49 protein-coding genes and 1 riboswitch (2 of these 50 running past the window's edge) are annotated in these 57,671 nt (G+C 62.5%); of the genes, 12 read left to right on the forward strand and 37 right to left on the reverse strand.

The window, feature by feature from the left end:
- Positions 1-152, forward strand: the 3' portion of a protein-coding gene (locus ACWBU6_RS16950) for a TonB-dependent receptor (RefSeq protein WP_452644586.1). Its footprint begins 2,938 nt before the window's first position; 152 of the gene's 3,090 nt are visible here — the last part of the coding sequence; its start codon lies beyond the left edge, outside the window; it ends in the stop codon at positions 150-152.
- A gap of 60 nt (positions 153-212) precedes the next feature.
- Here ACWBU6_RS16950 and ACWBU6_RS16955 read toward each other — a convergent pair whose 3' ends face one another.
- The 15 genes from ACWBU6_RS16955 to ACWBU6_RS17025 all read right to left on the reverse strand — a co-directional run bounded on the left by ACWBU6_RS16955 (position 213) and on the right by ACWBU6_RS17025 (position 16,517).
- Positions 213-2,369: an exo-alpha-sialidase gene (locus ACWBU6_RS16955; RefSeq protein WP_452644587.1), complete on the reverse strand. Its 2,157-nt coding sequence runs from the start codon at positions 2,367-2,369 to the stop codon at positions 213-215.
- A 164-nt stretch (positions 2,370-2,533) separates the two neighbouring features.
- The gene (locus ACWBU6_RS16960) at positions 2,534-3,463 is read right to left on the reverse strand and encodes a GntR family transcriptional regulator (protein ID WP_452644588.1); all 930 of its coding nucleotides are present in this window, start codon (positions 3,461-3,463) and stop codon (positions 2,534-2,536) included.
- 12 nt (positions 3,464-3,475) lie between these two features.
- Complete coding sequence (locus ACWBU6_RS16965; protein WP_452644589.1) at positions 3,476-4,162, reverse strand: FadR/GntR family transcriptional regulator; 687 nt, start codon at positions 4,160-4,162, stop codon at positions 3,476-3,478.
- A 1-nt stretch (position 4,163) separates the two neighbouring features.
- Entirely contained in the window at positions 4,164-4,997 is an 834-nt protein-coding gene (locus ACWBU6_RS16970; RefSeq protein WP_452644590.1) for an amidohydrolase family protein, read from the reverse strand.
- A complete protein-coding gene (locus ACWBU6_RS16975; protein ID WP_452644591.1) occupies positions 4,994-6,115 on the reverse strand; it encodes a mannitol dehydrogenase family protein in 1,122 nt (373 codons plus the stop codon). The genes ACWBU6_RS16970 and ACWBU6_RS16975 overlap by 4 nt, the downstream gene beginning before the upstream one ends.
- On the reverse strand, positions 6,116-7,126 hold the full coding sequence (locus tag ACWBU6_RS16980; protein ID WP_452644592.1) for a zinc-binding alcohol dehydrogenase family protein: 1,011 nt from the start codon (positions 7,124-7,126) through the stop codon (positions 6,116-6,118).
- 1 nt (position 7,127) lies between these two features.
- Positions 7,128-9,059 carry a glycoside hydrolase family 97 catalytic domain-containing protein gene (locus ACWBU6_RS16985; protein WP_452644593.1) on the reverse strand — a complete coding sequence of 644 codons (1,932 nt, stop codon included), beginning with the start codon at positions 9,057-9,059 and terminating at the stop codon, positions 7,128-7,130.
- 8 nt (positions 9,060-9,067) lie between these two features.
- Complete coding sequence (locus tag ACWBU6_RS16990) at positions 9,068-9,832, reverse strand: SDR family NAD(P)-dependent oxidoreductase (protein WP_452644594.1); 765 nt, start codon at positions 9,830-9,832, stop codon at positions 9,068-9,070.
- Positions 9,825-11,117 (reverse strand): L-fucose:H+ symporter permease, encoded by a 1,293-nt coding sequence (gene fucP / locus ACWBU6_RS16995; protein ID WP_452644595.1) that lies wholly within the window; start codon positions 11,115-11,117, stop codon positions 9,825-9,827. The genes ACWBU6_RS16990 and fucP overlap by 8 nt, the downstream gene beginning before the upstream one ends.
- Before the next feature lie 76 nt (positions 11,118-11,193).
- Entirely contained in the window at positions 11,194-12,060 is an 867-nt protein-coding gene (locus tag ACWBU6_RS17000; RefSeq protein WP_452644596.1) for a fumarylacetoacetate hydrolase family protein, read from the reverse strand.
- Positions 12,061-12,099: 39 nt separating this feature from the next.
- Positions 12,100-13,119 carry an aldo/keto reductase gene (locus ACWBU6_RS17005; RefSeq protein WP_452644597.1) on the reverse strand — a complete coding sequence of 340 codons (1,020 nt, stop codon included), beginning with the start codon at positions 13,117-13,119 and terminating at the stop codon, positions 12,100-12,102.
- 1 nt (position 13,120) lies between these two features.
- On the reverse strand, positions 13,121-14,326 hold the full coding sequence (locus tag ACWBU6_RS17010) for a UxaA family hydrolase (protein WP_452644598.1): 1,206 nt from the start codon (positions 14,324-14,326) through the stop codon (positions 13,121-13,123).
- Positions 14,327-14,337: 11 nt separating this feature from the next.
- Positions 14,338-14,673 carry a UxaA family hydrolase gene (locus ACWBU6_RS17015; RefSeq protein WP_452644599.1) on the reverse strand — a complete coding sequence of 112 codons (336 nt, stop codon included), beginning with the start codon at positions 14,671-14,673 and terminating at the stop codon, positions 14,338-14,340.
- A 13-nt stretch (positions 14,674-14,686) separates the two neighbouring features.
- Positions 14,687-15,016, reverse strand: coding sequence for an L-rhamnose mutarotase (locus ACWBU6_RS17020; RefSeq protein WP_452644600.1), 330 nt, complete (start codon positions 15,014-15,016; stop codon positions 14,687-14,689).
- 130 nt (positions 15,017-15,146) lie between these two features.
- Entirely contained in the window at positions 15,147-16,517 is a 1,371-nt protein-coding gene (locus ACWBU6_RS17025) for an alpha-L-fucosidase (RefSeq protein WP_452644601.1), read from the reverse strand.
- Positions 16,518-16,655: 138 nt separating this feature from the next.
- Here ACWBU6_RS17025 and ACWBU6_RS17030 point away from each other — a divergent pair, with 138 nt between their 5' ends.
- Complete coding sequence (locus ACWBU6_RS17030) at positions 16,656-17,795, forward strand: SLC13 family permease (RefSeq protein WP_452644602.1); 1,140 nt, start codon at positions 16,656-16,658, stop codon at positions 17,793-17,795.
- Positions 17,796-17,808: 13 nt separating this feature from the next.
- Here ACWBU6_RS17030 and ACWBU6_RS17035 read toward each other — a convergent pair whose 3' ends face one another.
- Genes ACWBU6_RS17035 through ACWBU6_RS17055 form a run of 5 tightly spaced genes read right to left on the reverse strand, consistent with a single transcriptional unit; the run spans position 17,809 to position 26,823 of the window.
- Positions 17,809-19,170: a glycoside hydrolase family 27 protein gene (locus tag ACWBU6_RS17035; protein ID WP_452644603.1), complete on the reverse strand. Its 1,362-nt coding sequence runs from the start codon at positions 19,168-19,170 to the stop codon at positions 17,809-17,811.
- Between the two features lie 31 nt (positions 19,171-19,201).
- On the reverse strand, positions 19,202-22,162 hold the full coding sequence (locus ACWBU6_RS17040; RefSeq protein ID WP_452644604.1) for a TIM-barrel domain-containing protein: 2,961 nt from the start codon (positions 22,160-22,162) through the stop codon (positions 19,202-19,204).
- 12 nt (positions 22,163-22,174) lie between these two features.
- Entirely contained in the window at positions 22,175-24,079 is a 1,905-nt protein-coding gene (locus ACWBU6_RS17045) for a glycoside hydrolase family 97 N-terminal domain-containing protein (RefSeq protein WP_452644605.1), read from the reverse strand.
- A gap of 36 nt (positions 24,080-24,115) precedes the next feature.
- Positions 24,116-24,847 carry a polysaccharide deacetylase family protein gene (locus tag ACWBU6_RS17050; RefSeq protein WP_452644606.1) on the reverse strand — a complete coding sequence of 244 codons (732 nt, stop codon included), beginning with the start codon at positions 24,845-24,847 and terminating at the stop codon, positions 24,116-24,118.
- Positions 24,844-26,823 carry a sialate O-acetylesterase gene (locus ACWBU6_RS17055; RefSeq protein WP_452644607.1) on the reverse strand — a complete coding sequence of 660 codons (1,980 nt, stop codon included), beginning with the start codon at positions 26,821-26,823 and terminating at the stop codon, positions 24,844-24,846. Before ACWBU6_RS17055 ends, ACWBU6_RS17050 begins: the two co-directional genes overlap by 4 nt.
- A 195-nt stretch (positions 26,824-27,018) precedes the next feature.
- Between ACWBU6_RS17055 and ACWBU6_RS17060 the strand changes: the two genes are divergently transcribed.
- The 4 genes from ACWBU6_RS17060 (at position 27,019) to ACWBU6_RS17075 (ending at position 32,832) form a co-directional block, all read left to right on the forward strand.
- Positions 27,019-28,557, forward strand: coding sequence for an alpha-L-fucosidase (locus ACWBU6_RS17060; protein WP_452644608.1), 1,539 nt, complete (start codon positions 27,019-27,021; stop codon positions 28,555-28,557).
- Positions 28,558-28,710: 153 nt separating this feature from the next.
- On the forward strand, positions 28,711-31,068 hold the full coding sequence (locus tag ACWBU6_RS17065; RefSeq protein ID WP_452644609.1) for a WD40/YVTN/BNR-like repeat-containing protein: 2,358 nt from the start codon (positions 28,711-28,713) through the stop codon (positions 31,066-31,068).
- 29 nt (positions 31,069-31,097) lie between these two features.
- The gene (locus ACWBU6_RS17070; RefSeq protein ID WP_452644610.1) at positions 31,098-31,679 is read left to right on the forward strand and encodes a hypothetical protein; all 582 of its coding nucleotides are present in this window, start codon (positions 31,098-31,100) and stop codon (positions 31,677-31,679) included.
- A 106-nt stretch (positions 31,680-31,785) separates the two neighbouring features.
- Entirely contained in the window at positions 31,786-32,832 is a 1,047-nt protein-coding gene (locus tag ACWBU6_RS17075; protein WP_452644611.1) for a non-reducing end alpha-L-arabinofuranosidase family hydrolase, read from the forward strand.
- A gap of 31 nt (positions 32,833-32,863) precedes the next feature.
- Here ACWBU6_RS17075 and lpdA read toward each other — a convergent pair whose 3' ends face one another.
- From lpdA to ACWBU6_RS17095, 4 genes are read right to left on the reverse strand one after another with little or no spacing between them, the layout of a single operon-like run.
- The gene (gene lpdA / locus ACWBU6_RS17080; RefSeq protein WP_452644612.1) at positions 32,864-34,261 is read right to left on the reverse strand and encodes a dihydrolipoyl dehydrogenase; all 1,398 of its coding nucleotides are present in this window, start codon (positions 34,259-34,261) and stop codon (positions 32,864-32,866) included.
- Between the two features lie 3 nt (positions 34,262-34,264).
- Positions 34,265-35,596 carry a dihydrolipoamide acetyltransferase family protein gene (locus tag ACWBU6_RS17085; protein WP_452644613.1) on the reverse strand — a complete coding sequence of 444 codons (1,332 nt, stop codon included), beginning with the start codon at positions 35,594-35,596 and terminating at the stop codon, positions 34,265-34,267.
- 2 nt (positions 35,597-35,598) lie between these two features.
- Positions 35,599-36,630 (reverse strand): alpha-ketoacid dehydrogenase subunit beta, encoded by a 1,032-nt coding sequence (locus tag ACWBU6_RS17090; RefSeq protein WP_452644614.1) that lies wholly within the window; start codon positions 36,628-36,630, stop codon positions 35,599-35,601.
- Position 36,631: 1 nt separating this feature from the next.
- Complete coding sequence (locus ACWBU6_RS17095) at positions 36,632-37,864, reverse strand: thiamine pyrophosphate-dependent enzyme (protein ID WP_452644615.1); 1,233 nt, start codon at positions 37,862-37,864, stop codon at positions 36,632-36,634.
- A gap of 213 nt (positions 37,865-38,077) precedes the next feature.
- Between ACWBU6_RS17095 and ACWBU6_RS17100 the strand changes: the two genes are divergently transcribed.
- Positions 38,078-39,505 (forward strand): hypothetical protein, encoded by a 1,428-nt coding sequence (locus ACWBU6_RS17100; protein ID WP_452644616.1) that lies wholly within the window; start codon positions 38,078-38,080, stop codon positions 39,503-39,505.
- A 29-nt stretch (positions 39,506-39,534) separates the two neighbouring features.
- Here the strand turns inward: ACWBU6_RS17100 and ACWBU6_RS17105 are convergent, their stop codons facing one another.
- The 6 genes from ACWBU6_RS17105 to soxR all read right to left on the reverse strand — a co-directional run bounded on the left by ACWBU6_RS17105 (position 39,535) and on the right by soxR (position 43,806).
- On the reverse strand, positions 39,535-40,320 hold the full coding sequence (locus ACWBU6_RS17105; RefSeq protein ID WP_452644617.1) for a substrate-binding periplasmic protein: 786 nt from the start codon (positions 40,318-40,320) through the stop codon (positions 39,535-39,537).
- 173 nt (positions 40,321-40,493) lie between these two features.
- Entirely contained in the window at positions 40,494-40,808 is a 315-nt protein-coding gene (locus ACWBU6_RS17110; RefSeq protein WP_452644618.1) for a hypothetical protein, read from the reverse strand.
- Positions 40,809-40,820: 12 nt separating this feature from the next.
- On the reverse strand, positions 40,821-41,075 hold the full coding sequence (locus ACWBU6_RS17115) for a hypothetical protein (protein WP_452644619.1): 255 nt from the start codon (positions 41,073-41,075) through the stop codon (positions 40,821-40,823).
- Between the two features lie 19 nt (positions 41,076-41,094).
- Positions 41,095-42,879 (reverse strand): S8 family peptidase, encoded by a 1,785-nt coding sequence (locus tag ACWBU6_RS17120; protein WP_452644620.1) that lies wholly within the window; start codon positions 42,877-42,879, stop codon positions 41,095-41,097.
- Between the two features lie 37 nt (positions 42,880-42,916).
- Complete coding sequence (locus ACWBU6_RS17125) at positions 42,917-43,186, reverse strand: hypothetical protein (protein WP_452644621.1); 270 nt, start codon at positions 43,184-43,186, stop codon at positions 42,917-42,919.
- Between the two features lie 149 nt (positions 43,187-43,335).
- Positions 43,336-43,806, reverse strand: a complete 471-nt coding sequence (gene soxR, locus ACWBU6_RS17130; protein WP_452644622.1) for a redox-sensitive transcriptional activator SoxR — start codon at positions 43,804-43,806, stop codon at positions 43,336-43,338.
- 117 nt (positions 43,807-43,923) lie between these two features.
- Here soxR and ACWBU6_RS17135 point away from each other — a divergent pair, with 117 nt between their 5' ends.
- The 4 genes from ACWBU6_RS17135 to ACWBU6_RS17150 all read left to right on the forward strand — a co-directional run bounded on the left by ACWBU6_RS17135 (position 43,924) and on the right by ACWBU6_RS17150 (position 48,795).
- Positions 43,924-44,277 (forward strand): VOC family protein, encoded by a 354-nt coding sequence (locus ACWBU6_RS17135; RefSeq protein ID WP_452644623.1) that lies wholly within the window; start codon positions 43,924-43,926, stop codon positions 44,275-44,277.
- A gap of 163 nt (positions 44,278-44,440) precedes the next feature.
- Positions 44,441-44,658, forward strand: a riboswitch (cobalamin riboswitch).
- 268 nt (positions 44,659-44,926) lie between these two features.
- A complete protein-coding gene (locus ACWBU6_RS17140) occupies positions 44,927-46,927 on the forward strand; it encodes a TonB-dependent receptor (RefSeq protein WP_452644624.1) in 2,001 nt (666 codons plus the stop codon).
- Positions 46,915-48,432, forward strand: coding sequence for a PepSY domain-containing protein (locus ACWBU6_RS17145; protein ID WP_452644625.1), 1,518 nt, complete (start codon positions 46,915-46,917; stop codon positions 48,430-48,432). Before ACWBU6_RS17140 ends, ACWBU6_RS17145 begins: the two co-directional genes overlap by 13 nt.
- A gap of 15 nt (positions 48,433-48,447) precedes the next feature.
- Positions 48,448-48,795 (forward strand): hypothetical protein, encoded by a 348-nt coding sequence (locus ACWBU6_RS17150; RefSeq protein WP_452644626.1) that lies wholly within the window; start codon positions 48,448-48,450, stop codon positions 48,793-48,795.
- A gap of 2 nt (positions 48,796-48,797) precedes the next feature.
- Here ACWBU6_RS17150 and ACWBU6_RS17155 read toward each other — a convergent pair whose 3' ends face one another.
- From ACWBU6_RS17155 to ACWBU6_RS17180, 6 genes are read right to left on the reverse strand one after another with little or no spacing between them, the layout of a single operon-like run.
- Complete coding sequence (locus ACWBU6_RS17155) at positions 48,798-49,202, reverse strand: hypothetical protein (RefSeq protein WP_452644627.1); 405 nt, start codon at positions 49,200-49,202, stop codon at positions 48,798-48,800.
- Between the two features lies 1 nt (position 49,203).
- Positions 49,204-49,665: an SRPBCC family protein gene (locus ACWBU6_RS17160; RefSeq protein ID WP_452644628.1), complete on the reverse strand. Its 462-nt coding sequence runs from the start codon at positions 49,663-49,665 to the stop codon at positions 49,204-49,206.
- A 9-nt stretch (positions 49,666-49,674) separates the two neighbouring features.
- A complete protein-coding gene (locus ACWBU6_RS17165) occupies positions 49,675-50,790 on the reverse strand; it encodes a ferritin-like domain-containing protein (protein WP_452644629.1) in 1,116 nt (371 codons plus the stop codon).
- On the reverse strand, positions 50,787-52,361 hold the full coding sequence (locus ACWBU6_RS17170) for a GMC oxidoreductase (RefSeq protein WP_452644630.1): 1,575 nt from the start codon (positions 52,359-52,361) through the stop codon (positions 50,787-50,789). Before ACWBU6_RS17170 ends, ACWBU6_RS17165 begins: the two co-directional genes overlap by 4 nt.
- Positions 52,358-52,876 (reverse strand): hypothetical protein, encoded by a 519-nt coding sequence (locus ACWBU6_RS17175; protein ID WP_452644631.1) that lies wholly within the window; start codon positions 52,874-52,876, stop codon positions 52,358-52,360. The genes ACWBU6_RS17170 and ACWBU6_RS17175 overlap by 4 nt, the downstream gene beginning before the upstream one ends.
- A gap of 15 nt (positions 52,877-52,891) precedes the next feature.
- On the reverse strand, positions 52,892-54,586 hold the full coding sequence (locus tag ACWBU6_RS17180) for a phospholipase D-like domain-containing protein (protein WP_452644632.1): 1,695 nt from the start codon (positions 54,584-54,586) through the stop codon (positions 52,892-52,894).
- Between the two features lie 513 nt (positions 54,587-55,099).
- Between ACWBU6_RS17180 and ACWBU6_RS17185 the strand changes: the two genes are divergently transcribed.
- Entirely contained in the window at positions 55,100-56,659 is a 1,560-nt protein-coding gene (locus ACWBU6_RS17185) for a hypothetical protein (protein WP_452644633.1), read from the forward strand.
- Between the two features lie 43 nt (positions 56,660-56,702).
- On the opposite strand, the gene ACWBU6_RS17190 is transcribed toward ACWBU6_RS17185, so the two are convergent.
- A protein-coding gene (locus ACWBU6_RS17190; RefSeq protein WP_452644634.1) for a sensor histidine kinase crosses the window boundary here: on the reverse strand, positions 56,703-57,671 show its end. It continues 1,977 nt past the right edge of the window; 969 of the gene's 2,946 nt are visible here — the last part of the coding sequence; its start codon lies beyond the right edge, outside the window; its stop codon occupies positions 56,703-56,705.

The following is a 57,671-nucleotide window of genomic DNA, read 5'->3' on the forward strand; positions in this document are numbered from 1 at the left end:
AGATGACCGAGCGCCTGTCGGCCAGCTTTGCCGCCAACAACCTGACCGATACCGTGGTCCGGCAAACGCAGCAGCAGCACATCGGCAATATGGGCCGCGCCTGGTTCGAACCGGGCCGCAGCTACCGCCTCTCGCTGCGTTACATGTTCTAAGCCTCCCGCCTGCTCCCGCCGCGCTCCTTGCGGAGTGCGGCGGGATTCTTTTCCTCCTCCTTACGGCCTGCCGACCACGATGCCCCGGCCTGCGGTGCTCATATACACCACGCCGAAGGTATTCATGTCGCCAACCACGAACCTGCCGTTGCCAACCCCGCCGTACTGGTGGGCGTCATCGTTGATACGCGTCCAGTTGGCGCCGGCATCGGTCGAGCGGAACAGGCCGCGTACACCGCCCACCGTACCCCAGATGAACACTGTCGGATAGCTGGCGCCACTGGCGGCCTTGCCAAAGCCGACCGCCGCGCAGTAACTGACGTTGGCAAGGGTACTGAACTGCCAGCCTGAACTGGTGGTGCGCGCCAGGCCGCCGCCATGCAGGGGAACCCAGATATCGCCTTCACGGCCGGGGGCAGCGCGAATCACGTCCGAACCCCAGCTGGCAAGCGTGTTGAATTTCCAGAACGAGGCGCCGGCATCGGTACTGATCATGAAGCTGCCGTCGGCCGGGTTGTACGCATAGAATTTGCTGGCATTGGACGGGTCGGCGACGGGACGGGCATTGCTCACGCTAAGGCCTCCAACCGCCGACCAGTTGCCGCCCATATTGGTCGAACGGTAGGTGGTGGACGAATTCTCCGGGGTGTGCAGCAGCGCGGCCCCGCTGGCCGACAGGGCGACCTGCCCCTTGCTGCCGTTCATCGATACCTGGCTCCAATTGACGCCGCCGTTAGCCGAAGTATACATATTGGCGCCCACCCGCACCGCCATGCCGGTGTTGGCCTCCGCCACCGCCAGGCCTGTGGTGGTACCCATGCGCGGCTCGTACATTGGATTGGTATAGGTGGCGGTATTGTAGTGCCGGAAGCCATCCACGTCGCCCAGTGCCGACAGCAATGGACCGCCGGCGATGCTGACGGCGTTCAGCGGCACGGTCTCCTCCAGGCCCTTGGTGTTGAAGGTCCAGGTCGTGGTCGCCGCATCGATGTCGCTGGTCTTGAAGATGCCATTGCCCGAGGTGACCCACACGGCTTTCGCATTGAACGGATCAAAGCTCACCGTGCCGGCCCAATGGATGGAGCCGTTGCCGATCCAGCCGATGCCGCCGTTGTCACGGGCGAAACCGCGGGCGATCACGTCGGTCCAGCTGGCACCGCCATTAGTCGAGAGATAGATACGGTCGCCCCAGGCGCCGGCTTGCGCGGCATACTGGTTGACTGTCGAAGCGACCATGCGCTGCGGATTGGAGGGGTCCACGCTGATGCCGCTGAACGCGCGCGTTACGCCGGCCGGCGTGATATTGGTCCAGGCCCCGTTTGCGATCGTGTACTTCCAGACCTGGCCATTGTCCATCGGTTCGGACCCCGACTGGTTGCCGTGCGGTCCCGCTCCATTGCCATAGGTGACGATCAGGTTGCCGGCACCGTCAAAGGCGGCGCGTTGCGGCATCAACCCCGAAGGCGCCCCCGACACCGCGGAGAACGACGCGCCGGCATTGTCGCTGCGGTAGAAGTTCGCGCCTACGGAACCGTAGCGCGAGACGCCGACGAACAGGCGCTGGGCCAGGCCGCCCGAGACACTGGACGGATCCGCCATCACCAGGCTGATGCCGTTCTCGTTCGGTGTCGTCGTCACGTTCAGGGCGCTCACGCGCGACCAGGACGAACCGGAGTTGGTGCTCTTGAACAGGCCGTTCCAGCGCGTACCAACGTACAGCACGTTGCTGGAACCGGGATCGACCACCAGCCGCTCGCCGCCCTGGCGCCCCATGCCGTTGCCGTGCGCCTTGAACTGGCTGCTGACGTCGATGGTGGTAAAGGTGGCGCCATAATCGGTCGATCGCAAGATCGCGCTCTTGCCGTTGTTGAAATAGCTGATCCCGACCAGCATATAGACGTTGCGCGCGCTCTTGGGGTCGACAGCCAGCGATTCGACGCCAAGGTAGCCGGTCTGCTCGTCCGACACCCAGTCGAGCAGCGGCACCCAGCGGCCGTTTGCATTGTCCCAGCGGAAGGCGCCGCCAACGTCGGTGCGGGCATACACCACGCCAGCCTCGGTCTTGCTGGGAATGACGGCCGAGACGAAACCGCCGCCGCCCATGGCAATGGTTTCCCAGCTATAGGCTGCGGCTGGCTGCTGGGCCGCCAGGGCCACCGCCCCGCAAGCTGCGGCCCGCACCAGGGCGCTCCGGAAAACTGATTTGATCCACTTCATTTGACTTGTCTCCTGTTGGATTGAACTGCTAGTGGATAGAAGGAAAGCCCAGCGGCGTGTTGGCCTGCGGGCGCTGTTCCTGGCCGCGCAATGCGGCAGCAGGAATGGACAAACATATAGGAAAGCCTGGCGCCGTACGCCACCGGCACGGCATTTGAGTCAAATCATTGTTGCTGTTGGCCGATTTCGTAACTGGCCAGTTCGCGCGTAGCGATCGATTGCAACAGCGTGCTGCGCGCCGAAGCGAGGTGCAAGCGCATATGGGCCAGCGCCGCGGCGCCGTCGCGCCGCGCCAGGGCCTGCAAGATGGCTAGGTGCTCGTGCACCGCATGCTGGTTGCGCGCCATTTCCGTTCCCTTGTCCCATTGGTAGTGATAATGGAATACCAGCGAGACGATGTCGTAGAAGTCCTGGGCAAAGCGGTTCTCCAGGCAGCCGATCAGGAAGGTATGGAAGTCGCGGTCCAGGGCCGGAAAATCCTGGTGCCGGGCGGGCACGCAGTCGCGCAGCCGCTCGTGCCTTGCAATTAGATGGCCGAGCACGGAACGAGACGGGTGGTTCGCCGCCAAGGCTGCGAAGCGCTCGATGGCAGCCAGCTCGAACATCTGGCGCACCTCGGCCACTTCCATGGCGAACGCACGGTCGAACGCGCACAGGCGCCAGCCGCCTTGCGGCTTCTTCCGGATCAACCCAAAGCGCGAGAACCCGATCAGGAATTCGCGCACGCTGCTCGTGCTGATCCCCGCCGCGCGCGACAGTTCGGCCTCGGAAAACCCGGCGCCGGGCAGCCAGTCGCCCTGATAGACCAGTTCCATCAGCGCCAGGCGTACCCGTTCGGCGCCGCTGCGCAACTCGGAAATGTCAAAATAATCTTCCGGTACCGGCTTGCGCAGCAAGCGGCGCTCTTTCCTGCCGCTGATCAGTCCACGCGCAAAAAAATGGGCGATGGCGCTGCGCACGGCGCTGCGGCTGCCCTCTCCCAGCGCTGCCAGCCGATGTTCGGTGGGCAGCGCGCTGCCCACCACGACACTGGCTGCGATATGGTCCAACAGCAGGTTGGCGCTGCGCCGCGAGACAGTAGGCAATCGGGCCATGGAGCAAAGGCCTCAGCCGCCGGACAGGGTACGGTGCACCCGGGCCAGGTGGGCGCGCATGGCCTGCCGGGCAGCCGCTTCATCGCGCGCGGCGACGGCACTGAAGATGGCGCGATGATCGGCCAGGGTGGCCTCGCCCAACGCTTCTGTGCGGTAATGGTGCTTGAGCCGGTGCGCCATCGCGCCGCGCTGTTTCCAGAGGTACTCCACCACCGCCAGCAGCGCCGAATTGCCCGCCCCGCGCGCCAGCGCCAGATGGAAGCGGCGGTCCGCCATCTCATGGCTGGCAGGGTCGTCCACATAAGTTCTCTCCATGTCGAGCAGCGCGTCCAGCATCGCGTCCAACGCGGCATCGGTGGCATTGCGGGCCGCCCTGGCCGCCACTTCGGCTTCGACCATGCGCCGTGCCGCCAGCACTTCGAATGGCCCGGGACCACCGTCAGCACCGCTTGCCGGCTGGGCATGCGTGCCGGCGACATAGACCCCTGAGCTGCTGCGCACCTCGATCACGCCGCCGATCTCCAGTGCCACAAAGGCTTCACGCAGCGAAGCCCGGCTGACGCCCAGCGTCGCGGCCAGCTCGCGCTCAGGCGGCAGGCGGGTGCCCGTTTCCATCCCCTGCTCCCGGATCAGCTGTTCGATGCGTTCCGCCACCAGCCGGTACATCCGCGCCTCGGGCTTGAAGTCGTCGTTTCGCATCTCAAACCATCCCGTAGAAGCGGCGCGCATTCAATCCGAACACGGCCCGCTGCTGCGCCGGCTCCAGGTGTGCCAACAGCGCGGCACTGGCATCGATCCAGGAACCGTAGTCAGCCGCCAGCGTAAGCACCGGCCAATCGCTTCCCCACAACACGCGTTCCGGACCGAACGCGTGCAGGATATGCCGGGCATAGGGCCGCAACCGTTCGATGGTCCAGCCGGGACCGGCCTCGGTGACCATGCCTGAAAGTTTGCAATGCACCTGTGGTTCGGCCGCCAGGCGCGCCATGTCGCGCAGCCAGCACGCGTCGGGCTGGCTGCGCGACATGGAAGGCTTGGCCAGGTGGTCGATCACGACAGGCAGTTGCGGGTAGCGCCGCACAAAAGCCAGCAAGGCCGGCAAATGACGCGGCAACACCAGGGCGTCGAAGCGCAGCCCGTGCTGATGCATCGCCGCCACAGCCGGCGTCACGGCGGGATCGTCGATCCAGCCATCGTCATCCAGGTCTTGCAGCATGGGCCGCAGGCCGCGCAGTTTGGGCCGCGCGGCAAGTGCCGCGATCCGCCGCGGCGCATCCGGCGCCTTCAGGTCGGCCCAGCCCACGACCGCGCCGATGAAACTGTAGCGCTCCGACAGGTCCAGCATGAAATGGGTATCGGCTTCGTTCGGCAGCGACTGGACCAGGACGGTGGAGGCGACGCCATGCCGGTATAGCAGGCCTCCCAGGTCCTCCGGATAGAAGTCGCGGTAGATCGGCGCCAGTTGCGGCGGCGGCCACGCCCCCTTGCGCTCGGCCAGGCTCCAGAAATGCTGGTGGGCGTCGATGCGCATCATGGCGGTATGCATCCTGCCATTGCCGCGCGCAGGCGCGGTTGCGGAAGGTCCAGTTCCAGCTGGGCCGCCAGCTCCAGCGCCGGCAACAGGCGGCGGCACTTCTTCTCTTCATGATTCTGCGCGATATCGGCCAGCCGGTGGTCAAGGAAAGGGTTGCAGAAACGGTCCCTGACCTGCGCCAGGTAGGCGCCGCCCGCCTCGCCTTCGCCCAGGGCGGCAAACAGGGGCACAAGCTCTTCTTCCCAGACCGCTTCCAGCATTGTGCGCAACGCGGGATCGGCCATGGCTTGCCGTACAGTTTCCCCGGCGGGCCGCGCGCCGAGCAGCCAATGCTCGGCCAGGATGGTGTGGCCCAGGTTCAGCAACAGCAGCTTGCGCCGCTCGTAAGGAGCCAGGCATTCAGTCACCACGACCTGGGGATGGCGACATGGCAGCACCATTCCCGCCTGCGCCTCGATCGCCCACAATGCATACGGCTCGGCCACTGCGCCGGCCGGTTCGAGCGCCTGCGGTACGATGCGGTCCACCAGCGAATTCACCCAGATGCAGGAACGCTCCAGCCAGGCAAGGAAAGCGCCATCCATGCCCCAGCTGCGCGCGAGCGCGGCGACAGTGCCGCGCAGCACGCTGCCGTTTCTGGCGACCAGCTCACACGGCATCAAGGTGAGCGGCGCCGCCCCGCGCCGGTAGCGCGCATGCAGCAGCACCAGCAGCTTGGCCGGGAAGCTGTGCGGCGCCTGGCTGCCTTCGAGCAGGCCGGCGTGGTCCGCCGGATCCAGCACGTAACCCCGGTCGCCAGTGTTCGAGACGATCACCTGCGCCGCCAGTGCCGCCCGCACCACTTCCGGCCATTGCCGGCTGGCCTGCAGCGCGCTGGCCACCGACCGCACCTGCTGCTCGCGCTGTACGGGTGCACCGTCCTGCCTGCCGCGAATGACGACCGGATACGAGCCGCCTTGCCTGAAGGCGGCAACCCGGCGTGCGCTTTCGGCGCTGCTGGTGGTTTGCACCACCGTTACTGCGCCAAGCGCGTCGCCGCTTTCCAGCGCTTCACTGATGAACAGGTCGACGTGCGCCTGCAGGAAGCGGCTGGTGCCGAATTGGAGAATGGGCTGCATCTACACCTCGACGATGGCCTTGATCACGCCGCTGGCCGGGTCCATCCACTGCGGCAGGACGTCGACAAAGCCTTCCAGCGTACTGCGGTGGGTATTCATCAGCCCCGTCGGGACCAGGCCCGCCTTCACGGCAGCGAGCACCGCCCTGAAGTCATCGGCGGTGGCATTGCGGCTGCCCAGCAGGGTGGTTTCACGCTTGTGGAACTCGGGGTCGGAAAAGGAAATCCGGTCCAGCACGATCGATACCAGCACATAGCTGCCACCGTGCGCCACAAATTCCAGGCCGCGTTCCATCGCCTTGACGTTGCCGGTCGCATCGAACACCACGTCATAGAACTCGCCTTCGGTCAACGCCGCCATCAGCTGCTTGTCGCCCCCCCCGGCCAGCACCGTATACGGCGCCTTGAGCACTTCTCGGCTGAACGCCAGCCGGTCCTCGCGGCTATCGAGCACGGTGACCTGGGCTCCGTTCAGGCGCGCAAACAGCGTGACCGCCAGGCCGATCGGTCCCGCACCGACCACCAGCACGCGCTGCCCCTCCTTCACCGCACCACGGCGCACCGCATGGGCCCCGATTGCCAGGAATTCCAGCATTGCCGCTTCGTCAAGCGAAATACCGTCGGTCCTGAACACGAACTGCGCCGGCAAGGCCAGGTATTCCGCCATGCCGCCGTCGCGATGCACGCCAAGCACCTGGATATTTCCGCAGCAGTTGGTCTTACCCCGGCGGCAAGCAATGCAGCGCCCGCATGACAGGTAGGGCATGACATACACTTGGTCGCCGGTCTCCAGCCCGGAACCGGCCGGCGCGCTGGCGATCTCCCCGGACAACTCGTGCCCCATCACACGCGGATACTGCAGAAAGGGCTGGGTGCCGCGGAATATATGCATATCGGTGCCGCACAGTCCGATGCGGCGCACCCGCAGCAGTACTTCGCCCGGTGCCGGGACCGGAAGCGGAACCTCGTTGATGCGCAACTCGCCCGGCGCCTGGCATACCAATGTTTTCATTTCACTTCCCCTCTTTTGCAGTAAGCGGTTCCAGGATCACGGCGGCACCACCGGCTGCGGCGAGCCGCAGCGGCAGCACCTCGCCCGCGTTCACCACCCGTTCGGCACGCCGCAGTTCGTTGGGGGCTGGCCCGTCTTCCCACACCGTGGCGCGGTAACGTCCGGCAGGCAGGAAAGAGAGTGCCACCCGTTCGACGTTGCCTGCCTTGCCATCCTGCGCTGTCATCGCGCCGAGGTACCAGGTGGCGCCGTGGCGCCGCGCGAGCACGATGTCGCGGCCAGGTGTGCCGGACACGAAACGCGTCTCGTCCCAGGCCGTCGGTACGCGCCGGATGAAGTCGAACCCGTCCGCGCCGCGATAAGTCTCCGGCGCACCGGACACCATCTGCAGCGGGCTGTCGTACACCACGTACATGGCCAAGGCCTGGCCGCGCGTAGTCTGGGTTTGCGGATTCACTTCACGCACCGTGAAGGTATCCGGCTGTCCGTTGTCGAATCCGCCCGGCGTGTAATCGATAGGGCCGGCCAGCATGCGGGTGTACGGCAGCATCAGGTTGTGTTGTGGCGTGATCCGGGTGCCCATCTTGTTCCATTCCGCGCCCATCACGCCTTCCTGGGTGATGAAATTCGGGTAAGTGCGCTGCAGCCCGGCGGGCACGTAGGCGCCATGCAGGTCGAGCAGCAGGCGGCGCTTTGCCGTTGCCTGGGCGATCTGCTGGTAGAAGGCGACGATGTCCTGGTCGTCGCGGTTCATGAAGTCGACCTTGATGCCCTTGATGCCCCAGCGCGCATAGGTGTCAAGCACCTCGTCCATCCGCGGCGCGACGTGCTCCCAGTGCGCCCAGAGCAGCAGCCCGACGCCCTTGGCGGCCGCATAGCGCACCAGCTCAGGCATGTCGATGCCATCCGCGGCGCGGGTCACGTCGGTTGCGGGATCGGCATCGCAGCAGCCGGCCGGCCCGGACGCCCAGCCTGCGTCGATCAGGTAGTATGGAAAACCGGCGCCAGCGGCAAAATCGATGAAACGCTTGTAACTGCCCATGTCCGGCTTCATGCCGGCCAGGGGGCCCGACCACCAGTCCCATGCTGCCTTCCCCGGCCGCACCCAACTGAAGTCGCCCTCAGGCGGCGGGTTCAAGTTGCCGATCAAATGGGAGCCGATCAAGTCGCCGGGCCGATTGCCGATCATGACGACGCGCCAGGCCGTGGTCAGACCGGCATGCGACACATAGGCCGGTGCCGGACGTTTCGGTGGCGCCGACAGGCGCACGCGCAGCGCTCCGTTATCAGCCACCAGCGCGGCGCCGGTATAGCCGGCGAGGCCAGCCTGCGTAATCGCATATGTTGTACCTGCGTCCGGCAGGCTGCACACCACCGGCACATCGTACGCTTTACCCGGCAACAGCCTCGAGGCCTTCATGCTTTCAAAAGGCATTTCATGCGCCGCATCTGCAGCCGACACCAGGCATTCGGGGTCTCCGGCCGGAACAAACGCAGTGCGCTCGCCACGCAGGCGGACCGGCAGCTCCCCTTCAATGCGGTAGCGGAACGCCACCCCATCGTTATAAGCCCGTACGTCGATCAGCAGGCGCCGGCCCGCGCCCGCGCGCTCCTTGAAGACCAGGCTGGCGCCGCGGTAATGGTCGCGCGCCATGGAGGCCTTGGTAGCAACCAGGGCGATCTTGCGGTCGACCCTGACGTCGTTGCGCGACTCCAGTTCCAACGCCCCGAGAGCAGGCGCACCATCGAAGTCAAGACCCAGCGGAGGGGCCGCTATCAGGGGCCTTCCGCCGCGCGAGACGGAAAAGCGGCTCGCATCCTCGTCGACCAGGATCGCGATCTGCCCGTCCGGCGACGCAACCGCAGCCGGCGCAGCGATGGCGCCGGCTGCCGGTAACAACAGGAATGCGGCCGCAGCCGCAAGGGATGTCAAGAATATTCTCATGAGTTCAAGGTGATGAAGCCGCCGTCGATCGGATAGTCGCTGCCGGTGATGAATGCCGCGGCATCGCTGCACAGGTAAAGGGCCAGGGCCGCCACTTCCTCCGGCTGTGCCATGCGCCCGATTGGCTGTGTCTTCGACAGCTTTTCGAACATCTCGGCCTCCCTGCCCGGATACTGGCGGGAAAGGAAACCATCGACGAATGGCGTGTGCACGCGGCCGGGAGAGATTGAGTTGCAGCGGATACGGTCCTGCAGGTAGTCCTTCGCCACAGAGAGCGTCATGGCCATCACGGCCCCTTTCGCGGCGGAATAGGCAAAGCGTTCAGCCACCGCCACCCGTGCCGCCACCGAGGCCATATTGACGATCACACCGCCGCCGTTGTCGCGCAAGCGCGGAATGCCCGCATGCAGGCAGTTGTAGACGCCTTTCACGTTGACGTCCATCACCCTCCCAAAGTCGGCCTCGCTGGTGTTGTCGGCCTTGCCGATATGCGCGACACCGGCATTGTTGACCAGGATGTCGATCGGCCCGATGGCGCCGAATACCTGCTGCACTGCCGCCTGCTGCGCCACGTCGCAGGCATGCGCACGCGCCAAGCCGCCGGCCTCTTGTATCTCCGACGCTACATGGCGGCCGGCCTGCCCGCTGACGTCGACGATATGCACGAGCGCCCCTTGGCGCGCAAACAGCATGGCGATCGCGCGTCCGATGCCGCTTCCGCCACCGGTAATGACAGCCTTTTTCCCATTCAGTTCAAACATGCTGCAGCGCTCCTTCCGGTGCAATGGCCGCCTCCGATTCCTGCTCCCGTGCAGCGGTCCGTGCGAACCTGGCGATCACCAGGAAGCACAGCAAAGGCACGGCGTAGCCGTGCTGGAGATTGCCGGTCGTATCGCTGATATACCCGAACACCAGCGGCAGCACGGCGCCGCCTACGATGCTCATGATGATCAGGCTGCTCCCCATTTCGGTGTCGCTTCCGGCATCATGGATGCCCAGCGCAAAGATGGTCGGGAACATGATCGACATGAAGAATGCAATGCCGATCACCGCCGCTACGCTGATCAGGCCTGCGGCGAACATGGCGACGACCGATAGCAGCGCGCAGGCCAGCGCATAGGCGAACAACAACCGCGCCGAAGCAAGGTATTTCATCAGGCAGGTGCCGGCAAAGCGGCCGCTGACGAAGGCCAGTCCGCAACCCCAGCCGAGGTAATCGGCGGCGGCGACCTGCGACAGTCCCGCCGCTTGCGATGCATACAGGATGAAAAAGCTGAACACGCAAACCTGTGCGCCAACATAGAAGAACTGGGCCACGGCCGCGCGGCGGATGCGCGGCCTGGCAAGCGCCTGCATCAGGGCGCCGCCTGGCAGCACCGCCTGGGCGGACTGCAGCGCAGGCATCTTCAGGAAATAGAAGATCACGGCGATGACAAGGATGACCAGCGCGATCACCAGGTACGGGCCTTTCACGCTGGCCGCCTCCGCCGCCAGCGTGGCCTGGCGCACGGCTTCCGGCATCGCCTGCAACTGGGCGTCCGGCACCCCATCGACCAGGATCAAGCGTGCCCCGGCAATCGGCGCCAGGGTCGCCGCCAGCCCATTGAAGGACTGCGCCAGGTTCAGGCGCTGGACGGCACGCTCCGGCCGCCCCAGCATCGAGATATACGGGTTGGCTGCCGTTTCAAGCACCGTCAGGCCGCAGGCGATAATGAACAGTGCGGCCAGGAAAAACGCATAGCTGTGGGTGTCGGCTGCCGGCAGGAACAACAGCGCCCCGACCGCAAACAGCAGCAAACCGGCGATCATCGCCCACTTGTAGCCCACACGCCGGATCAGCATGCCCGCTGGCAGCGCCATCACGAAGTAGGCGATAAAGACCGCCGAATCGACCAGCGCCGACTGCAGCACGTTCAGGTTGAAGGAGCGCCGCAGGTGCGGGATCAGGATCGGATCGAGGTTATGGACGAATCCCCACATAAAAAACAGTGAGGTAATCATCGCAAAGGCAAAGGCGTAGCTATGCCGGCTGCTTGCTTCGGTCATGGCTGGGTGTCTCCATGTTGGCACGCTTGGCGGTGCCTTGCCGGTTGGCGAAAGGTCTCCTGCTGGCAGACGGCGCTCAAGCGTCGATCAAAGCCGGGTCCCAGGCATGGACTGTCTGCTCCTGCTGCCCGAGGCCTTCGATGCCCAGGACGATGCGGTCACCCGGCCGCAGGTAGACCGGCTCCGGCTTCTGGCCCAGCCCCACGCCGGGCGGTGTCCCGGTACTGATGACATCACCAGGGTTGAGCGTCATGAAGCAGCTGATGTAGCTGACCAACTGTGCCACCGTAAACACCATGGTGCGGGTGTTGCCGCTCTGGTAGCGTTTGCCGTTCACTTCCAGCCACATGTCGAGATCCTGCGGATCGGGCACCTCGTCGGCGGTGACCAGCCAGGGCCCGACCGGGCCAAAGGTATCGCAGCCTTTGCCCTTGTCCCACTGGCCGCCCCGTTCGAGCTGGAATTCGCGTTCGGAAAGGTCGTTAACTACGCAATAGCCAGCCACATGCTCCAGCGCGTGCTCCGCTTCCACATAACGGGCGCGCTTGCCGATCACCACGCCCAGTTCGACTTCCCAGTCGCTTTTGACGGAATCGCGCGGCAGGACCACCGGGTCGTTGCAGCCGATGATGGCGCTGGTAGCCTTGGTGAACAACACCGGTTCGGACGGCACGTCCATGCCCGATTCGGCCGCATGGTCCGAATAGTTCAGGCCAACGCAAATCATCTTGCCGATACCGGCCACCACCGGCGCCAGGCGCACCGCCCCCACCACCGCTGGCAAGTGGGCCGGATCGACTGACGCCAGCTTGTCCAGCGCAGCCCGGCCAAGGTGGTCCGGGCTCAGGTCCGGCAACAGGCCGGACAGGTCGCGCAGGATGCCGGCAGTGTCAAGCAGGCCGGGTTTTTCGTAGCCTTTGGGGCCAAAACGCAGCAGTTTCATGGTCTTCCTTGTACGTCGGACAGAATAATGATCAGAGCTTCAGGCAGCCTGCGGCGTCGGCGCCCCGCGGTCGAGCAGGCCGCGCCGCACCAGCTCCCGCCATAGTTCGCCGGGCAGCGGCTGGGCGAACCAGGCAGCGTTCTCCCGCAACTGTTCCGGGCTGTGGGCCCCCGCCACGCATGACACGACTGCGGGATGCGCCATCGGAAACTGCAAGGCCGCAGCCTGGATCGGCACGCCGTAGTCGCGGCACACCGCTGCGATAGCCTCGACGCGCCGGATGACGCCCGGTGCTGCGTCCGCGTAGTTGAACTTCCTGGTGCCGGCCAGGATGCCAGAGTTGAACGGGCCGCCGATGACGATGCCGACACCGCGCCTGGCGCAACGGTCCAGCAACGGTGCCCGCGCCGCCTGTTCCAGCAAGGTGTAGCGTCCTGCCAGCAGCGCGCAATCGATATCGCACACCTCCATCGCATCGGCCACCGCTCGCCATTCATTGACGCCCAGGCCGATCGCGCGCACGCTGCCTTCGTCGCGTAGTTCGGTCAGCGCCTTGAAGCCGCCACCCAGCGTCAGTTGCTTCCAGTAGTGGTGGTGCAAGGCCCCATGCGTGGCGCGGCCGATATCGTGCACATACAGTATGTCGACGCGGTCCAGGCCCAGGCGCCGCAAGCTGTCCTGGTGCGAGCGCATGATGCCGTCATAGTTGTAGTCGAAGCGCGGCCGGAACGGCAAGGGCTCAGCCCAACCGTTTTCACCGGCCTGCACACTGGCATCGAGCAGCATCAGGCGTCCCGCCTTGGTACTGACAACGTAGCTGTCACGCTCGCGCTCACGCAATGCCAATCCAAGGCGGCGCTCGGACAAGGTGTGGCCGTAGTACGGCGCAGTGTCGAAATAGCGGATGCCCGTTTCCCAGGCCGCATCAACCACTGCCTGCGCCTCGCCGTCACTCATGGCCTGGTACAGCCCGCCCAGCTGGGCGCATCCCAGGCCCATGGCGCTCAGGACGATGCCGCTGCGCTGCAGCTTGCGGGGATCTCCGGCGAGCGCAGCCATGTCAAGCCTGCTTCAAAGGAAAGCATCCCGGGCCGGACGGCTCGAAATGCTTGTAGGTCAGGATGAATTCCTGGTGACCCAGCGCCTCCGAGCAGCTTTGCTCGCCGTTCGCCACGCGCGCCACCAGCTCGACGATCTCGCTGCCGACCTGCTGCAGCGATGCCTCGCCGCTCAGGATTCGGCCGGCATTGACGTCCATGTCTTCGGCCAGGCGCTCGTAGGTGGCCGGGTTGGCGCAGACCTTGATCACCGGCGAGATCGCCGACCCGACCACCGAGCCGCGCCCGGTGGTAAACAGGGTCAGGTGTGCGCCGCAGGCGATCAGTTCGACGATCTCCGCGTTGTCGGAGATGTTCGGGAAGCCAAAGCGCACCTCGCCATCCGGCACCACATCCAGCAGGTACAGGCCACCGGCCGCAGGCTGGTCGCCAGGCTTGAGGATGCCGCTGATAGGCGAGGCGCCGCTCTTGGCATAAGCGCCCAGCGACTTCTCTTCCAGCGTCGTCAGGCCGCCGTCTGCATTGCCGGGCGCAAAACTGCCGTGACCAAGCACCGCGTAATAGCGGGCCGCCTTGTCCACGCAGGCGACGATGGCCTCGCCCAGCTCCGGCGTGGCAGCACGCCGCTGCATGTGAAACTCGCAGCCGACCAGTTCACCGGTTTCCTCGAAAATGCAGGCGGCGCCGGCAGCGACCAGCCGGTCGAACGCGATGCCGACGGCGGGATTGGCGGTAATGCCGCTGGTACTGTCGGAGCCGCCGCAGATGGTAGCCACCACCAGCTCGCCTGCCGCCATGGGAACGCGCTGCTGGCCTGCCAGCGCATCCAATGCCCAGCGCACCCACTCCACGCCGTCCGCCACGCTGCTGCGCGTACCGCGGTTCTGCTGGATGGTAATGGTATGCACCGGCCGACCGCCGGCGGCGGCCGCATCCTGCAGGCCGCTGCGGTTGAAGCTTTCGCAGCCTAGGGAAACGATCAGCGCAGCGCCCACGTTCGGGTGAGTCACCAAGCGCTTCATCATCGTATCGGCATATTCGTTCGGATAGCAGCCAGGGAAGCCGATCAGGTGCACCTCCTGCCCGGGGAACGCATTGACCACCAGCCGCGCCACGTGATGGGCGCATTCGACAGTATAGGCAACGGCGACGATATTGCGGATGCCCTTGCGGCCGTCGGCGCGCGGGTAACCTGTCAGTGCAGGCATGATTGTGCTCATCATCGATGGCCGCTTCCGATAAATGCGTGGGCGTCCGGCCCCAGCGTATAGGTGGGTATGTAGTCGCTTGCCAGGTTATGCGTGTGCAACATGGCCCCTGGCGCCACTTCCGCGCTGACGCTGCCTATCGGGGCGCCATAGCGCAGCACCTTGTCGCCGCTGCGCAGCGGGCGGCGCGCCACCTTATAGCCAAGCGGGATGTCCTCCAGCAGCCTGAGCGCTGAACCATCGATATCGACGGTATCGCCGGCAGCCAGCGGCGTGCGCGCGATCAGGCAATTGTCCTCGGGTGACATCAGCAACAATGGCGCAGCGGGCTTTGACGCGTTCGACATGGGCTGCCTCCTTTCAGTCCATGTGGAAGACGGGGGCCATCATGGCCCAGTGCTCGCCATCGGCGCGGCTGGCCAAAGGCACCTGGCACGGACTGCAGAAAGTCCACCTGCGCCGCGTTTCGGCATCGGCGGCAACCAGTTTCATGTCGGCCTCGAAATTATCGCCATGGTATTCCCAATAGCCGAACAGGAGATTCTCCGGCTCGCGCAGGAAGATGGTGTAATTGCGCACCCCGGCCTGTTGCAGGGTCGCCAGTACCTGCGGCCAGACCGCAGAATGCAACGCCTTGTACTCCGCGACCTTGCCGGCGGCAATCCCGATCACCATTCCCATTCGTTGCATGCCACTGCCTCCTTTGTACGTCATATATTTCGTCCAATGCAGCTCGTTGCAAAGATTGTGCAAGCTTCGGCGCCTGCGCGGCAATTGCTAAAATCACCAGGGAACGGAACGATATTTCTTATGGGCGCGTTCAGCGCACCGCGATAGCGGCGGCCGGCGAATCGAGCTCCAAGGCGATCACGGTGTCGATCGCATCGCGCGCCCCCGGGGGCGCCGTGATTGCCAGCCCGGTGGCGGACTGGCTGAACGCAACGGTACCGCCTCCCAGCACGTTCGCGCGCAGCACCTTGGCCGGTATCGCCGGCAACACCAGCTTTTCGCCCGGCCAGCGCAGGACATGGAGATAGATCGTATTGCCGCTGCGCGTGGAACTGCCATACTCTCCCGGCAGGAAAGGCCCGCCTCGCGTGCCATAGATGCTCTGTCCATACTTTTCAAGCCAGGCGCCAATTTCGCGCAGGCGTTGCGCCTGATCCGGATCGATGCGGCCATCGGGGCCGGGCCCGACATTCAACAGGAGGTTGCCGTCCCGCCCCGCCACATTGGCCAGCAGCTGGATGTAGTGCTTTAATGGCTTGGGTTTCATGTTCGGCTGATAGCCCCAAGCGCCGGCGATGGTGGTGCACAGCTCCCATGGATGACGGTCATCGTAATCGCCGAGCGCACCGTCGCCCTCGCGCGAATGGAAGTCTTCCGGCATGTCGGCACGGCCGTTGACCAGGACATCAGGCTGCAGCTGCCGCAGCTTCGTGTAGACTTGTTCCGGTTGCCAGCTGAAGCCGCCGGAGTAGCGCTGTCCGGCAGGCCGTTTTTTCCAGCCCACGCCCCACTCCGCGCCAGCCCAGTCGCCCCCGAAATTGAGCCAGTCCGCTTCGCCGCCATCGAACCACAACACGTCGATCTTTCCATAATTGCTCAGCAGCCGTTCCATCTGGCGGTGATACTGGCTGCGCATCGCCTCGGCACTGTCACGCTGCAGGTCCGGGAAGAAGAACCCGGGGTAGCGCCAGTCGAGCGGCGAATAGTACAAGCCGACGCCAAGCCCGGCCTTCCGCACCGCCTTGACATAATCGGCCACGAAATCGCGGCGCGCGGCAGTGTTGACGCTCGAAAACGGGTTGTCGCCATCATCGAACATGGCGAAGCCATCGTGGTGGCGCGCAGTCAGCACCGTGTACTTCATGCCGGCAGATTTTGCCAGTTGAGCCCATTCGTCCGGATTGAAGCTGGCTGGACGGAACTGCTCGGCCAACCTGGCGTATTCGGCCACTGGAATCCGCTCGTTCCATTGCACCCATTCCCCTCGCCCCGGTATCGCGTACAGGCCCCAGTGGATGAACATGCCAAATCGGGCCTGCCGCCACCAGTCGATCCGGGAAGCCTGGCCGGCCTGCCCCGGCGGATTGTCAGGCGCTGCCGGGGCAATTGCGGGAACGGAAATCGACGCTGCCAAGAGCAACCGAATTGCCAATGCGGTCAAGCGCTGGTGAACGGGAATCATAGCCATCCTTCGTTGGAAGATAGACAATTGTGCAAGCGTCCCAGCCAAAGTGGCAATTGCGAAAGTCACCAATGGCGTGAACGAAAATTCACACCGCACGGTGCCTGCGATCACCCGCCGCCTGATATCATGTCGGCCATGCCAGAGACCACCAATCCAGTTCCCGCATCGTCCTTCTTCCGCCAGATCAGCAGGCCGTTCCTGCGCGACCGCCTGATGCATGTGCTGCTGATCGCCGCCATCGTGCTGTCGATCCTGTCGCCGCACCCATTGGCCGAATATCGGGGATGGGTGGATTGGCATACCATCGCGACACTTGCCGGGATGCTGTTGCTAACCACCGGCATCGAAGCCAGTGGCTACCTGGAACACCTCGGACGGCTCATCATCAACCGCCTGCAACAGGAACGTGTGCTGGCGATCTTCCTGGTGTCGGCGTCAACGGTGCTATCGACCGTACTGACCAACGACATTGCGCTCTTCATCGTGGTGCCCCTGACCGTCAGCCTTTCCGGCATCGGCGGCTTGCCGATTGGCAGGCTGGTCATCTTCGAGGCACTGGCCGTGAACGCTGGCTCCTTGTTGACACCTATCGGCAATCCCCAGAACATCCTGCTGTGGCAGCACTCGCGCCTGTCCTTTGCCGACTTCACCTGGCAGATGGCGCCGCTCGCGCTGGCAGTCTTTGCCGTGCTTCTGCTTGCGACCTGGTTCTGCTTCCCGCAAAAGACCATTCATGCGGAGCTGAAGGACGATCCCGCCGGCTATCGGGTCGGACTGCTCAGGACTTGCGGCCTGCTCTACCTCGCCTTCCTGGCGGCGGTCGAACTGGGACAGCCCGGTTGGGGCCTGCTTGGCGTAGCCATCGCGGTCCTGCTGCTGTGCAGGGAGATCGTTGCGAAGGTCGACTGGAGCCTGATCGCCGTATTCATCCTGATGTTCATCGACATCCGCCTGCTGTCGCAGATGGACTTTATCCAGCGCGGCGTCGCAGCGATCCCGCATTTCTCGCAGCTTGAACTGTTTATGTCCGCCCTGCTCGGGTCCCAGGTCATCAGCAACGTTCCGGCGACGATCCTGCTGGTCCAGTTTTCCACGGACTACAAGGTCATCGCATACGGCGTCAATGCCGGCGGTTTTGGCCTCGCGATCGGCTCGCTGGCCAACATCATCGCGCTGCGCATGGCTCCCGAGCGTCATTTATGGCTACGCTTCCACCTGTATTCCTTCCCCTTCCTCGTTTTGTCGGGGCTGATTGCCTGGGCGCTCCTGGCCTAACGCGCCTCGGCCACTATACGATGCGCAGCAGCGCTGAAGCATGCGGCGCCAGCGGCTGGCGGATCGCGCCATTGGCCGGCGCGAGGTCCTGGCGGCGCCACAGGTCACGCACGCTTACGGTCCTGTTGCCGAGGTTAAGGCGGGACAGGTCGAACTCAATCTGCGCCGGCGCATCCTCGGTGTTGAACAGCGCCAGGTAATGGATGTCTTTGGCACGGGCGCTCTGCGCACTCCAGATGCGCGTGCCAGGATCGGCGCGGTGCGGCCTGTTCCGATGGCTCTTCTGGTTCACCGCCAGCACTTCCGGGTTGGTCAACAGGGCGAGCGTGCCGGCATCGAGGCGCCGCAGGTCGCCTCCCATGATGAGCGGCGAACGGGCGATGCTCCACAGCGTCATCAGGGTCTGTTGCTCGTCCGGCGTGAATTTCGTGTCCCGCGATCCCATTGCAAGCCGGCCTAGCGGCAGCATGTCGGCATCGGGCCAGGAGTTTGCCGCCATGAAGGGATTCCAGTTTTCCAGGCGCTCGAATTGTTCCTTCAGCAGCTTCCATTCATCCCAGAAATCGTCCGAGATGCGCCACATCTGCGCATAGTGCGGCACGTGGTTGGCCCATTTAAGATCCGTTTCGCCGGGCGAGATGCTGAGCGTCATCGCCCGCCCGGAAAGCTGGATGGCTTTGTGAGCGGCTTCGATCTCGCGCCAGTTCTTGTCGTACGGGCGTGCCAGGTCGTCCATCTTGACGAAGTCGACGCCCCAGGACGCATACAGCCTGAAGATCGAATTGTAGTATTCCTGCGCGCCAGGCTTGCGCATGTCGATGCCGTACATGTCGCCATTCCAGGCGCAAATGGAGCCGGTATCCGCAATATCCTGCGCCCGCACGCTGGTGTCCAGCACCGGGGTATTCATCCGTACCGCCTGGCGCGGGATGCCGCGCATGACGTGTATGCCGAATTTCATCCCCATGCGATGAATCTGGTCAGCCAGGCCTTTGAATCCACCGCCCTGGGCGGCCGACGGGAAGCGGTTCGGCGCCGGCAGCAGGCGGCCATATTCATCCATCGTCAGTTCGGCATCCTTGCGGTACTCGTAGCCGGTGGCATTCGGCTCGTACCACTGGATGTCGACCGTGAAGATGTCGTAGCCCGACGGCAGCAGCTTCTGCGCCATGATGCGGGCATTTTCCAGCGCCTGGCCCTCGCTGATAGTGGTAGCGAAAGAATTCCAGCTGTTCCAGCCCATCGGCGGGGTAGGCGCCAGTGTCGTGCGGCTGGCAGTTTTTGGGGTCGCGGCCAACGCCGCGCCGGGCAGCGCGAGGGTGGCGGCCGTGGCCACGGATGAAGTGAGGAGTCGGCGGCGAGGAAGGTTAGTCATGGGATCAGGCTCAGGAATAAGTGAAGGGGTGTCATTGCTCGAACTGCACGGTCATGGCTTTGCCGTCATAGCGCACAGTTCTTGAAGCTTGCGCCATGGCGATACCCTTGCCATTGGCCTGGTCGACCAGCACCAGGTTCAGGGTACGGCCCTTCACCATGCCCGGAAAGCTGCCCTTGCGGGCGGCAATGGTCAGGGTCCTCGCCTTGTCGTTCCAGCCAAGCTGGACCCGGGCGGACTGACCCTTTTCGTAGGCATAGGTCTCGTTGTCGTCTTCGTACAAGGTAAAGCTGCCGTCGGCGCCCGGGTAAATGCGGATCTCGTACGGCGCATCGGGCTGCTCGGTAGCGTACTGTACAACCGGACCCATCGGCAGGATGGCCCCGGCGCGTACATAGAGCGGAACGATGTCCAGCGGTACGTCGCGCACCACGGTTTGTCCTCCCTCGTGACGCTGGTTGGTCCAGAAGTCGTACCAGGCAGTTCCCTTTGGCAGGTAGGTACGCAAGCTGACGTCAGTCGCCGGCCTGGTTTCGGCCAGTGCCCGGATAGCACTTGGGGTGCGCCAGGCCAGGCGCAGGCTGCGTTCCGAAGTCGCCTGGAAATACTCGAGCGCCAGCTTGACGCGCTGGCCCTTGCGCAGCGCCTGGCGCGTACTGGCGAGCCGCTTGCCGCCGTTCTCCCATCGCTGCAGCACCACAGCACCGTCGAGGGACAGGCGATAGCCATCGTCGCCCTCCACGCCAATCTCATATTCGCCTTCCTCCGGTGCCTCCAGCGTGCCGTTCCAGCGCGCGGAGAAGTCATTCAGTTGGCTCAATCCGGCCGGGATGGTGGCCAGGGGTGGGGCCGGCCAGGAATGGTCGATGGCCTTGTCGATCACCTTTCCTTTCGGGGTTTCGAAATTGCGCCCTTCGAAGTATTGCCCCTCCAGGCCGGCCTGGCCGTCCGGCGTGCGCAGGTAATCGACCGGAATGGTTGCCGGCGGCGGCGGCTGGATGTGGTACATCGGCCGCGTCACCGGGTGCACCAGAAGCGAAGGCCCGAACATGAAGGCGTCGTTGATGCCGTAGGTCGCTTTATCTTCCGCAAAGTCCATCGGCAAAGCGCGCATCAGCGTGTAGTGCTCACTGGTCACTTTCGCGCTGAGCCCGTAAATATAGGGCAGCAGGCGGTAGCGCAGGTGCACCGTATCGAGCAGGGATTTATAGACTTCCGGATCGAGCGTCCTGAAAATGTAGGGCTCGCGCTCGATGTCTGTTCCATGCACCCGCATGATCGGATTGAAGGCGCCGTACTGGAACCAGCGTGCGAACAGTTCGCGGTAGGCCGGGTCCTTTTCGCCACCAGGATAATCGCGGCTGACGAAAAAGCCGCCGGTGTCCTGGGTCCAGTAAGGGTTGCCTGTGATGGTGACGTTGACACCACCGCTCACCTGCTTGCGCAAGGTGTCCCAGCTCGAGAAGATGTCGCCCGACCACGATGCGGCAGCTGTACGCTGCGCTCCGGCCCAGGCCGACCGGGTCAGCGTGAAGACACGTTTGTCGCTGGTGGCGCGCTGGCCATCGTAGGTGCCCTGGGTCGTCAGCAGCGTATAGGGATTGAGGTAGCGTGCGAAGTCGCCCAGCGCGTTCTTGCCCAGCCCTTTGATGTCGGCTTCGTTCCTGGCTGCGTCCCAGGCCGCGGTACCGACTTCCACCTCGGTGCCATCCATCCACAGCGCATCCACGCCCTTGTCGAACAAGCCGGACTTCGCGTGTTTGAAGTAGATCTGGCGCCCTTGCGGGCTATAGGCATCGTAGACGCGAGCCTTTTGCGAGATCCAGTGTAGCGGCTCGAAGCGCAGGCCATACTGGTCCAGCTCCCTGCCCAGCGCAGTGTCGTTGCCCACCGAGGGCCAGATCGAGACCATCAGCTTCAGCCTGAGCTTGTGCAGGCTGTCCGCCATGCCGGCCGGATCGGGAAAGCGCACCGGATCCCAGATCATGCCGCTCCAGCTGCCATCCTTGTCGCTGCCCCAGTACTGCCAGTCCTGCACGATGTAATCAAGCGGGAAACGCTCCTTGCGGAAGGTTTGCGCCACCTCAACGAGACGGCCCTGGGTGGGGTAGCGCTCCTTGCTCATGAACAGCCCAAAGGCCTGCTTTGGATACATGGGGGCTGCGCCGGTCAGGCGGCGGTACGCGCCCACCACAGCGTCCATTGAACGTCCGCCCATGAAGTAGTAGTCAACACCGCCAGGTGCGCTCTCGGCCCACAGCCTGGCGCCCTGCGCTCCATCCTGGAAACGCATCTTCGAATAGGTATCCCACAGAATGCCGTAGCGCTCGGACGACATCATGACGGGAATGATGATGCCCAGGTTGGTCTGCACCAGCAGCAGGTCCTGCTTGCGCCGGTTGATGGCGTCGCTGTCGGTGTAGCCGAAGCCGAAAATCGCCTCGTCCGGCTTGAGCGTGAAGCGGTTCTCCACTTCATAGGACGGCGCGCCTGAAATCTCGACTGCCTTGACCGACTGAGGCTGGTCGGCCTCGCGTGTGTACAGGCGGCCGGCCCCATCCATGAAACTTAAGCTACCCGTCTTGCGGTCGATGGCGATGCGCAGCCTGGCGCTCCGGATAGTGAGCGTCTCGGCCCCCTCCTCCAGTTCGAACGCCACGCTGGCCGGCTTGCCGAGCACGACGATACTCGGGCTGGTCCAGTGGTTTTCGCCAAGGTTGGCGTTGATGCGCACCGTGTCGGGACCATAGAAGATCACGTTCTTGGTAACGCCGCCGGCGCGGAACTGCACACCGTGCTGCAGGCGTACGTAACCGAAGCCCTTGCGCATTGCCAGGGGCACCGCCAGCAAGTGACCGTTCTTGTCCAGGCCTTTGGAAGAGGCCCCGGCGGCCTTGGCGCACGACGGCTGCGGGCAGGCCTGGACCGGCACAGCCCACAAGGCAGCTGCGGCCAGCGTCGTGGCGAGCACGGTCTTAGGTAAATGTCTCATGAAGCTCAACGATCAGCGAAATACCGCGACAAAGCCGCCGCGCGGCTTGATTGTCACGCGCGCCTTGCCCGATGCCAGATCCTTCTGGCTGAACTCGCGCTGCCCGGCACCATCGGTGATCATGACGCCCTTTCGGCCTCCGATGAAGGACAAGTCCAGCTCAATGGTGCGCTCGCCCTGGTCGGCATTGATACCCGCCACATACCAGCTGCTGCCGGCCTTGCGCGCCACGACGACGTGCGAACCCGGATAGCCCGCGAGGAAGCGGCTGTCGTCCCAGCGGCGCGGCAGCTCGCGCAAGAAACCGCGTACATACTCCGGCACTGTCGCCATCCCTTCCGGAACCTCGGCAAAGTGCTGAATGCCCGACAGGAACAGTACCGACTGCGCCAACTCGAAACCGTTGCGGGTGATGCGCTTGATCTGGCCCATCTCGCCGAACACCATTGGTGTGTAGTCCATCGGGTCGAACAGGTTGCGGATCATGGCAGCATTCACCGCATGGCCTGGCACAACATCGTGGTCCTTCTGGTCGAAGGTTGTAAACTCGAAACCGCGGATGGCTTCGGCCGTCATCAGGTTCGGGTAGGTCCGTTCCAGGCCGCGCGGCAGCGTGGCGCCATGGAAATTCACCAGCAGGCCCGCATCGGCGGCATCGTTCAGGATGTCCACGTAATACTTGATCATCGAAACGCCATCGCCGCCGAAGAAGTCGACCTTGATGCCCTTGAAGCCCATGCTGCGCAGCCGCGCAAATTCCTTCACCCGTGCTTCGTGCGTCAGAAGCTTGTCGCGTGGGGTCTGCGGCGCCGTATTCCAGGCGCCGGCGGAGTTGTACCAGGCAAGCAAGCCCACACCCTTGGCTGCGCCATAGCCGGCCAGTTCGGCCATCTTGTCATAACCGATCTGCTTGTCCCATTCGGCGTCGACCAGCGTATAGTCCCATTTCATGTCGACGGCATAGTCGATGAACTTCTTCTGCACCTCAAAAACGGTGGCGCCGTCCTTGAGCAGAGGCCAGCTCCAGGATGCATGGCCGGGCTGGACCAGCTTGGGATCGAACCTGACGGCCGGCGCAGCCAGGTCGGTGCCCAGGGTGGAGTTCATCACAGTATCGAGCGCGCCCAGTGCGATGACGCGCCATGGGGTGGTCAAGGTGCCTTTGGTTTCGGCCAGCAGTTTGCCGCCGGTGAAGTTCTCCTTTGGCGTCGGCCCGTCGATGCGGTACACGCCACCTGTCGAGCTGGTTGCCAGGCGCGAGGCGTGGAAGCCGCCGTCCATGTTCGCCTCCGTCAGCGCCACCCAGGTGTCGCCGCTGCGAAACAGTGCCGGGAACACCCAGCCGGATTTCAACGGGGCCGCTCGTCCAACCGGTATGTCGACCTGATAGTGCTCTTCATATGAAGGATTGGTCTTTCCCCAGCCGCTTTTGGCTACCGCCATCGGCTGGAGGAAGGCGCGCGTCTTCGCATCGAAGGCGAAACCGGTCGCCTCGCTGATGAAGCGCTTGGTAGGTATAGCGCTATCGGCGACGATATAGCGGAAAGCCACGCCATCGTCGGACACGCGAAACGCCACGTCGATCTTGTTGCCGGCCGAATTGACCAGCGAATAGACCTGCTCATTCGCGCGGTACTGGATCTCTCGGCGCTTGCCGACCGCCATTTCATACTGGTCGGAAACCAACCTGACCGGCGAGCTGTCGACCAGCTTCAGGCCATGCGAGAAGTCGGCGCCGGCCAGCTTCAATCCCAGGGGCGATGGCAGCAGCACTGCCTGGCCGTCGCGCTTGACGCTATATGACAGGGTTTTGTCCGCATTGACGAACACCGATACATCCAGTCGCTTGTTCGGGCTTTCCAGCGCAAGCGCCACACTGCTGGACAAGCCCAAACCCAGTAACACACTTAGTTTCATTTTCATTCTCATCTTCATTGAGCAGTAAACATTCGGTCATTCCCAGCGCAAGTGCACGACCTTGTAGCCGTTGTCCCGGATCGCCGCCAAGAGAGCGGGCAGCGCCTCGGCCGTCGCACCATTCGCATCGTGCATGAGGACGATGCCGCCGCCGGTAGCGTGCAGCCGCTGCACCAGGCGGCCCACCAGCGCACTACTGCGCATGTCGTTCGGGTGATAGTCGTCGATGCCCAGGTCAACCGACGCCACCGTGATCTTTCGCTCCTTGAGCGAAGCCAGGATGGCAGGCGTCTCTTCCAGGAAAGGGAATCTGTATGCCGGCGGGGCATGGCCGAAGACCCCGGCATAGGCCAGTATCCCCCGTTCCAGGTCGGCCAGTTGCGCGGCCTCCGTCATTGACTTCAGCTGGGGATGCGCAAAACTGTGCAAGGCCGGGGTATGGCCGGCTTGCGCCACGCGCTGCCCGAGCTCCGGATACCTGGCGAGGTTGGCGCCTGTCATGAAGAAGGTCGCCTTCGCGCATTGCGCCTCAAGGGCCTGCAGTACGCGATCAAGCGTATCCGGAGCCGGCCCATCGTCAAAGGTCAGGACAACCTCGCCTTTCTTCAAAGGAAGAGGTCCGTGTTGCACCGTCCCGTAGGCCGCGTACTCACGTTTCAGCGTCAATACGCGCGATGTGCCCAGTGCTTCCTGCGGGCACGCGCAGGCGGCGCCACCGGTGGCCGCGGCAAGCGCGAAGAGTGTCCAACGCAATATCGTGGTCCTCATTTCACATCCAGTTCGAATGCGTTGGCAGGCAGGTCGTCAGCGCTGAACAGGTTTACGAATGGCGCGTCGGCCCAGGCATAACGCACCTTGCCGGCGCGCCCTGACGCGGCGCCGTGCAGCCTGATCGTATCGCCGCTGGCTGTCGCGCGGGCATATTTGCAGGCATCCTTGCTGCAAACTTCAAAGCCGATTGCCGTATCCGACGAGTAGGTGCGCAAACCGCCGTTGGTATCGGTAAACCGGATCACGATATCCTTCCCGCTGCGATTTGCCGATACCGGTTGCGGTCCGCCTGGCGTAATCTTTTCGCCGTACGCGACGGCGCGGGCGGCCCGGGCGAGCCGCGCGCCGACGATGGCTTTCTGGGCCGGATGAATATCGGAACGGTCGCCGAAGTCGAAAGTCACCGCCAGTCCCGCGTGGGGATCGTTGCGCACGGCGGTCGACTGTGCCTCGCGCAATTCGGCCCACGCCGAGTAGCCAGGCTTGGTGGCCACCGCCCCGAATGAGGTCAGTTGCGCCACCACGAAAGGCAACTCAGGCTGGTCAAACGTCTTGCGCCAGTCCTCGAAAAGCAGCGGCAGCAAGCTGCGGTATTCCCTGGCGGCGCCGGCGTTTGCCTCGCCCTGGTACCACGCCACCAGTTTGAATTTATACCCTTGCAGCGGCGCGATCATGCCGTTGTATAGCGTGGTCACGCTGGTTGGCGCTTCCCATGGCGTCGGCGGCTGCGCAGCCTTCAGATCAGAGCCGATCTGGTACTTCCAGCGCGACGGCAAGGCGATCCTTGCACCGTCCGCCGTGCGCAGGAATCTCTGGTCGGCCGGGCTCACCAGCCCGCCGCCATTGTCATCGTCCAGAACGCGCACCGCGATGACGTTCCTTCCCGCTTTCAGGACACCTTTCGGCACGGCGTACTCGCGTCCGGCCCACCAATTGGTATTGGCGCCGACGCGCACGCCATTCACCCAGGTGGTGTCGGCGGTGGCGACCTGCCCCAGCAAGAGCTGCGTCGCAGCGCCAGCCTCCTGCCCGCTCAGCTCGACCGTGGTACGGAACCATGCCACGCCGCGATGCTTGCGGACGGCCTCGATGCCGGACTCGCTCCAGCGCCCGCCCAGTTCCATGCTGGGCCAGCTGCTGTCATCGAATTCCGGCCGGGCCCAGGCGCGTTGCGCGCGGGCGGCCGGATCGACACCGGCCCACCAGGAATCCTGCCGCTCTTCCTCGGCGCGCATACCGGCGGCCACATCGCTTCCGTAAGCCCGAACCACGTCGAGTGCCTGGCGGTAGCCGCCAAGCTTGCGCAGGGAGGAAGCGCTGATCCAGCTCTGGATCGAGCTGCCGCCCCAGCTGGCGTTGACGAATCCAACGGGAACCTTGTACTGGCGTTGCAGCGTGCGGGCCATGTAATAGCAGACGGCGGACGCCTGGCCGGTGGTTTGCGCACCCGCAACCTGCCATTTTGGCGCGGCCTTGAAATCGTCATGCAGCACCGGCGAGCTCTCGCGCACGATATTGGTGAAACGGATCTGCGGGTTGGCGGAGTACGCGACATCCATTGGCGCGTTGGTGGCAATGGCCATCGGCAGCTCCATATTCGACTGTCCTCCACACAGGAAGACGTCGCCGACCAGGATGTCATTCAGGGTGGTTGTACTGCCGTTCGCCGTGGCGCTCAAGACGTAGGGGCCTCCCGCCGCCATGGCCGGCAGCTCGGCGCGCCACTTGCCGCTGCTATCGGCTGTGGCGTGTACCGTCTCGCCGCCAAGCGTGACGCGCACTTTGGCGGCCGGTGGCGCTTTGCCCCACGTTGCAATCGGCTGGCCGCGTTGTAGCACAGCATGGTCGCCGAAGATCGCGGCAAATGCCGGGACCTGCGCAGCGGCGGCCAGCGGCACGCCTGCGGCAAATGCAATCGCTCCGGCCGCTCCAAGCAGCGTAAGCTGTCCGAGTTTGTCTGTTGGCGAAATCATTCTTAGGGTCTGCCCACTGGATGGATCAACCTCATTGTGCGAGCGGTGGCAAAGCGATGGCAATTGCGAAAGTTAACAAGCGGCCCAACGATATTTCGCACTTCCGGTCAAAATGGCCTTCAGCGCTTGCCCGGGTAATCGAATGTAATTAACCTGTCTCCGCCAATCGAAGTTCACAGTCTACGGAGACCACCCATGCCCAATCGCCGCACCACGCTCCTTGCGTTTGCCGCCCCATTGCTTACCCTGTGCATGCCGATCCAGGCAGTCCAGGCCGAGGATTCGCCGCTACAGTTGAACACTGTTCCCGGCCCTTTCCGTGCGGACGCCGCCACGCTCAAGAATTACCAGGCGCCCGACTGGTTCCGGGACGCCAAGTTCGGAATCTGGTCGCATTGGGGTCCGCAATCCGTGCCGCGCGCCGGCGACTGGTATGCGCGCAATATGTACATTTACGGAACAGGGCAATACAAGCACCACCTGGAGCACTACGGCCACCCATCGAAATCAGGCTACAAGGACATCATCCCCTTGTGGAAGGCCGAGAAGTTCGATCCCGAAGCGCTGATGTCCCTGTACAAAAAGGCCGGTGCGCGCTACTTCGTCAGCATGGGCGTCCACCACGACAATTTCGACCTGTGGGACTCGCGCCACCATGAGTGGAACGCGGTAAAAACGGGCCCGAAGCGTGACATTGTCGGGGACTGGAGGAAGGCCGCCCTCAAGGCCGGTCTGCGCTTCGGCGTGTCCGAACACCTGGGCGCCAGCTACGGCTGGTTCGCACCCAGCCATGGCTACGACCAGGCCTGGCCCATGTTGGGCGTCGACTATGACGGCGCCGATCCCAAATACGCCTCGCTGTACCATCGCGCCCACAACCAGCCTTACCGCGGCGCCAGCACCTGGTACACCACCGACGCACGCTTCCAACAGGAGTGGTTCAACCGCATCACCGACCTTGTAACCCGCTACCAGCCCGACCTCCTCTATACGGACGGCGGCATTCCTTTCGGTACGGTGGGCCGTACCCTGGTGGCCAACTTCTACAACGCCAGCATCGCCAGCCACGGCGGCAAGCTCGAGGCGGTCTACAACCACAAGGAAATCGGCTCCGGTGAGTTCATCCGCGAAGCGGGCGTGCAGGATGTGGAACGCGGCGTCATGGATCGCATCAATCCCCTGCCGTGGCAAACCGACACTTCCATCGGCGACTGGTTCTACAGCGAAGGCTACAAATACAAGACCACCAGTGAGGTGGTGCACATGCTGGCCGACATCGTCAGCAAGAACGGTAACCTGCTGCTGAACGTGGTGCAGTACCCTGACGGCAGCTTGCCGCCCGAACCGATGCGCTTCCTGCGCGAGATGGCGGAATGGATGGCGGTCAACGGCGAGGCGATATACGGCACCCGTCCCTGGAAGACCTTTGGCGAGGGACCAACCAAGGCAGCGTCCGGCCACTTCAAGGAGGATACCGCCTACACGCCACAGGATATCCGCTTCACCACCAAGGCCGGCGCGGTTTACGCCATCACGCTCGGTTCGCCAGCCACGACTGTGCGCATCGAGTCGCTGGGCCGGAAAGCGGGCCTGGAGCCACGCGCCGTGAAAGCGGTAACCCTGCTTGGCAGCACAACGCCGCTGCGCTGGCAGCAGACCGATGAGGCATTGACGATCCAGGTGCCCGCCAGCTTGCCGTCGCAAATGGCCTCCAGCTTCCGGGTCAGCTTCTAATCCTGTGTAAATCTTTTCAATTTCCTGCACGTTCCAGCTTTTGCAAACACCAATGCGAGAAAAGCGTCCGGCTTCCGCCTAGTCTGGTGGAGCCGGTCCAGCCGGTCCGGCATCCCAACAATCGCGGTTCAGCAATTTTCTTGGAGATAAAGGATGAAGAAGCAAACCCTCGCCCTTGCCTGCCTCGTGGCCGGCCTGGTGGCAGGCTGCGGTGGCGACAGCAGTTCCACCGCCCAGTCGCCTTCCTTCGCCGCCACCGTCACCAGCAGCGGCGCTTCCGGCACGGCAGCAGGCAGCCGCTGGATGAATGTGAAGTACGGTGGCAGCGGTTATGTAACCGGCCTGGTCTACCACCCTGCCAGCCCGAACGTCCTGTACGCGCGCACCGACATGGGCGGCAGCTATCGCTGGGATGCGGCAACGTCCGCATGGATTCCGATTACCGATGGTTTCGGGATCAGGGAAGAGTTCTTCAACGGCGCCGAAAGCATCGCCCTGGACGCGAACGACGACCAGCGCGTTTACCTCGTCACGGGCATGTACAGCTGGGCCGGCAGGAATGGCCGGCTCTACATCTCCACCGACCGCGGCGACAACTGGACGCATGTCGACCTGCCGTTTCGTGCCGGCTCCAACGATCCCGGCCGCGCCATTGGGGAACGCCTGGTGGTCGATCCGAACCAGTCGTCCGTCCTGTATTACGGCTCGCGCACCTCCGGGCTGTGGAAGAGTACCGACTATGGCCAGCACTGGGCGCAGGTGACTTCCCTGTCATCGTTCCAGTACCCCGGCGACCAGATCCCGGCCCTGCCAGGCCGCACTGCGGGCGGCATCGAAGGCATCCTGTTCGACACATCGGATAGCGGCGCCGGTACTGCCACCCAGACCATCTACACCACGGTAGCGCCGGACTATGCCGATGCGGCGGGCCTGGCTTACAACCTGTACAAATCGTCCGACGGCGGTGCCAGCTGGGCGGGCGTCGCCACCCCCGTAAGCGGCTACCACATTCCGCACATGGTCCGCGCCAAGGACGGTATGATCTACATGGTGTTCACCCGCGACATGGGTCCCGGCGCCGGCGGTCCAGCCCGGCTTTACAAATTCGACGGCAGCAACTGGACGCTGTTGAAGGGCTACGACACCGAACAGTGGGTGAATTTCGGTCTCGGTGGCGTGTCTGTGCACGGCTCCGGTCCGACCACCCGCATTGCACTGGGCGTCACAAATTCCTGGGGCAACTGGCAAGGGCAGCCGATCGTTCAGTTGTCCGATGACGCCGGCCTGAGCTGGCGCGAAATCGGCTCGATGACGCCGCACACCCCGTCCGGCGTGGACTTTTCCGGCTGGATCGACGACGTCGAAATCGATCCGCACAATCCCGACCGCATCCTGCACGTGTTCGGCGGCGGCGTCTGGGGCACGACAAACGCGTCCGCCACCGCGCCCAGCTGGAACCTGGACGTGACCGGCCTCGAGGAAACCGCCACGCTTGCCCTGATGACCCCGCCAAAAGGCGCCAGCTACACACTGCTGCGAAGCTCGGGCGATATCGGCATGCACGTGCAGACCGAGCTGCTGAAGACGCCGACACGCGGCCCGCGCGGGTGGTTCGGCAATGGCAACAGCGCCGACCTGGCCTGGTCCAGCCCCTCGTATATTGCGGCGATCGGGACTCCGGTATGGAACACGCCGAACGTCGCCGGCGCTTACTCCAACGACTCTGGAGCGACCTGGACCGCATTCGCGGCCAACCACCCGGACGGTGCAGCCAACACAGGTGGCGAATCCAACATCGCGGTAACGAAGCCAGGCCATATCGTCTGGGCCCCGTCCAATTCCAGACCCGCCTATACCACCGACAACGGTGCGAGCTGGACCTATACCAACCTGCCGGCCCTGAGCGCCGTCGGCATCAATCGCGGCTACCGCGTCGTTGCCGACCGCAAGAATCCGAACAAGGTATATGCCTACAATTCGGGCGGCGCATGGTGGAACCAGTGGTCCGATACCGCGCACTTCTGGACCTCGACCGATGGCGGACGCACCTTTACCGAAAGCGCCACGTTCGCCGCGGCAGGCGCCCGCGTAGCCGACTTTGGCCATTCGTCGCTTGCAGTCAATCCGAATGCGGAAGGCGATATCTGGGTGACCGACGGCTTCAGCATCCTCCACTCCACCGATTCAGGCGTGAACTGGACCAGGCTGACGGTCACGGCGCCGGTCTGGGGCAGCCAGCCGGAATGGATGTACCCCGAAGTCTACGGCGCCACCTCGATTGCGCTGGGCAAGGCGCCCACCGGCGCCGCATATTCGTCCTCCATCTACATCGTGGGCACGATCAACGGCATTTGGGGCGTGCACCGTTCCGACGACGGCGGCGTCAACTGGCGCCGTATCAATGACGACAAACACCAGTACGCCGGTCTCGGCAACCTCGCCGCCGACCAGAGCGTGCCAGGGCGTGTGTTTGCCAGCGCCGCCGGCCGCGGCGTTGTATTCAGCTACTGATGGCATCCGCCACCCATTTCGGAGACACCATGACTCTCAAAACCCTCTTCGCCGCCATCGTTCTTGGCATGTCGGCAGGCAGCGCCAGCGCAACCATCCTCAATTTCGATAGCCTCACTGGCTTCATGTACGGCGACGGCTTTCCGCTGGCTGCGGGCATGCACTATGACGGTCCCAACCTGCGCTATGTGGAAGCAGGCTTCCAGGTAACCCTGCACGCGCCCAACGCAGCCCCCGGCGCGGCAAACATAGGCACCGGGACGTTCGAGCCGCTGACTTACAACTGGCATGACGGCCTGGATAACGGATCGGACACTTTCGTGACGCTGACCCGCGTTGGCGGCGGAGTGTTTAACCTGATCAGCTTCGATTACCTGGTCGAGGCGAGCCAGGTGTGGGCCGACGGCAGCCTGCGCGGCGCCATCCAGGACGCAGGTACCTGGACCACGGCGCTGAACGGCATTACAGAACTCCGACTGAGCTCGGGCGCCTTCAATCAGATCGACAACATCAAGGTAGCAGAGGCCGCAAGCGCCGTGCCGCTGCCAGGTACGCTTGCACTGATCCTGGGCGGCATGGCCGCCGCGGGACTGGTGCGCCGCCGCAGCTGATGCATCGCCTTTGCCGGCGCGCTTCCCTCCGCCGGCAAAGGCGCGCGTCCCCGGCTGCGGGAACTGCCCGCCATAACACGGCCGGACTACGAAACAAGGAAAATCCATGAAAGCAGGAAAATGCATTCTCGGCGGCGCCATGGTGGCCGTCCTGGCAGCGTGCAGCGGCACCGCAAAACAAGCCAGCTCGCTGCAGCAGGCGACCTTCAGCTGGACTTCAAGCGCACCGCTTATTTCACCCCAACCGGATCCGGGCCAGACCATCTATGCGGTAAAAGACCCTTCGATTGTCCATGTGAACAACAGGTACCACGTTTTCATGACGACCGCCGGATCTTCAGGATGGGGGCTCGCGTACACCAGCTTCGAAAAGTGGTCTGAAGCATCGTCCGCGAAAATTGTCCCGCTTGACAAATCCCCAATGGGACCGGGCTATCGCGCAGCGCCGCAAGTATTCTATTTCGCCCCGCAAAAAACATGGTACCTCGTCTACCAGGGCGCCGATCCGCTCTATTCAACGTCAAAGGACATCGGCGATCCGGCATCGTGGAGTGCACCGAAGCCGTTCTTTCCCGCCGTTCCCGACATCGTCAAACCACCGCTGGGCAAGGGCTGGCTCGATTTCTGGGTGATCTGCGATGATCAGAAATGCTATCTGTTCAGTACCGATGACCATGGCCGCCTGCTGCGATCCGAAACCGCTATCGGCCGGTTCCCGCATGGCTTCCATAACACGGTCGCCGTGATGAACGAAAGAAGAGAAGACCTGTTCGAGGCGAGCAATACCTACCGGATTGCCAACACACGGACTTATGTCACCCTTGTGGAGGCAATCTCTCCGGAGGGGCGCTACTTCCGGATCTGGAAAAGCGACGGCCTGGACGGAAAATGGGAGCCATTCTCTGCCGCACCAATGAATGCTTTCGCCAACCACGCCAACGTCGAAAAGATCTGGTCGGAAGGTATTTCCCATGGCGAAATGGTGAGAACAAACGCCGATCAGACCATGACGATCGATCCCTGCCGGCCGCTCGAATACCTGTTCCAGGGCAACGACCCGGCAGTGCGCGTGAACGACTACATCAAGATTCCGTACCGCCTTGGCCTGATCACGGCGAAGGGTGAGAATCCGGTGAGCGCGCTTTGCCGCTAGCCCGCTCCGCATTCAAACGCATGCCGATGGCTTAAATATGCAGCGCATGCCCCAAAGCGCGCAGCGCTGCCTCCCGGATCGCCTCGCCCAGGGTAGGATGGGCGTGGATCGTGCCCGCCACGTCTTCCAGCGTCGCCCCCATCTCGATGGACTGGCCGAACGCGGCGGACAACTCCGACACGGCCTTGCCGACCGCCTGCCAGCCGACGATCAGGTGATTGTCCCTGCGCGCCACCACGCGCACGAAGCCGTCCTTCGATTCGAGCGACATGGCGCGCCCGTTGGCGGCAAACGGGAACATGGCTTCGATGCAGTCGATTCCCTGCGCGCGCGCCGCCTGCGGTGTCGCGCCCACCACCACCACTTCCGGGTCGGTAAAGCATACCGCGGCGATAGCCGCCGGGCTGAAATGGCGCCGCTTGCCGCTGATGATTTCGGCCACCATCTCGCCTTGCGCCATGGCGCGATGGGCCAGCATCGGTTCACCCGTCACGTCGCCGATGGCCCACACGCCGCGCATCGAGGTGTGGCACTGGTCGTCTACCTTGATGAAGTGTCCGTCCATGTCGATGCGCAGCTTTTCCAGGCCAAAGCCGCGCGTGTTCGGGCGGCGCCCCACTGCCACAAGCACCTGGTCCGCCGCCAACGCCGACTCTTCGCCGTCGGCGTTTCGGATGCGCACCGCCGCCCCTGCTTCGTCCAGGCCCAGCACCGAGCAGCCAAGATGGGTTTCGATGTCAAGACCCTTGAGCGCAATAGCGACAGGACGTGTCAGGTCCGCGTCATAGGCCGGAAGCACACGCTCCTGCGCCTCCACCACGTGCACTTGCGCTCCCAGCTTGGCATAGGCGATGCCCAGTTCAAGGCCGATATAGCCTGCGCCCACCACCACCAGTTTGCCGGGAACCGTCTTGGGTGACAGCGCTTCCGTTGCACTGATCACCTTTCCGCCAAAGGGCATGAAGGGCAATTCGGCAGCATGTGAACCGGTGGCCAGCAGCAGGTGTTCGCAGCCGATGCGCTGGGGACTTTCACTATCGCGTATCACTTCCACGGTCTTGCCGTCCACGATATTGGCCCAGCCCTTGACTACACGCACCCCGCTTTTCTTCAGCAGTGCGGCTACGCCGCCGGTCAGGCGCCCGACGATGCCATCTTTCCACAGCACGGTCTGGCCGATGTCGATGCGCGGCGCCTGCACTGAAATACCAAGCGCGGAGCCGCTCGCGAAATGGCTGGCCTTCTCGAACTCCTCAGCCGCATTGATCAGCGCCTTGGAGGGAATGCAGCCGACATTGAGGCAGGTACCGCCCAGTTCAGCGGATTCGACCAGCGTGGTCGGTATGCCAAGCTGGCCGGCGCGGATCGCAGCGATATAGCCGCCAGGGCCGCCGCCGATCACCAGCAGCGTAGTGGTGTGTTGGTTCATCGATTACTCCACAAAGAGCATCGCTGGACATTCCAGCAAGGCGCGGATGGCTTGTACGAACTGGGCTGCATGCATGCCATCGACCACCCGGTGGTCGAACGAGGACGACAGGTTCATCATCTTGCGGATGACCACCGCCCCATCGCGCACCATGGGCCGCTCTACGATCTTGTTGACGCCGATGATGGCCACCTCCGGATGGTTGATCACCGGCGTGGTGACGATGCCGCCCAAAGGGCCAAGGCTGGAGATCGTGATCGTCGACCCGGACAACTCGTCGCGCGTGGCCTTGCCGGTACGCGCAGCGTCTGCCAGGCGCCCGATCTCCGCCGCGCACGTCCACAGGTCGCGCGCCTCGGCATGGCGCATCACCGACACCATCAGCCCGGCGTCGGTCTGGGTGGCGACACCAAGGTGAACGGCGCCGTACTGCGTAACCACGCCGGCATCGTCATCAAAGCGCGCGTTCATTTGCGGGAACTGGCGCAATGCGACAACAAGGGCGCGTGCCAGCAATGGCAGCACGGTCAACTTGCCGCGCTCCTTGCCCCACTGTTCGTTCATCCGCGCGCGCAGATTCTCGAGCTCCGTGACATCGACTTCCTCAACATAGGAAAAATGCGGGATGCGGCGTTTCGACTCCTGCATCTTCTGCGCGATCTTGCGGCGCAATCCGATCAGCGGGATGGCCTGCTCGCTGTGGCTCTCGCGATAGCCGCCCGGAGCTGGGGCCGGCCCGCCTTGCACACCACGCGCCACATAAGAATCAAGATCGGCGTGCTGGATCCGGCCAGCCGGGCCGCTGCCATGCACGAACTGCAGCTCAACACCCATGTCCCAGGCCCGCTTGCGCACGGCAGGCGAAGCGAGCGGGCGTTCGCCAGGTTCGCGCGCCACGCGCGCCGCCGCGGGCGCCTGCGCCGCGGGTACCGGGGCCGTAGGCAGCGCCGCAGGCCTTGCGGCTGCGGACTGCGCAGGTAGCGGCGCAGGCTGCGCCTGCGTCGCAGCTGGAGCCGAAGCCGGCGCCGCTGGCGCCGCCGGAGCGGCAGCCAGTGCGGCGGCACTGGCGCCTGGCGCTTTCAGGTTGCCCGCGCCCTCCACTTCAATATGAATCAGGTCCGCGCCCACCGCCATAACCTGGCCTGCCGCGCCACCGAGCATGGCCACGGTGCCATGCACCGGCGACGGAATCTCAATGGTGGCCTTATCGGTCATGACATCGGCCAGGATCATGTCTTCGGTAACGGCATCGCCCACCTTGACATGCCACATGACCAGTTCGACTTCCGCAATGCCCTCGCCGATGTCAGGCATCTTGATGACGTGAATACCCATCGTTATGCCTCCACCGTACGTTTGAACGCCGCGCCCACGCGCGCCGGCCCCGGGAAATACGCCCATTCCTGCGCGTGCGGATAAGGCGTATCCCAGCCTGTCACGCGTTCGATCGGCGCTTCCAGGTGGTAGAAGCAGTGTTCCTGTACCAGCGACACCAACTCGGCGCCGAAACCGCAGGTGCGCGTGGCCTCGTGCACCACCACGCAGCGGCCGGTTTTCCTGACCGATTCGACGATTGTCTCCAGGTCCAGCGGCCAGAGGCTGCGCAAGTCGATGATCTCGGCGTCGATGCCGGTCTCCCGCGCCGCCGCCTCGCATACCCACACCATGGTGCCGTACGCGAGCACGGTGAGCTGCTTGCCCGGCCGGAAAACAGCCGCCTTGTCGAGCGGCACGGTGTAATAGCCTTCAGGCACCTCGCCCAGCGGATTTTGCGACCAGGGAACCACCGGCTTGTCGTGATGGCCGTCGAACGGCCCGTTGTACAGACGCTTCGGCTCAAGGAAGATCACCGGATCGTCGTTCTCGATCGACGAGATCAGCAGGCCCTTCGCATCGTATGGATTCGACGGCATTACGGTGCGCAGGCCGCAAACGTGGGCAAACACCGCTTCCGGGCTTTGGCTGTGGGTCTGGCCACCGTAAATGCCGCCACCGCAGGGAGTGCGGATGGTAATGGGCGCGGTAAAATCGCCCGCCGAACGAAAGCGCAGGCGCGCCGCCTCGGACACGATCTGGTCATATGCCGGATAGATATAGTCGGCAAACTGGATTTCGATGCATGGGCGCAGTCCGTATGCGCCCATGCCGATTGCCACGCCGACGATACCGCCTTCGGAAATCGGCGTATCGAACACGCGCGACCTGCCGTATTTCTTTTGCAGGCCTTCGGTACAGCGGAACACGCCGCCAAAGTAGCCCACGTCCTGGCCGAAGACCACGACATTTTCATCCTTCTCCATCATCACGTCCATCGCCGAGCGCAGCGCCTGGATCATGGTCATGGAAGCTTTCACTGTGTTTTCCGCCATTTCAGATCCCCAGTTGCTGACGTTGCACGCGCAAGTGTTCCGGCATGTCCTTGTAGATGCCGTCGAACATTTCCGCGGGACTGAACGTATGGCCGCTGGCCATGGTGCCGTACTGTTCGGCCTCCTTCTGTGCGGCCAGCACTTCCGCCTCCAGCAGCTTCTGCGTTTCCTCGTGCTCCTGTTCGGACCACGCCCCGGCTTTGACCAGGTACTGTTTCAGGCGCGCGATCGGATCGCCGAGCGGGAAATGCGACCAGTCGTCGCCGGGGCGGTATTTCGATGGGTCGTCCGATGTCGAATGCGGGCCCGCGCGGTAGGTAACCCATTCGATCAGGCATGGGCCCAGGTTGCGCCGCGCCCGCTCGGCGGCCCAGCATGACGCCGCGTACACTGCCAGGAAATCATTGCCGTCCACGCGCAGCGATGCGATGCCGCAGCCGACGCCGCGCGCGGCAAAGGTGGTGTCCTCGCCGCCGGCAATGGCCTGGAAGGTCGAGATGGCCCACTGGTTGTTGACCACGTTGAGGATGACCGGCGCACGGTACACGTGGGCGAAAGTCAGGGCGGTATCGAAGTCGGCCTCCGCCGTGGCGCCGTCGCCGATCCAGGCGGATGCAATCTTGGTATCGCCCTTGATGGCCGATGCCATGCCCCAGCCGACCGCCTGGATGTATTGCGTCGCCAGGTTGCCGGAGATGGAGAAGAAACCCGCCCTTTTCACCGAGTACATGACCGGCAACTGGCGTCCCTTGAGCGGGTCGCGCTCATTCGACATCAACTGGCAGATCATGTCCACCATCGGATAGTCGCGCACGACCAGGATGCTTTGCTGACGGTAGGTGGGAAAGCACATATCGTCCACATTCAGCGCAAGCGCCTGGGCGGTGCCGATGGCCTCCTCGCCCAGGCTCTGCATATAGAACGACATTTTCTTCTGCCGCTGCGCCATCAGCATGCGGCTATCGAAGATGCGGGTCTTCATCATGGCGCGCAAGCCCTTGCGCACGACTTCAATATCAATTTGCGGGACCCATGGCCCTACTGCGTTGCCCTCGGGATCGAGTACGCTGACCAGGGAGTACGCAAGATCGCGCGTGTCCATGGGGGCCACATCGACCTCGGGCCGGCGCACGGCACCGGCCGGCGACAGGCGGAGATAGGAAAAATCGGTTGCACAGCCTGGACGTCCCGTCGGTTCGGGCACGTGCAGGCGAAGTGGTTCGCCCTTGCTCATTCAGATTCCTTCAATTGCGATGGTGACGCAGGATCAATCACGGCGCGCCTGAAGCGGATAGCCTCAGGCGCGCCGGGACGGTGGAACCGCCCGCTGCGGAGCGCAAGGCGGGCACGAAAAAATATTTCCTCAAAAGCAATGCTAGAGTAGCATGCTTTTCGATGCCCTAGGGTCACAATTAAAGTTTCGTTAATGAAGTGTCGTTAAGAGGCAATGAGCTCAATATCCCCTCTCTCCAACTGGCAGCCAGCCGGCCGCCACGTCGTGCCGGCATCCGGCCGGCATCCAGATCCCACCGTGGCCAGGCTCGACGCGGCAGCGGTTGCGGCGCCCTCCAGCATCGTCACGCTAAGCCCGGAAGCCCTCGCGGCGGCCTCCGTTCCCGTTTCAACCAGCGTCCGCTACCAGGACCTCGGTGCTGACATGCTCAAGCAGCTTGGCGCCGGTTCGCTCCTGCCACTCGACCATGCCAAACTGCCGGACGCGGTCGACAACCTTTTCACACTGGGCATCACGACACGAAGCGGCACCAAGGTTGACCTCACCCTGGCCAATGCCGGTGACGAAATGGTCTTCCAGCTCAGTTCAAGTGCTGAGCTGGCTGACGATGAACGCCAGGCGCTGTCCAGCCTGGCTGTCGGCTTCCAGGCTGCAATCGACGGCATGGCGAAAGCGGATCCGCAAGTGCGGCTAAGCGGCCTGACCCAGTTCGACAGCAAGTTTGTGCAATCGATCGATTTCCATGCCGAAGTCGCTGGTCCCGGGCCCGCGCCGCAGGCTCTGGATTTCCACATTGACGGCTCGATGCGCAACGTGAAGATAGGCGGGCCTGATGGCCAGGCTGAAGTGCAGGTGGACACCAGCACCTTGGAGCACCTTGGCACCAGGAAGCAGCAGGAGAAAGCCATCAACAATTACCTGGCCCAGTTCGACCAGGCGGCTTCACGCGGACACGCCGATAAGAAGCTGATGTCCATGTTTAAGGACGCCTTCTCCGACATGAACCGAACCGCCATCGCCGAAGACCGCGATGACTTCCTCCGTATGCCATCGAAGTGGCAACTGAACGCCGACGACCGATCCACATTGACCGGACTTTCGGACTTCAGTGCTTCGCTCACCCAGACACCAAAGTCGAGTAACCCGCTCAAGGCCTGGGAGCAGGACACCTTCTCCTATGACGTGTCACAGGAAACCAAAGTGGCGGGGACGGCGCCCGACGACCGCAAGATCAGCCAGACCCAGCAGTCACACCTGGGCGCCAGGTACCATACCGACATCGGCAAATCCAGTCCGCCATGGTTCGACGGGACCCTGCAAACCCAGAACTATGAGTACCATGAGATTGACGACAGTGCGCTCAGCAATGTCTCACTCAGCTACAGGGAGGGCAAGCTGAAAAGAGCCAGCCTGGAACAGATGGCCAGCCAGTCAGAGGACATCAAGACAATCATCCTGGGCAAGCTGAGGTCGGAGAAATCCATCCCGAGCCAGCAGTCGCTCGTGCGTGACCTGCTCCCGCCGCTCACCTCATATGAGCACCTCAAAGGCAACGATACGCTTGACGGGAGTATTTACCTGCCTGGCTCACCTGGCGAACTCCTGGCCCGCAAGCAGCAGGCCTGGGGCAGCCCCGCATAGCCCGCACCCGCTGGGCCGGGCGCCAGAATTCAGGAGCGCTCTTGTGGCCGGTAACGGGCCAGGATCGCCTGGATGATGCCACGGGACTTAAGCGCTGCGATCGCCTGGTTCAGCTCCTCGATGCCGACCTCGCCCTGTGCGTGAACTGCGCAATAGGTGTCGAAGTCCGTGATCTTCAGGTTGTGGGACGCCAGGCGTGTGCGTTCCGGATGGACCTTGCGCTGGTAGTCGAAATAGATGCGGTTGGTAAAAATGAAGTCGAATCGGCCAAGCAGCAGCTTTTCCAGGTTCTGGCTATCATTGGCGGCATTGTCGGGCACGATCTTCGGCTGCAGGTGATCCACTTCAGGATACCGGTAGCCCCGGACGGTGCCCACACGCAAGCCGGCGATAGCGTTCAAAGACGAAGGCACGGGTGTTTCGCGCCGCATGGCGACGATCATGCGGTTCGAAATGATCGCTTCCGACCAGAGGAAAGTCTGATTGTCGAGCCACTCGGGCCGCAGGTCGCACAGCAGATCGGCATGCCCCCGCAACAAGGCACCTTCAACCCTGGTGCGGGGCAGGATCAGGTAGCGCGGTTGGCGGTGCAATTGCGCACCTAACGCGTCGCCGAATTCCTTGAGTATCCCTCCCCGCAACTGCTCGCCGCGAATGTCCGTCATCGGCATGCCACTGCCGTTGGAAATGGCCATGACCAGTTCGGACGCATCGACGTTCCTGGAGAGCAGAAGAATTGCGAACAGCAAACAGCGCGTAAAGGAGATCGTGAAACGGTCGCGTTCAGCCAAGGTGCAGTACGTCAATTCAACCATCTAATCGATTCTTGCCCGCTGCAAGGGTTATCTGGATCAAGTATTCTTGATCGGCCTTTCAGGATGATAACCCCAAAGTTCGCCGTTCAGCCGTTCGGAAGCCGCCTGGAGGCCTCCGCTGGAAAGCTGGGCCGGGGAAACGCCATCCACGCGGTGGATGGCGTGTACCTGCGTCACAGCGGTGCGCCGCCGCCGTTCTCTGGACTATCTGTCGCACGGGCGGGCGGATCCGAGGCAACCTGCCTCAGGTCCTGCACCAGCTCGAGGGCTGGACCGCCGCCGTCAATGCCCTCGCGGCTGCCATGGCGTGCCGGAGCCGGCTCGCTGGCCTCGGAAATGGCCTGCAGCAGTTGCTGGGAAGGTGGGCCGGCATCGGTGGCCTCAGCTGCTCCTGTTGCGAATGAAGTGGCGTCGCGGCCACCAGCCTGCACCAGGCTGCCGCGCAAGCCGGCACCGGTCTGTTCATCTGTCTCGATGACGATACGCATGAATCGCTCCTTTCAGTTCAACACCGCATAACGCGCTTCGATGTTCACAGGCTCGGCGCTTACATTGCGAATGCTGATCCAGTAAGTAATATTGTTGGCATCGGCCCGCTCCACCTCGACATCCCAGTCGATCTGCGGCGAACCCGGGCGAGGCGAAGTCGGCACCACGTTCCACTTGACGTGCCAGGCCTGTGGCCAGTTGAAGGTAAACCAGCGGCGGGTGGCGCCCGCAGGAACTGAACCCGTGAATTGAACTCCAACTCTCATGATATGTTCTCCGAAAGATTTACCAACCCAGCACGGCGTAGCGGGCCTCAATATCGCATGGGGCGGCGCTGACGTTCGTAATCGTTATCCAGTACGTGATATACGCATCGGACGCCCGCTCCACCTGGACCTGCCATTTGATTTGCGGGCCACCCGGCCGCGGGGTCGTCGGGATAACTGTCCACAGCACATGCCAATGTGCCGGCCAGTTGTAGGTGAACCAGCGGCGGCTCGCGCCCGCAGGCAGGTTCCCGCGGAACTGGACACCGACCCAGGGCGTCACGCTGGCAGTCACCGCCCCCAGGATCTGGCGCAGGTTGGGACGATTGCCGATGCGCTGGCTGGCCGGGCGCGCCGGCGCATCTTGCTGGGGTGAGCCCGTGCTGCGCAAGATCTCCCGCGCCCGTGCCGGAGACAGGGGGATACGCCCGCGGGCGCGCAGTACGCCCTGCGTGCATGCGAGGGCGCCAACCACAATCGGGGAAGCGCTGGAGGTTCCGCTGAAGCGGTCGGTGTACCAGAGGTCCTGGTTTTCGCCGCCTTGCAGATCGCCATAACCGGTGGTGGTGACTTCGCGGCCCCAGCCCTGAGCGTCCACGCAGGCGCCGTAATTGGAGAATCCAAGGCGTGACCTGTCCGGACCATGGTCACGGCCATGGGTTCCAGGTGGCGGCGCCCCGGCGCCGACCACAATGGCGCCGCATTGGGGATTGCTGCGATTGAATGGGTTGGTCCAGGTTGCCGGGAAACCTGCTGGCCGGGTGTTATAAATGGCATCATCCAGGTTCTCGGCGCCGTTGCCTGCTGCCTCGACCACCAGGATGCCTTTGCTGCTGGCATACCGGATTGCTGCGAAATCATCCGGCCACCACTCGACGGCGACGTAGCCCAGTTGATCCAGCCGGCCCGCAAAGGCATAACGTGGTCCAGGCCGGTGGATTTCCAGCAGCATGATGTCGCCAGGACGCAGACGGTCGGCCGCGTTGCGGATTGCCGTTGCAGTCGGCATGGAGAAGGCAACCGCGCTGATGACCGCCTCCGGCGCAATGCCTGTGACGCCGATGGTGTTGCGGTCGCCGCTGATCTCACCCAGTACGGCCGTGCCGTGGTCGGTGTTGGTGGACCCGGTCCCGCCTACAATGCCGCCCTGGTTCAGGCGCAGGTCTTCATGGCTGAAGCGCCATCCCCACTCGAGGTCGATGACGTTCACGTTAGTGCCGCCCCCTCCGCCCAAGGTCCAGGCATAGCGAGCATCGATACCGCCAGGTGCGGGGTCGAGATAGCCTTGCCTGCCGCTGAAGTCTGCAGTCACCGGGGGCGCATCTTGCGCATCCGGCGTCATGGTATTCAGTTCTTCCCAGGTGACATCCAGCGCCGCATGCGCCAACTCGGCTGGCGGCTTGATGTAAGCGGCATTGACCGCAGGCTGCTTACGCAACTGTTCGGCCAGGTGCGCCATGCGGTCCTGCGGCACGTCGACCCGGTAATACACGGACAAGTCCGGCATCTCAGGACTGCCGTCCATTGCCGCCGGCGCTAATTGCCGCTCATGCAGTACCTTCTCTTCGTTGCCGAACAGCGGCTCCAGCACAATCTGCTCCGCTTCAAGCAAACGTGCCAGCGGCGACACGTCCGCGCTGGCGGCCGACTCGATACCATCCGGCCGGGAGCGCAGGGCAAAGCCAGGCTCAGCGACAACAATCAACTCCCACTCGCTTTTGAGCCTTTCCGGTACACTGCCATCGCCGGACGGTGGGCCGCCGGCTTGCTTGTTCCCTGCGATAAAACCACGATTCTTCTGCATTGCAGATCCTCCCCTTACTGTCGTGTTGCAGTCAATTTCAGGGCATCTCGTCGCGCGGCTTAAGGTAGGCTGATAGAACTCCAGGGGCTTGCTGCAACAAGCTGGCCGCGTGCGCGGCGGCCTCCTGATCCGGTATCTCCGCATAGAAGAAACCCGAGAGATCAGGATCGCTGCTGCCCGGGTGCATTGGTTGCAAGTCGAGTGCGAGTGCCGTCAGCGTACGTTTCAACTCCGGGGTGAATGACTGCGCATCACCACCAGGATTGACTTGCGAAATTGCCGGGGCGAGCTTGACGACTAATTGCATGGACCTCCTTTAAATGAAGTGGGGCGCGGGCGGCCAAGCGCCGACAGCACCAGTTCACTATAGGCTTCCATCCCAAGGAGATTCTCTTGAATTGTCACGGCTCCGCACCATCCGACGAAGCGGCATGGACAGTGCGGCGGGCAGGCGTTCTATCCGGGGCCGTGACTGATCAACAGGCGGTGCGGCCCCGCTCCGTGCTCGGACAGTTTGTCGGAAGGGTTGCGCAGTTGGCAGCGATCCAGGGACAAGCATCCACAGCCGATGCAATCGTCAAGCGTGTCCCGCAACTTCCGCAACTGCGCTATGCGCTCGTCCAGTTCACTCCGCCATGAGGCCGAAAGCCGTTCCCAGTCCGCACGGCCAGGCGCCGCCGATACGGGCAATGTGGCCAATGCCGACCGAATGTCGGCAAGGGATATGCCCACCCTTTGCGCGACGCGTATAAACGCCACGCGCCGCAGCACATCGCGCGAATACCGGCGCTGGTTGCCTTCGGTGCGGCAGCTGCTGATCAGACCCTTGGTCTCGTAGAAATGGAGGGTGGACACAGCGACGCCGCTACGGCGCGCCACCTCGCCGACCGACAGGTTGAGAGAGATACCAGCTTGCTCGTTCTTCATGTTCACACCCCCTTGACCTCAATTATACTTGAGGTTTTAGACTGCTTCTGTGGCGGGCATTTTGCGCGCATTCACCAGGAGTTATCTAAAGATGCAGAACCTGTACGGGGGCGTAGCGTGAACGTCCAATTCAAGCACACCATTGTCCGGCAAGACGACCAGCACAAGCCGGCAGATTTCCTTGCCAAGATCCTCGGGTTATCCGACCCGTCGCAACTTGGATCGATGCTCCTCGTTCACGCTCCAAATGAAGGCGCAGGCTCTTCCCTGCATTACGCATTTGTCGTGAGCGAAGAAGAATTCGATCAGGTACTCGCCCATACCCGTGATGAAGGGCTCGAATACTGCGCCGCCCGCGGCAAGCAGGACCAAGCGGGAGTCTGCCACCACAAAGGAGGCCGGGCGATATACATTGAAGCACCTGATGGCCATCTGCTCGAAGTCATGACCCAGGCTGGAAGCGAAGCGTGAAGCCCGGATCGTACCGAGGCTGCACATCGCTGCCCATCACCGCCCCGTATGGAACCACCATGATTCCCGTCATCTGCCTGTTGGCTTTGTCTTGCGCCCTGGAGCAATGAAATTTCCAGGAGTTTTTTTTTCTTGCCGGGTTATCCCTGTTTCCCTGTAAAATGCGCCGCAATACGTGAAAGGTGCCCTTCTGCTTGTCAGCCGAAGGGTGAAACGGGAAGCCGGTGACGCGTGAGGTTTTCATCTCGCGCCAGTCCGGCGCAGTCCCCGCTGCTGTAAGCCTGACGACTTTGACCAACCGCCACTGTGCACCGCACGGGAAGGCAAGGTCAGGGAAGGATGAGGGTAAGCCAGAAGACCGGCCAGTCACGATGAATGTCCAAAGCCCGGGGTGTGGCTTTGGACAGGAATGTATTTGCCGTTTTCCATTTTTATCGCTTAACAAAACTGCGCTCGGTCCGGGTGCGCGCTCGCGTTCGCAATGCGTGCGCTGTGCCGGCCGCAGCGCCGGTGCGTCACGCATTTACCTACTACAGAAATCCTTTCCATGTTGCCAATCCGTCCAGTCAATCGCCCCCTCCTTCACCCTGTCATAGCCGCCATCTCACTGCTTTCCACCGCCGGCGCCTGGGCCCAGCAAGCTGAGGTCATGCCAACCGTCACCGTGCAAGGCGTGGCGGAGTTTGAGGGGCTGGGACTGGGGCGCCAGGGCGCTACGGCCAGCCGATTGAACCTGGCAGTACAGGAATTGCCGGCAAGCGTAGCATTGCTCAGCGCAGACACGATGCAGGCGCGTGGCGACCTGCTGCTCAAAGACGCCATCACCCGTACAACCGGCCTGACGGACACCAGCTCGCCCGGGAACGGCGTCGCCTATTCTGCGCGCGGCTTCAGCGGCAACAGTTCCATCGCAATATTGGAGAACGGCCTGCGCCCGCAGGTAGGCTCTGGCACAGCCACCTACCCCGCCGATCCCTGGGGCTATGAATACATCGAAGTGCTGCGCGGTCCTGGTTCGGTCGTCCACGGCAGCGGCACTACCGGCGCGACCATCAATGCCGTGCGCAAGGCACCGCAGCGCGCCAGCAGCTACGAAGCGATGGCCGGGATCGGCGGCGGCAAGACCCTGCGAGGTGGCGTAGGCGCCACTGGCCCCCTAGGTGCAAAGGGAGCGTTCCGCATCGATGCCTATGCCGATCGCGGCGACGGGTTGGTCGATCGTGGCCAGTCCCGGCACGGGAAAGTCCTCTCGAGCATGACTTATGCGCTAACGCCCAACGTGGATTTCGACCTGTCGCTCGATCACCTGGAACAGGAACCGCAGCGCTACTTTGGCACACCACTCGTCAATGGCCGTATCCCGCGCGAACTTCGCGACCAGAACTACAACGTCGGCGACGCCGACATCTCGTTTCAGGATGACAAAGCTGTGGCGCGCCTGAGCTGGCGAATCAACCCGGCGTTGGCCGTGATCAATGAGCTCGCCTATCTGAAAGCGCGTCGCAACTGGCGCAATGCGGAAAACTATTTCTACGACACGCAGTCCCGGCTGGTCGAGCGGACTGACTATATCGCCATCCGGCATAACCAGGAACAGACTGGCAATCGTCTGGAAGCACGTTGGAGCGCAGGCGCCAACCGCGTAGTGGCAGGCTGGGAGGTGGCCACCATCGACTTCATGCATACCAATAACTCGCCTTACAGCGGTGCATCCACGGTGGCGCCGATCGGCTTCGAACCAGGCATGTTCGAGAGTCCGGATCCGCTACGCCCCAATTTCGCTACCGACACCACGACCAATGCACTGTACCTGGAGGAGGCCTATGCCATTAACCAGCGCCTGCTGCTGCTCGCTGGACTGCGCCACGACCGCTACAAGGTCAAGCGCGTCAGCCTGCTGGGCGCCCCTGGCTTTACCTCCCGGCTTCATTCGAATGCGGTACGCCTCGGCTTGACCTGGCATCTCGCGGCCGATACCGCACTGTATGGCCAGGTCAGCAGCGGCAGCGACCCGGTTTCCAGCTTGCTGTCGCTGAACCTGGCCAACAGCCGGTACAAGCTTACCAGCTCGCGCCAGGTCGAGGCAGGCCTCAAGCAGTCGCTGGCGAACGGGAAAGCTGAATGGACGGCGGCACTTTACCGCATCAGTAAGGACGACATCATCACCCGCGACCCGTCCCATCCAGCGCTGTCCATCCAAGGCGGATCGCAGTCATCACGCGGCGTTGAGCTCAGTTCCAGCCTGAACCTCGCACAGGAATGGCGCCTGGAAGCGAACCTGGCCTACACCGATGCGAAATTCGACCGCTTGCTTGAGGGCGGCAATGTCTCGCGCGCAGGCAAGCACCCGGCCGACGTGCCAAGGATCTCGTCCAATTTTTGGCTTAATTACCGCACCAGCGCCTGGCGCATGGCGATCGGCGCGCGCTATGTAGGCCAACGCTTCATCGACAACGACAACACGCAACTGCTGCCGGCGTATACGACGATGGATGCCTCACTTGGCTGGAACTTCAACCGCAACGTCCTGATGCAACTGAACATGCGCAATCTGACCGACAAGCTGTACGCCAGCACCTCGTACAGCGATAGCCAGTACCTGCTGGGCGATCGCCGTCACGCCGAGCTGACCGTCCAATGGCGCTACTGATCCTCAAAGCCATGGGATCGTGGAAACGTCAGCTGCACCTGCTGCACCGCTGGCTTGGAATAGGCATTGGCTCGCTGCTACTGGTGTGGTTCGGTTCCGGCATGGTGATGATGTACGTGCCTTATCCGGCACTCAGCGAGCAGGAGCGCATGGCATGGCTTTCACCGCTGGACCTTTCGCAGCTCAAGGTAGGTGCCTGGGACGCATGGCAATCCTCCGGCCAGGCCGGTGTTCCGGACGCGGTGAGGCTCAACACCGTGGCGGGCAGGCCAGCCTATCACTTCAGGCGCGATGGCCACTGGTCATCGGCCTGGGCAGACACCGGCAGCGCGCTGCACGCCACGCCGGAAATCGCCCGGGCCGCAGCCAGGACTGCGGCGCCTGCTGCGCAGGGCGTAACGGTGCAAGTAATTGATGGGGATCAGTGGTCATTTGGTTCCATCAGAATGCACCGTCCGCTATACCGGGTTGAGGCCGACGACCCGGCCGGCAGTGTGCTGTATGTATCCGGCCGCACTGGCGAACTGGTACGGGATACCACGCGCAATGAACGCGCCTGGAACTGGGCCGGCTCGGTCGTTCACTGGGTCTACTTCACCCCATTACGCACGCATGGCCAGCCATGGCGGCAGGTGGTGTTATGGACCTCCGGTGCCGCATGCGTGCTGGTGGCAGCCGGCATGGTTCTAGGCCTACAACGCCTGCGGTTGCGCCGGCGCTATGCCAGCGGCCGACGCTCGCCGTATCGCGGTTGGCAGGCATGGCATCACTGGCTTGGCCTTGGCATCGGGACCATGACCCTGACCTGGCTATTCAGCGGTTGGCTCTCGGTCACGCCTTTCGACTGGCTGGCATCGCCGGGCGTAACCGCGAATGACCAGCTGGCGTTTGCCGGCGGCCCGCTGAACCACGAGGACTTGTCGCTTGACCTGGCACGCGTCATCCGGCCTCATGACGCGTTGTTGGAGCTCGAATGGCGGAAAGTAGGCGGCAAGCTGTACCTCGCCGCACTGGACCGACATCAGAAAAGGATTCTCGATGCCCGTAGCGGAGCGGTGGTGCCGGCAGTTTCGGAACAGGATCTCATGGATGCCGTGCGCGCTACACGGCCTGGCGCCCCCGTGCTGGCGGCCGCACTGCTCAATAGTGGCGACAGCTATTACTACAGCCATCATGCAAAACGCAACTTTCCTGTACTGCGCGTGCAGTTCCAGTTGGCCGATGAGACCACGTTCTATGCCGATCCCGCCCTGGGCCAGTTGGTCGAGCATGCGGACCATAACAGCAAATGGAAGCGCTGGCTGTTCGATGGCTTGCACCGGCTCGATTTCTCAGCAGCCCTGCGTGCACGGCCGCTGTGGGATATCCTCGTCGTCTCACTTTGCGTGCTCGGAGCAATGCTGAGCAGCACCGGATTGGTTTTGGGGATGCGCCGCCTCAGGAGAGCCGCAGAGTCCGGTTTGCTGGAAAATCAACTTTCCCAGCCGCTGAAATCCCGCAAATAGTGTATGCTGCCGGGCATGAATCAAGACACCGATATCCAGCTCAGCGGCCCCTTCAAGGCCATGGACGGCAGCGGCCGCGCCGTCGACATTCAATCCCTTCGCATCTTCGACGAAGGTTACGGAGTGGTCGACCTGTATGTCGACCTGGCCGTTCCGGCCAGCGATGGATTGCACAAGGATCAAAAGCTGATTGCCGACATCGGGACTCGCCTGCGCGCCTTGGGATACCACGGTCCTGACCTGACACCGGGCGACCCCGTCATCCAGGAAAAGCGCTTGATCGTGCTCGACACGCCGGACGAGTTCCTTCCCTTCGCGGTAGGCATGGGTTTCAAAGACCTGAGCTCCGAATTTGACGAATAAGCTTAAGGCTTGAAGTAGTTGCGGTCCGCCGGAGCCTCGTGCAGTGTAAACGTGTGCTGGTAGTCCGGCGGATAAACATCAATGATGCGATAGGTGCCGGACGTCAACCAGTTTCCCTCCGTCCAGCTTCCATCGGCATTCAGCTTCTTATAGATGGTCTGGCTCTCGATGAAGACCCTGCCCCAGAACAACCACTTCCCATCGATGTTGTGAACGTAATAGACACGCACCGGGTCCAGTTGGAAGATGCGGGCGCTCGGCTTGTCCCTGAACTCGAAAAGCCTGTCGCCGACGTCCTGCAGGGTGATGGGATGCTCCCGGTGTCGCGACAGGTTCAGCAGGTCAGCCGGGAAACCCTGCGCCGTGGTTAACTGAAGTGTGTCGTTGATTTCAACATAGCTTCCCATGTCAGCTCCTTGATGTTGGACGGCCAAAGCGCTCGATAAGACTGTCGAACCCGCGCTGATAGAACGAGCTCAATGCATCTTCCTTGTAGCGGAACGTCGAGGACCAATGCACCATGCAGGTCTGGTCGGGAACGATTTCCAGCACGCGAATCTGTGCCTTGTACTCCTTCACTTGCTCGCCCCACGCGCCAGCATGCCATTTGTAGCTGTACCACCGGTTGGGGTGATCCATCGTCACCAGCTCTTCGGTGGTGGCAGCTTGTCCTGGAAAGGTCAACACCCGCCGCAGCATGGGGATCTCGGTTTGTTCGGGATCGACTGCTGTTTCCGTGATATCGGGATGCCAATGGTGGATGGTATAGAAACCACCCACCACCGACCACACCGAGTCGGCCGATGCGTTCAGTTCAACCGTGCTCACTACATGGCGCAGGTCGCCCGCCTGCTGGTTCGTCGATTGCATGCTGTCTCCTCAAAGATTGATCAGGCGGAAGCAGGGACCATAGGTGCCGCGGCCATTCGGTATCGGAATCTGCATCAAGGGGCGTGCAGTCTTCTCCAGTTCGAACATCAGTTCGATTGCACGCCACATCGCCCCCTGCCCGCCCTCGGCCCAGGCGCTTTCCAACAACTGGATGGCGCGTGAATAGGTGCGGTCAAAGCCAAGCAGAAGAGCGCCAACCTCCTGGCTCACTTCATCGGTGCGATAACCTCCTTCCGGCACCTCCGTCATGGGCCAGACATCCGGGAACGCCATAGGGCCGCCGAACACGTACTTCTTGTTGACAGGGTCGTACTCAATCTTGCGCCGCTCGCGCACCTCCCAGAAGCGGTAGTAGTGCGACAAGGAAGCCAGCCCCTTCTCCGAAGGATCGAGGTGGACTGCACCCTCGCCCTGGGTCTTGATCCAATGTATGGCACTGGTAACCTTCTCGGGAGCATCGACGACAAACCAGGACAATGGTCCCGCGACCTGGTGGTCAGGCGTCATCTCCGGCTGCAGGCTTTCGAACTCATGCGCGATCGCGTCGTACAGCGCGCCGATGGTGCTGGCGTGCGTTCCCTCGTGATCGTGAGCGTGCTTGTACTTGCTGTCGTAGGAGCCGATCTCCATCGGGTCTTCCGGCAGTTCGATTTCCATGAAGTCGTCCAGCGTGGCATCACTCAGGCCGGCCAGCCCAATGTGCAGCTCGGGATGGACGCCGCCTGGCAGCGCACAGGGATAATGCAAGCCGCCGCTGGTGGTGTCGTAGAGATGCGGCTTTCCTCCCAGCGAGGCGAGCATATTGCAGGCCAGGGCCATGTGCAACATCTCTTCCTGCACCACGTGCCGGATCGTTTTGGCCACTGGATCCAGGTTGTCCTTGATCGACCATAAGGCGCACAAATAGGGCGGCAGTGTCGCGAACTCCAGCAGGACAGCCTGTTGCAGTGTTTTCTTCAGCAGTGCGAGCCGCTCCTCTGGGCTGACTTTCACCTCCAGTTCCGCGTGCATCAGGCACGCCACATTCTCCTTGATATTGGGATTGCGGGCACTCAGGACCTGGCACACACGGTCGTGCAGATTGCTGGCGGGGGCGGTAGTCATGGTTGGGCCTTGATGATTGGGTGGGCGAGAAAGTGGTCGGACAGGCGCATGGAGAGGGCCGTCAGGGTCAGCGTTGGATTGACTGCGCTGCCGCTTGGGAAGACGCCGTTCGAGCAAAGATACAGGTTGTCGGTAGCGAAAACTTTCAAGTCGCTGTCCGTGACTCCCATCTCCGGCGTGGCGCCCATGCGGCAGGTTCCCGTGGTGTGGTGCGCGCCCGGGTCTTCTGTCTTGGCGTACACCACTTCATATCCCATCTTGACGATGACTTCCTTCATCAGGTCGAGATTGGCCTGCGTATTGATGTTCTCCTGCTCGGTGCGGCTGAAGCTGACCGTCGTCAGCGGCAGGCCGAACCTGTCATAGCCCTCGGCGATCTGCAGACGGTTCTCGAACTTGCCCTTTTCCTCCATGAAGGCCTGCAGCTCCATTTCCATCGGCCCGCTGACGATGGCTTCGACCTCTTCCGGCGTCTTCCCGGCGATCATCAGCTGCGCAATGTCCGTATTGGGACGCACGCGGTCCTTGAACAGGAAGATCTTGCCGATCTTCTGCCGTTCCGGCGTGTCGTAGCTGCGCGACATTAGTGTCGGAAAATCGTACTCCTGGAACCATCGGTGCGGGTTGCTGGGGGTACGGCCCCGCACCTTGAGCATGGAGTGCGAAATGATGAAGCGACCGAGCAGGTCGTGGTCATTGCCCACGCCTTGCGGCCAGTACTGGTTCTTCGACTTCATCATCAGCTTCGGCGTCTCATAGGCGCCGGAACAGATGATGTAGCGGCTCGCCTGCACGGTATAGTGCGTACCGCTGACATTATCGATGCAATCCAGGCCTTCCACCTCCGCCTTGCTGCGCATGCGCAATTCCGTCACAGGAGTGTTGGCGCGCAGTTCGAAGTTCACATAGCGCTTGTTGTCTGTCATCTCCGTCAGTACGTTCTGAGCCGAGAAACGAGCGCCGAACGGACAGTACTTGCAGGTACCGGTGGTCAGGCATTTGCGGTATCGCGCGATCGGCATCTTGCCTGGTTTGATGCCAAGGGCCTGGAAGGCCTCGATCATCACTCCGTCGGCCGCGGTCCAGGCGAACGGGGGCGCCGGATACGGTTTGCTGCGCGGCGACCAGTCTTCGGCGTCGTCGCCGCAGACTGACAGGAATTCTTCGGCCTGGTTGTAGTATTCCTCCAGGTCGTTGTAGCCGATGGGCCAGTCGGCGCCTTCGCCGGTGTTGGTGTAGAGCTGGAAGTCCTCCGGCTTGAAGCGCAGGCTCCAGGCTCCCCAGTGCATGGTGGAGCCGCCAACCGCCTTCACCCGAGTCCCTGCGGACAGCCAGTTCACGTTACCGGTGGACGGCACCTCCCAGTCCTGGTCGTACGTGAAATCGTACGGCGTACGATTCAAGGTGATATAGTCCCACCATGAGCGCCGGTCGCGCGACGGGATGAAGGGGCCTGCCTCCAGCATCAGGATAGCGGTTTCGGGATCGTTCTCCAGCAGGCGCTTGGCCAGGCTCACACCCGCCACACCAGATCCCACAATGACATAGTCATAGACACGGCTGGTGGTCATGAGTTGTTCTCCTTCGGTTCGTACTGGCGCACCAGCGCATGCTCGTTGTAGCGCGAACCCTTCACATAGCCGTGGTAATTCTTGCCGCCGAAGTGCTTGAAGCCGCTCATCATCACTTGCAGCTTGATGAACTCATCGACCACGTAGCGTTTGGCGTGTGCCAGGCGCGTGGTTGGCGGTCCGGCCGGGATGCCATTCTCCAGGAACAGCTTGCGGTATGCCTGCTCCTTGCCATACATGGCTACCAGTTCCCGTACCACATAGATCGCGTTGATGTACTCGCCGGTGTAGCTTGGTGCCAGCTCGGACTTTTGCTGCAGCATCTCCAGCCACGAGCTTTTCAGGTTCGACGATTCGTAGCGCACGTTCTTCCACACCACCGCAATTTGCTTGAAGATGTCCCACAGCGCTTCCCTGTTCGCATGCGTCAGCGCCTGTCCATCGCCAGCCAGCAGGCCGGGATCCACTTTGGCCTGGCATACCGGTCCGCCGATCAGCTCCATCACCTTTTCCATCGTCGCCCTCCTGTCTTATTGTTTCGGGATGTACATGCCTTGCAACAGTTCGCGCTCAGTCACCTTGGCCAGGTTCTCGCCGTAGTAGGTTCTTATCCAGCTATCGTCCGGTGCCAGGTATGGCACGTTCTCGCCAATGCCGGCGCTGGCCGCCTTGCCGGCCGCCTTGTTGGCGTTGACCTTTGAGTAGCGTTTGGCGACGTCGCGGAAACGGAAGTGGCTCCACAGCCGCATGAATTCGCCCAGGTAGATATCCGCCACACTGCAGTTGCCGCGCACGATCAGCATGTTCTCGTCATTGTTGGTGGTCGAGGCATCGCTGAAATTTGCGGAGCCGCTGATGACGGTCGGATTCGCTCCCATCGGATCGACAAACAGATACTTGGTGTGGACGTAATTGACGAAGCTGTTCAGGCCACTGAGCTTCTCGCCCAGCCAGCGATGAAGCTCCGAGTCGCCGATAACTTTGGTATCGAGCACCTCGCCAATGGCGATCAGGTTGTTGCGTACAGCCTTGAACTCATCGTATGTCGGGCCAGGCTTTTCCAGCAGAACGTAGCGCATGTTCGCCGAATTGCGCGCCAGGACATCGGCAAACAGTTTGTTGACGCCGAATGCCGCTGTGAACCCCGCCAGCTTTTGCGCCTGGTCGATGTTGCCCGAGTACCATTGCAGGGCATTCAGCGAAGGGCGGGGGCTGAACACAACGTGCACCCCGCTAGACAAGTCACCCACGGGATCGGGTGTCTGCTTCAGATTCTCGGGGCGCAGTTTTGCGGCAGGCGTATCGGCGGCCAACTGCTCCCAGTATTGCAGGTACTTCGACGCCACCTCCGGCAGGCGCGTAATATGCACCACATTCGACTGCCCGTAAATTCCGCCATCGGTAAAGTTCGTCGACCCGGTCAGCACCTCCACCGGCTCTCCGTCTTTGAGCAACACGATGAACTTGTTGTGCGAGATATAGCTGGGATTTGCCTTGCGCGGAATCATCAGCGCTGCAATGCCCGCTTCCGCGATAGCCTTGTTGCTGGTCTCCTGCGGCTCCTTCTTGCGGCAGTCGTACACGATCTTCACATCGGCGCCAGTGGCAGCGGCGGCACCAAAGGCCGCCAGGACCGCCTTGTGGCTGAACTCATAGGCCGAAGCCCGGATCGCATAGTGCGCTCCCCTTGCCTTCCCGATAAAGGCGATGATCGCCTCTTCCACGCCACGCGACAGCCACTTGTACGCCTCTGCCCCAGCCTGTGCCGGGCTGACGTTGCCGAACTTGCGCGCATACGCCTGGCTACCGGCCACGCCACGATTGAAGTAGATGGCGTGCGCGCCAATGTCCTCGTTCTCCGTAGTCACCGGAACTTCCACCGCATCGCCGTACTGAAGGTTACGCGGAGCGCCATAGACGGGCACGACCTTGTAGACGTAATTATTGTTCGACTTGGCAGTGTAGTCGCCCCACAGGAAGCCTTGCACCGGATGCTCCAGGGTCGACACCAGCGTACCTGGCGCCGGATTAGGTTCGGTCGCTTCAAAGGTCTTGAACCCCTTTAGCCAGTACTGTTCGTCGGCGGTCTTGTCCGTCCGGTGGATTGCAAAGCCGAGCAAACCTTGGCGCGCCTCGTCGCTCACCTCCATACCGAGCAGCACGACATAGGTGCCCGCCACTGCATTGACGGTCAGCGCTTTGGGCCCTTCCTGGGAAACACGCATTCTCACCATACACCTCGCTATCGCAATTGGATCGACTGCAACGCGCGGCGACAGGCCATCTAGAACCAGCGCCGCGCATTGCCCGCTTCACGGCCAACCAGGGATATCAAGCATGGGGACCGGAATCCTGCAAACTTTCCAGTGAGCATGCGGGTCTACTCTACATGCGCGAAATGACAAAAAACTGCACACATTTCCACATTCGCATTTTTACGTCGGCTTGTTATCTGGAAGGAAGGAGCAAGCGAAGCAAATGGAACTCGCCGGTCTCTTAAGTTACTCACGAGTGCCGTTGGAAGTTCCCGATCGGCTTCCGATCACTATCGCTTGGGAGTAAGCATGTTAACGAGTCCTCTCACATCTGGCCCTGTAACGACCGCGCCCGTCTTTCCAACGCATTCAGCGTCAACATCGTCACGAGCGGAGCCGGCGGCGACTGTGGTTCCGCCGAATAGCACTCCCGGTCATGCCAACCACCCCAATGCGGGTCGGGCAAGCTTTCAGCAAAGCCTTATGAGGGCATCAGTCCAGGAGTCTGAATTCGCCAGCACCAAAGAGAAGGTCGAACAATTCGAGAACGAACTGGCGAACTCCGGACGGCCTGTAGTTCAATTCCCCCCTAGCGCGCGGGGCGATATGAACGCATACAAATACACCGCCTTCCTTGACGAGAAGGATCGCCCTCTCACGGTGTTCGAATATTTCAAGAACCCGCGCCCAGGATCCGAGCAAGAGGCGTTTAACCGAAATCTCGATGTTATAAAGCAGCATCTCGATTCGCTGGGAGACAAATTCCAGGAAGGCCGCGACTACATTTTTGGCACCCTGCAGGATGTCACGAAATACAAATCATCCGTGAGCGAGGAGAGGAGAAAGCACTACCAGCAGTACGACAGTGTCATGTCGAATCCTGAAGTCCGCCAAAAAGCGCACGAGATGTTCAAGCAGAAGATCGCCTCGGAACCTGAGATAAGGGCCTATCTCGCGCAGAAAATGTCCTCCGACGACTTTGCCGCACAGGACCGGATACCGGAATCCAAGCTCATTGTGGTTAATATCAACAAGCGTACAGCCCAGCAAGAATGGAACCCCCGGGAGTATCGCCACACCACGCCGGACGATGCTGTCATGCGCGGCTTGATTGATGAGATCTATAAGGCCCAGGAGTCGGTCGACGGAAAGGACAAGCTGGACATCAGCTTTGTCGGCAGTAAATTTGACGAGCAGGAACAAAAGAGGTGGGGTGAGTATGCCCAATCAAAAGGCGTCAAGGTGCACTTTTTTAACGATATGGTAGACAGTGGACTGGACCGCAACCAGCAAAGAGCGGCCATGTTTGCGCTGACCGACCGATATAAGAGCACCTGCTATCTGGGCCATCAGTCAGGGGTTAATGAAGATGCCCAGATCCTTCCGAGAACGAATGTCTATAGCCTCAGCGAATATCTGGGCCAGGGACAGGTCGGAATCAGCCGGGTCGAAGCACGGCCACAACTGGATGCCGTGAAAACCAGCGACCTTGGCATGACTACTGGCGCAAAGAGCATGGGGAATTTCTACAGCCTTCGCAACTCGGAGCTTCTGACAACGGAAGGCATCCTGGCAGCCGTGCAGATCAAACTTAACCTGACATCGAAATCACACCGGTCATTGGATGATCTACGAAAAGAGCTGGATCGAGAAAATTCACCCACGATGACCGATGCCGAGGCTACCGACAAGCTGTTCAAAATGATTCTGGAAGATGCGGGGAAAATGAAGAACGGCGCAATTACGGGCCAGATGAGCGAAGAGGCTCAAAGTGATTACAAAAGCGCGATCGGCGTGATTGTACAGCGCCTGAAGTCAGGCGAATCGGGACTGAGCCCCGAGGCAAGGCAATACTTTGCCAACACAATGAAGCAGGAGCTGACGCGTCACGACAGCAGGGATCCGGTAACACGGCATGAGGAAAAGCTTACCTCGCATAATGCAGGGATACAGCCTTACACGCTCGGCAGAAACCAGATTGAGCATCGAAAGCCGACGGATACCCACGACGGCTACCTGAAGTCGCTTTTCCCAGCGGATTGACGGTCTCCGGTCCCGAGCGGGGCCTGCGCAAGCGCAGCCCGGATCAGCCTGCGTATGCCCTGGTCGCGGCTACCGAGATCCTGATTGTCGTTCCCTCGCCGGGCATGCTCTCAACGATCATTTGCGCACCAAGCTGATCGATCCGTTCACGCATGCCAACCAGGCCCCAGCGGCCATTGCTGAACCCAGCCACCGCAACTTCATCTGGCAGGCCCTTGCCATTGTCGATGATCGACATTCGAAATTCGTGGTTGTGGTTGTCGTAGTCCAGGCCAAAACGAAGCTGTGACGCGCCCGAATGCCGGGCCGCATTGCGAAGCGCTTCGAAGGCTACAGCCCGGAGCTCTTCGCGCACCGCAGGCTGCAATTCTTTCACCTCCCCCGTACATGACAACTCCAACGGCAACAACGGGTACTCGGCCACAAAGGAGCTGCTTACCTCGCTTAACAGGTCTGATGCCGGCCCGCGCCGCAATCCATGCAACTTATCCTGCCCTTCCTGCAACGCTGCCTCAACCAGGCACAACGAGCGTTCAATTTCATCCCGCCCGTAGCTCTCCGCTGGCAGCCGATCCAGCACCTTCGCCAGCCGCAGGGAGAGCACATGCACGCTTTGCAGTAAAGTGTCATGCAGGTCGCGCGCAATGCGCGCCCTTTCAGCCGCCTGAATTGCGTAACCCTCGACCGCACGCCGCGCCACATACGTAACACGAAGCTTGTATATCCCCCACATGGCCAGCGCCAGCAGGCACACGCCTAAGGTACGAAACCAGATGGTTTGGTAATAGGCAGGGGGTACCTCGAAGTCGGCTATTGCATCGGACTCACTCCAGACGCCATCATTGTTGGCTGCTCGCAGGCGAAACCGATACTTCCCTGGAGCGAGCCCGGTGTAGGTCGCACTGTGGGCGGCCGCACCTTCCTGCCAGTCACGGTCGATTCCCTCTATGCGATACTGGAATCGCACCCGCTCCGGCATGCTGAAGCTGAGGGCTGTATAGTCGATGCGCAA

Source organism: Pseudoduganella sp. HUAS MS19 (genome assembly GCF_053615455.1).

Coding starts and splice junctions, on each gene's coding strand:
- ACWBU6_RS16955 (WP_452644587.1), bottom strand. CDS start 2,369: ATGAAGTGGATCAAATCAGTTTTCCGGAGCGCCCTGGTGCGGGCCGCA.
- ACWBU6_RS16960 (WP_452644588.1), bottom strand. CDS start 3,463: ATGGCCCGATTGCCTACTGTCTCGCGGCGCAGCGCCAACCTGCTGTTG.
- ACWBU6_RS16965 (WP_452644589.1), bottom strand. CDS start 4,162: ATGCGAAACGACGACTTCAAGCCCGAGGCGCGGATGTACCGGCTGGTG.
- ACWBU6_RS16970 (WP_452644590.1), bottom strand. CDS start 4,997: ATGATGCGCATCGACGCCCACCAGCATTTCTGGAGCCTGGCCGAGCGC.
- ACWBU6_RS16975 (WP_452644591.1), bottom strand. CDS start 6,115: ATGCAGCCCATTCTCCAATTCGGCACCAGCCGCTTCCTGCAGGCGCAC.
- ACWBU6_RS16980 (WP_452644592.1), bottom strand. CDS start 7,126: ATGAAAACATTGGTATGCCAGGCGCCGGGCGAGTTGCGCATCAACGAG.
- ACWBU6_RS16990 (WP_452644594.1), bottom strand. CDS start 9,832: ATGTTTGAACTGAATGGGAAAAAGGCTGTCATTACCGGTGGCGGAAGC.
- fucP (WP_452644595.1), bottom strand. CDS start 11,117: ATGACCGAAGCAAGCAGCCGGCATAGCTACGCCTTTGCCTTTGCGATG.
- ACWBU6_RS17000 (WP_452644596.1), bottom strand. CDS start 12,060: ATGAAACTGCTGCGTTTTGGCCCCAAAGGCTACGAAAAACCCGGCCTG.
- ACWBU6_RS17005 (WP_452644597.1), bottom strand. CDS start 13,119: ATGGCTGCGCTCGCCGGAGATCCCCGCAAGCTGCAGCGCAGCGGCATC.
- ACWBU6_RS17010 (WP_452644598.1), bottom strand. CDS start 14,326: ATGCCTGCACTGACAGGTTACCCGCGCGCCGACGGCCGCAAGGGCATC.
- ACWBU6_RS17015 (WP_452644599.1), bottom strand. CDS start 14,673: ATGTCGAACGCGTCAAAGCCCGCTGCGCCATTGTTGCTGATGTCACCC.
- ACWBU6_RS17020 (WP_452644600.1), bottom strand. CDS start 15,016: ATGCAACGAATGGGAATGGTGATCGGGATTGCCGCCGGCAAGGTCGCG.
- ACWBU6_RS17025 (WP_452644601.1), bottom strand. CDS start 16,517: ATGATTCCCGTTCACCAGCGCTTGACCGCATTGGCAATTCGGTTGCTC.
- ACWBU6_RS17030 (WP_452644602.1), top strand. CDS start 16,656: ATGCCAGAGACCACCAATCCAGTTCCCGCATCGTCCTTCTTCCGCCAG.
- ACWBU6_RS17035 (WP_452644603.1), bottom strand. CDS start 19,170: ATGACTAACCTTCCTCGCCGCCGACTCCTCACTTCATCCGTGGCCACG.
- ACWBU6_RS17040 (WP_452644604.1), bottom strand. CDS start 22,162: ATGAGACATTTACCTAAGACCGTGCTCGCCACGACGCTGGCCGCAGCT.
- ACWBU6_RS17045 (WP_452644605.1), bottom strand. CDS start 24,079: ATGAAACTAAGTGTGTTACTGGGTTTGGGCTTGTCCAGCAGTGTGGCG.
- ACWBU6_RS17050 (WP_452644606.1), bottom strand. CDS start 24,847: ATGAGGACCACGATATTGCGTTGGACACTCTTCGCGCTTGCCGCGGCC.
- ACWBU6_RS17055 (WP_452644607.1), bottom strand. CDS start 26,823: ATGATTTCGCCAACAGACAAACTCGGACAGCTTACGCTGCTTGGAGCG.
- ACWBU6_RS17060 (WP_452644608.1), top strand. CDS start 27,019: ATGCCCAATCGCCGCACCACGCTCCTTGCGTTTGCCGCCCCATTGCTT.
- ACWBU6_RS17065 (WP_452644609.1), top strand. CDS start 28,711: ATGAAGAAGCAAACCCTCGCCCTTGCCTGCCTCGTGGCCGGCCTGGTG.
- ACWBU6_RS17070 (WP_452644610.1), top strand. CDS start 31,098: ATGACTCTCAAAACCCTCTTCGCCGCCATCGTTCTTGGCATGTCGGCA.
- ACWBU6_RS17075 (WP_452644611.1), top strand. CDS start 31,786: ATGAAAGCAGGAAAATGCATTCTCGGCGGCGCCATGGTGGCCGTCCTG.
- lpdA (WP_452644612.1), bottom strand. CDS start 34,261: ATGAACCAACACACCACTACGCTGCTGGTGATCGGCGGCGGCCCTGGC.
- ACWBU6_RS17085 (WP_452644613.1), bottom strand. CDS start 35,596: ATGGGTATTCACGTCATCAAGATGCCTGACATCGGCGAGGGCATTGCG.
- ACWBU6_RS17090 (WP_452644614.1), bottom strand. CDS start 36,630: ATGGCGGAAAACACAGTGAAAGCTTCCATGACCATGATCCAGGCGCTG.
- ACWBU6_RS17095 (WP_452644615.1), bottom strand. CDS start 37,864: ATGAGCAAGGGCGAACCACTTCGCCTGCACGTGCCCGAACCGACGGGA.
- ACWBU6_RS17100 (WP_452644616.1), top strand. CDS start 38,078: ATGAGCTCAATATCCCCTCTCTCCAACTGGCAGCCAGCCGGCCGCCAC.
- ACWBU6_RS17105 (WP_452644617.1), bottom strand. CDS start 40,320: ATGGTTGAATTGACGTACTGCACCTTGGCTGAACGCGACCGTTTCACG.
- ACWBU6_RS17110 (WP_452644618.1), bottom strand. CDS start 40,808: ATGCGTATCGTCATCGAGACAGATGAACAGACCGGTGCCGGCTTGCGC.
- ACWBU6_RS17115 (WP_452644619.1), bottom strand. CDS start 41,075: ATGAGAGTTGGAGTTCAATTCACGGGTTCAGTTCCTGCGGGCGCCACC.
- ACWBU6_RS17120 (WP_452644620.1), bottom strand. CDS start 42,879: ATGCAGAAGAATCGTGGTTTTATCGCAGGGAACAAGCAAGCCGGCGGC.
- ACWBU6_RS17125 (WP_452644621.1), bottom strand. CDS start 43,186: ATGCAATTAGTCGTCAAGCTCGCCCCGGCAATTTCGCAAGTCAATCCT.
- soxR (WP_452644622.1), bottom strand. CDS start 43,806: ATGAAGAACGAGCAAGCTGGTATCTCTCTCAACCTGTCGGTCGGCGAG.
- ACWBU6_RS17140 (WP_452644624.1), top strand. CDS start 44,927: ATGCCAACCGTCACCGTGCAAGGCGTGGCGGAGTTTGAGGGGCTGGGA.
- ACWBU6_RS17145 (WP_452644625.1), top strand. CDS start 46,915: ATGGCGCTACTGATCCTCAAAGCCATGGGATCGTGGAAACGTCAGCTG.
- ACWBU6_RS17150 (WP_452644626.1), top strand. CDS start 48,448: ATGAATCAAGACACCGATATCCAGCTCAGCGGCCCCTTCAAGGCCATG.
- ACWBU6_RS17155 (WP_452644627.1), bottom strand. CDS start 49,202: ATGGGAAGCTATGTTGAAATCAACGACACACTTCAGTTAACCACGGCG.
- ACWBU6_RS17160 (WP_452644628.1), bottom strand. CDS start 49,665: ATGCAATCGACGAACCAGCAGGCGGGCGACCTGCGCCATGTAGTGAGC.
- ACWBU6_RS17165 (WP_452644629.1), bottom strand. CDS start 50,790: ATGACTACCGCCCCCGCCAGCAATCTGCACGACCGTGTGTGCCAGGTC.
- ACWBU6_RS17170 (WP_452644630.1), bottom strand. CDS start 52,361: ATGACCACCAGCCGTGTCTATGACTATGTCATTGTGGGATCTGGTGTG.
- ACWBU6_RS17175 (WP_452644631.1), bottom strand. CDS start 52,876: ATGGAAAAGGTGATGGAGCTGATCGGCGGACCGGTATGCCAGGCCAAA.
- ACWBU6_RS17180 (WP_452644632.1), bottom strand. CDS start 54,586: ATGCGTGTTTCCCAGGAAGGGCCCAAAGCGCTGACCGTCAATGCAGTG.
- ACWBU6_RS17185 (WP_452644633.1), top strand. CDS start 55,100: ATGAGGGCATCAGTCCAGGAGTCTGAATTCGCCAGCACCAAAGAGAAG.